39 protein-coding genes and 1 pseudogene are annotated in these 50880 nt (G+C 73.0%); 16 read left to right on the forward strand and 24 right to left on the reverse strand.

Features of this window, described 5'->3' with window-relative positions; all coding sequences use genetic code 11:
- Positions 1 to 370: 370 nt before the first annotated feature.
- Positions 371 to 820, forward strand: coding sequence for a PTS sugar transporter subunit IIA (locus AC3EUV_RS33845; RefSeq protein WP_018090628.1), 450 nt, complete (start codon positions 371 to 373; stop codon positions 818 to 820).
- 77 nt (positions 821 to 897) lie between these two features.
- Positions 898 to 2568 (forward strand): phosphoenolpyruvate--protein phosphotransferase, encoded by a 1671-nt coding sequence (gene ptsP, locus AC3EUV_RS33850; RefSeq protein ID WP_432146170.1) that lies wholly within the window; start codon positions 898 to 900, stop codon positions 2566 to 2568.
- A gap of 88 nt (positions 2569 to 2656) precedes the next feature.
- Here the strand turns inward: ptsP and AC3EUV_RS33855 are convergent, their stop codons facing one another.
- Both AC3EUV_RS33855 and AC3EUV_RS33860 read right to left on the reverse strand, forming a co-directional pair.
- Positions 2657 to 3583 (reverse strand): hypothetical protein, encoded by a 927-nt coding sequence (locus AC3EUV_RS33855; RefSeq protein WP_432146169.1) that lies wholly within the window; start codon positions 3581 to 3583, stop codon positions 2657 to 2659.
- A 146-nt stretch (positions 3584 to 3729) separates the two neighbouring features.
- Complete coding sequence (locus tag AC3EUV_RS33860) at positions 3730 to 5760, reverse strand: acetoacetate--CoA ligase (RefSeq protein WP_432146168.1); 2031 nt, start codon at positions 5758 to 5760, stop codon at positions 3730 to 3732.
- Positions 5761 to 6146: 386 nt separating this feature from the next.
- Here AC3EUV_RS33860 and AC3EUV_RS33865 point away from each other — a divergent pair, with 386 nt between their 5' ends.
- Both AC3EUV_RS33865 and AC3EUV_RS33870 read left to right on the forward strand, forming a co-directional pair.
- Complete coding sequence (locus AC3EUV_RS33865; protein ID WP_435604582.1) at positions 6147 to 8543, forward strand: glycoside hydrolase family 31 protein; 2397 nt, start codon at positions 6147 to 6149, stop codon at positions 8541 to 8543.
- Positions 8544 to 8601: 58 nt separating this feature from the next.
- Positions 8602 to 9408 (forward strand): M15 family metallopeptidase, encoded by an 807-nt coding sequence (locus AC3EUV_RS33870; protein WP_432146167.1) that lies wholly within the window; start codon positions 8602 to 8604, stop codon positions 9406 to 9408.
- Between the two features lie 282 nt (positions 9409 to 9690).
- On the opposite strand, the gene AC3EUV_RS33875 is transcribed toward AC3EUV_RS33870, so the two are convergent.
- The 4 genes from AC3EUV_RS33875 to AC3EUV_RS33890 all read right to left on the reverse strand — a co-directional run bounded on the left by AC3EUV_RS33875 (position 9691) and on the right by AC3EUV_RS33890 (position 13783).
- Positions 9691 to 10503, reverse strand: coding sequence for an ABC transporter permease (locus AC3EUV_RS33875; protein WP_435604571.1), 813 nt, complete (start codon positions 10501 to 10503; stop codon positions 9691 to 9693).
- A gap of 23 nt (positions 10504 to 10526) precedes the next feature.
- Positions 10527 to 11375: an ABC transporter permease gene (locus tag AC3EUV_RS33880; protein ID WP_432146165.1), complete on the reverse strand. Its 849-nt coding sequence runs from the start codon at positions 11373 to 11375 to the stop codon at positions 10527 to 10529.
- Positions 11376 to 11387: 12 nt separating this feature from the next.
- Entirely contained in the window at positions 11388 to 12566 is a 1179-nt protein-coding gene (locus tag AC3EUV_RS33885) for an ABC transporter substrate-binding protein (protein WP_432146164.1), read from the reverse strand.
- 116 nt (positions 12567 to 12682) lie between these two features.
- Positions 12683 to 13783, reverse strand: a complete 1101-nt coding sequence (locus AC3EUV_RS33890) for an ABC transporter ATP-binding protein (RefSeq protein WP_435604572.1) — start codon at positions 13781 to 13783, stop codon at positions 12683 to 12685.
- A gap of 182 nt (positions 13784 to 13965) precedes the next feature.
- On the opposite strand from AC3EUV_RS33890, the pseudogene AC3EUV_RS33895 reads away from it, so the two are divergent.
- The 4 genes and pseudogenes from AC3EUV_RS33895 to glpK all read left to right on the forward strand — a co-directional run.
- A pseudogene (locus tag AC3EUV_RS33895) lies at positions 13966 to 14400 on the forward strand (Zn-ribbon domain-containing OB-fold protein); the annotation flags it as partial.
- 237 nt (positions 14401 to 14637) lie between these two features.
- Positions 14638 to 15816: a lipid-transfer protein gene (locus AC3EUV_RS33900; protein ID WP_435604583.1), complete on the forward strand. Its 1179-nt coding sequence runs from the start codon at positions 14638 to 14640 to the stop codon at positions 15814 to 15816.
- Between the two features lie 416 nt (positions 15817 to 16232).
- Positions 16233 to 17000, forward strand: coding sequence for an MIP/aquaporin family protein (locus tag AC3EUV_RS33905; RefSeq protein ID WP_432146162.1), 768 nt, complete (start codon positions 16233 to 16235; stop codon positions 16998 to 17000).
- Positions 17001 to 17090: 90 nt separating this feature from the next.
- Positions 17091 to 18620 (forward strand): glycerol kinase GlpK, encoded by a 1530-nt coding sequence (gene glpK / locus AC3EUV_RS33910; RefSeq protein ID WP_435604573.1) that lies wholly within the window; start codon positions 17091 to 17093, stop codon positions 18618 to 18620.
- 66 nt (positions 18621 to 18686) lie between these two features.
- Here the strand turns inward: glpK and AC3EUV_RS33915 are convergent, their stop codons facing one another.
- From AC3EUV_RS33915 to AC3EUV_RS33925, 3 genes are all read right to left on the reverse strand, one after another.
- Positions 18687 to 19298: a GTP-binding protein gene (locus AC3EUV_RS33915; protein ID WP_432146160.1), complete on the reverse strand. Its 612-nt coding sequence runs from the start codon at positions 19296 to 19298 to the stop codon at positions 18687 to 18689.
- Positions 19299 to 19521: 223 nt separating this feature from the next.
- Positions 19522 to 20133 (reverse strand): TetR/AcrR family transcriptional regulator, encoded by a 612-nt coding sequence (locus AC3EUV_RS33920; protein ID WP_432146159.1) that lies wholly within the window; start codon positions 20131 to 20133, stop codon positions 19522 to 19524.
- Positions 20134 to 20193: 60 nt separating this feature from the next.
- Positions 20194 to 21063, reverse strand: a complete 870-nt coding sequence (locus tag AC3EUV_RS33925; protein ID WP_432146158.1) for an alpha/beta fold hydrolase — start codon at positions 21061 to 21063, stop codon at positions 20194 to 20196.
- A gap of 212 nt (positions 21064 to 21275) precedes the next feature.
- Here AC3EUV_RS33925 and AC3EUV_RS33930 point away from each other — a divergent pair, with 212 nt between their 5' ends.
- Positions 21276 to 22103 (forward strand): PP2C family protein-serine/threonine phosphatase, encoded by an 828-nt coding sequence (locus AC3EUV_RS33930; protein WP_432146157.1) that lies wholly within the window; start codon positions 21276 to 21278, stop codon positions 22101 to 22103.
- A gap of 36 nt (positions 22104 to 22139) precedes the next feature.
- Positions 22140 to 23141: an MASE1 domain-containing protein gene (locus AC3EUV_RS33935; protein WP_432146156.1), complete on the forward strand. Its 1002-nt coding sequence runs from the start codon at positions 22140 to 22142 to the stop codon at positions 23139 to 23141.
- Between the two features lie 13 nt (positions 23142 to 23154).
- Here AC3EUV_RS33935 and AC3EUV_RS33940 read toward each other — a convergent pair whose 3' ends face one another.
- The 3 genes from AC3EUV_RS33940 to AC3EUV_RS33950 all read right to left on the reverse strand — a co-directional run bounded on the left by AC3EUV_RS33940 (position 23155) and on the right by AC3EUV_RS33950 (position 26945).
- Positions 23155 to 23568, reverse strand: coding sequence for a DUF742 domain-containing protein (locus AC3EUV_RS33940; RefSeq protein WP_432146155.1), 414 nt, complete (start codon positions 23566 to 23568; stop codon positions 23155 to 23157).
- A 96-nt stretch (positions 23569 to 23664) separates the two neighbouring features.
- The gene (locus AC3EUV_RS33945; protein ID WP_387246747.1) at positions 23665 to 24105 is read right to left on the reverse strand and encodes a roadblock/LC7 domain-containing protein; all 441 of its coding nucleotides are present in this window, start codon (positions 24103 to 24105) and stop codon (positions 23665 to 23667) included.
- A complete protein-coding gene (locus tag AC3EUV_RS33950; RefSeq protein ID WP_435604574.1) occupies positions 24102 to 26945 on the reverse strand; it encodes a nitrate- and nitrite sensing domain-containing protein in 2844 nt (947 codons plus the stop codon). The genes AC3EUV_RS33945 and AC3EUV_RS33950 overlap by 4 nt, the downstream gene beginning before the upstream one ends.
- Before the next feature lie 374 nt (positions 26946 to 27319).
- Here AC3EUV_RS33950 and AC3EUV_RS33955 point away from each other — a divergent pair, with 374 nt between their 5' ends.
- Positions 27320 to 27703: a hypothetical protein gene (locus tag AC3EUV_RS33955; protein ID WP_432146153.1), complete on the forward strand. Its 384-nt coding sequence runs from the start codon at positions 27320 to 27322 to the stop codon at positions 27701 to 27703.
- Positions 27704 to 27714: 11 nt separating this feature from the next.
- Here AC3EUV_RS33955 and AC3EUV_RS33960 read toward each other — a convergent pair whose 3' ends face one another.
- Positions 27715 to 28044, reverse strand: a complete 330-nt coding sequence (locus AC3EUV_RS33960) for a bifunctional 3-phenylpropionate/cinnamic acid dioxygenase ferredoxin subunit (protein ID WP_387246752.1) — start codon at positions 28042 to 28044, stop codon at positions 27715 to 27717.
- Positions 28045 to 28204: 160 nt separating this feature from the next.
- On the opposite strand from AC3EUV_RS33960, the gene AC3EUV_RS33965 reads away from it, so the two are divergent.
- A complete protein-coding gene (locus tag AC3EUV_RS33965) occupies positions 28205 to 29011 on the forward strand; it encodes an IclR family transcriptional regulator (RefSeq protein WP_432146152.1) in 807 nt (268 codons plus the stop codon).
- A gap of 228 nt (positions 29012 to 29239) precedes the next feature.
- A complete protein-coding gene (locus AC3EUV_RS33970) occupies positions 29240 to 30325 on the forward strand; it encodes an S-(hydroxymethyl)mycothiol dehydrogenase (RefSeq protein ID WP_432146151.1) in 1086 nt (361 codons plus the stop codon).
- 24 nt (positions 30326 to 30349) lie between these two features.
- On the opposite strand, the gene AC3EUV_RS33975 is transcribed toward AC3EUV_RS33970, so the two are convergent.
- The 7 genes from AC3EUV_RS33975 to AC3EUV_RS34005 form a co-directional block, all read right to left on the reverse strand.
- Entirely contained in the window at positions 30350 to 35044 is a 4695-nt protein-coding gene (locus AC3EUV_RS33975) for a hypothetical protein (protein ID WP_435604575.1), read from the reverse strand.
- 74 nt (positions 35045 to 35118) lie between these two features.
- Positions 35119 to 36165, reverse strand: a complete 1047-nt coding sequence (locus AC3EUV_RS33980) for a hypothetical protein (protein WP_435604576.1) — start codon at positions 36163 to 36165, stop codon at positions 35119 to 35121.
- 136 nt (positions 36166 to 36301) lie between these two features.
- Complete coding sequence (locus AC3EUV_RS33985; protein WP_432146148.1) at positions 36302 to 37825, reverse strand: hypothetical protein; 1524 nt, start codon at positions 37823 to 37825, stop codon at positions 36302 to 36304.
- A 180-nt stretch (positions 37826 to 38005) separates the two neighbouring features.
- Entirely contained in the window at positions 38006 to 38650 is a 645-nt protein-coding gene (gene pcp / locus AC3EUV_RS33990; RefSeq protein ID WP_435604577.1) for a pyroglutamyl-peptidase I, read from the reverse strand.
- 94 nt (positions 38651 to 38744) lie between these two features.
- A complete protein-coding gene (locus AC3EUV_RS33995; RefSeq protein ID WP_435604578.1) occupies positions 38745 to 39713 on the reverse strand; it encodes a DUF979 domain-containing protein in 969 nt (322 codons plus the stop codon).
- Positions 39710 to 40420, reverse strand: coding sequence for a DUF969 domain-containing protein (locus tag AC3EUV_RS34000; protein ID WP_435604579.1), 711 nt, complete (start codon positions 40418 to 40420; stop codon positions 39710 to 39712). The genes AC3EUV_RS33995 and AC3EUV_RS34000 overlap by 4 nt, the downstream gene beginning before the upstream one ends.
- A gap of 159 nt (positions 40421 to 40579) precedes the next feature.
- Complete coding sequence (locus tag AC3EUV_RS34005; RefSeq protein WP_432146144.1) at positions 40580 to 41323, reverse strand: GntR family transcriptional regulator; 744 nt, start codon at positions 41321 to 41323, stop codon at positions 40580 to 40582.
- Between the two features lie 227 nt (positions 41324 to 41550).
- Between AC3EUV_RS34005 and AC3EUV_RS34010 the strand changes: the two genes are divergently transcribed.
- The 3 genes from AC3EUV_RS34010 to AC3EUV_RS34020 are packed head-to-tail and all read left to right on the forward strand — an operon-like array spanning position 41551 to position 43798.
- Positions 41551 to 42318 (forward strand): LamB/YcsF family protein, encoded by a 768-nt coding sequence (locus AC3EUV_RS34010; protein ID WP_432146143.1) that lies wholly within the window; start codon positions 41551 to 41553, stop codon positions 42316 to 42318.
- The gene (gene pxpB, locus AC3EUV_RS34015; RefSeq protein WP_432146142.1) at positions 42315 to 42938 is read left to right on the forward strand and encodes a 5-oxoprolinase subunit PxpB; all 624 of its coding nucleotides are present in this window, start codon (positions 42315 to 42317) and stop codon (positions 42936 to 42938) included. The genes AC3EUV_RS34010 and pxpB overlap by 4 nt, the downstream gene beginning before the upstream one ends.
- Positions 42935 to 43798 carry a 5-oxoprolinase subunit C family protein gene (locus AC3EUV_RS34020; RefSeq protein WP_432146141.1) on the forward strand — a complete coding sequence of 288 codons (864 nt, stop codon included), beginning with the start codon at positions 42935 to 42937 and terminating at the stop codon, positions 43796 to 43798. Before pxpB ends, AC3EUV_RS34020 begins: the two co-directional genes overlap by 4 nt.
- Before the next feature lie 13 nt (positions 43799 to 43811).
- Here AC3EUV_RS34020 and AC3EUV_RS34025 read toward each other — a convergent pair whose 3' ends face one another.
- From AC3EUV_RS34025 to AC3EUV_RS34040, 4 genes are read right to left on the reverse strand one after another with little or no spacing between them, the layout of a single operon-like run.
- A complete protein-coding gene (locus AC3EUV_RS34025; RefSeq protein WP_432146140.1) occupies positions 43812 to 47426 on the reverse strand; it encodes a hydantoinase B/oxoprolinase family protein in 3615 nt (1204 codons plus the stop codon).
- Entirely contained in the window at positions 47423 to 48382 is a 960-nt protein-coding gene (locus AC3EUV_RS34030; protein ID WP_435604580.1) for an SGNH/GDSL hydrolase family protein, read from the reverse strand. The genes AC3EUV_RS34025 and AC3EUV_RS34030 overlap by 4 nt, the downstream gene beginning before the upstream one ends.
- Positions 48379 to 49608: a glycosyltransferase gene (locus AC3EUV_RS34035; protein WP_432146138.1), complete on the reverse strand. Its 1230-nt coding sequence runs from the start codon at positions 49606 to 49608 to the stop codon at positions 48379 to 48381. The genes AC3EUV_RS34030 and AC3EUV_RS34035 overlap by 4 nt, the downstream gene beginning before the upstream one ends.
- Positions 49605 to 50732 (reverse strand): glycosyltransferase family 4 protein, encoded by a 1128-nt coding sequence (locus AC3EUV_RS34040; protein WP_435604581.1) that lies wholly within the window; start codon positions 50730 to 50732, stop codon positions 49605 to 49607. Before AC3EUV_RS34040 ends, AC3EUV_RS34035 begins: the two co-directional genes overlap by 4 nt.
- Between the last annotated feature and the right edge of the window lie 148 nt (positions 50733 to 50880).

Genomic DNA, 50880 nt, shown 5'->3' on the forward strand with positions numbered 1-50880 from the left:
GATTCCCTCTCGGGTTTCCTCCGGGCGCTTCCCTTCGGTGTTTCACACTCTATCAGGTCCTTTTCGGCTTTCGAACCGCTGCTTTTCTGCAGGCATGCAGAAAGCGCAATTCTTGAGTCGCGATCAAGACGCTAGGAGTGCCGCCCACCTCAACCGGACGCGTTGATTGCGTCCTGGCTGTCCGGGGCAGGTGTCAGACAGTACAGCTCTGGTGTGGGCGAGGCAAATCGATTCAGCGGGACTCGCGGACGGCAACCGGCGTCTCTCATGCGGAACCGTCAGTTCTTATGACTTACGCTTCTGAACGGTGCGCCGTCCAGGACAGGTAGTGACGGCGGCCTGATGAATCTCCACCCCTGGGAGGCTTCCCATGACCACCGTGACGTCCCCTCTTGCCGGACGCGCCATCGGACTCGCGGCTGTGCCCGACCCGGTGTTCTCCGGAGCGATGGTGGGTCCCGGTACCGCCATCGATCCGGTGCGTGAGCCGTCCGCCGCTGTTTCGCCCGTGGACGGTGTCCTCGTATCGCTGCACCCGCACGCGTTCGTCGTCGTCGACTCCGAGGGACACGGTGTGCTCACCCATCTCGGTATCGACACCGTGCAGCTCAATGGTGAGGGCTTCGAGCTGCTCGTGAACAAGGGCGACACCGTGACCCGCGGCCAGGAGGTCGTGCGCTGGAATCCGGCCGCTGTGGAGCAGGCCGGGAAGTCGCCGGTGTGCCCGGTCGTCGCGCTGGAGGCCACTGCGGACTCGCTCGGCGAGGTGCGTGAGGACGGCGACGTCAAGGCGGGCGACCAGCTCTTCTCCTGGCAGTAGCTGAGGGCTCGGCCCCACGGCAGGTACGACATCCATCGCGGCGGCCGCGGCTTCCGCATCAACCGGAGACGGGTGCAATGGAGACAACGCTGCGAGGCGTCGGCGTCAGCCACGGTGTGGCGATCGGCGAGGTGCGGCACATGGGTACGGCGGTTCTCGAGCCGCCGGCCAAGCAGATTCCGGCGGACGAGGCGGAGCGCGAACAGGGGCGTGCCCGTCAGGCCGTGGAGGCTGTCGCTGCTGATCTGATGGCGCGGGGAAACCTGGCGGGTGGTGAGGCGCAGGCCGTGCTGGAGGCACAGGCCATGATGGCGCAGGACCCCGAGCTGATGGCGGATGTCGAGCGGCGGATCGCCGTGGGCAGCACCGCCGAGCGCGGTGTGTATGACGCGTTCGCCGCCTACCGGGCGCTGCTGGCGGGTGCCGGTGAGTACCTCGCGGGCCGGGTGGCCGACCTCGATGACGTGCGGAACCGGATCGTCGCGCGGCTGCTGGGTGTGCCGATGCCGGGTGTGCCGGACAGTGACGAGCCGTATGTGCTGATCGCGCGGGATCTGGCGCCGGCCGACACCGCGCTGCTCGACCCGACGCTGGTGCTCGGGTTCGTGACCGAGGAGGGCGGGCCGACCAGCCACAGCGCGATTCTCGCGCGGGCGCTGGGGGTGCCGGCCATCGTGGCGCTGCCCGGTGCGGGTGAGCTCGTCGAGGGCACGGTCATCGCCGTCGACGGCAGCACCGGTGAGGTCTTCGTCGAGCCGGACGCCGAGAAGCGGGCGGCGCTGGAGCAGGCCGCGGCGGAGCGAAAGGCGGCGCTGGCGGCGTCGTCCGGTCCGGGTGCCACTTCTGACGGGCACAAGGTGCCGCTGCTGGCGAATGTCGGCGGGCCCGGTGATGTGGCCGCGGCGGTCGAGGCCGGGGCCGAGGGTGTGGGCCTGTTCCGTACCGAGTTCCTGTTCCTGGACGACAGCAAGAGTGCGCCGTCCGAGGAGAAGCAGGTCGATGCGTACCGCAAGGTGCTGGCGGCCTTCCCCGAGGGGCGGGTCGTGGTGCGGGTGCTGGACGCCGGTGCCGACAAGCCGCTGGACTTCCTGACGCCGGCCGATGAGCCGAACCCCGCGCTGGGTGTGCGGGGTCTGCGGACGCTGCTCGACCACCCCGACGTGCTGCGCACACAGCTGACGGCGCTGGCGAAGGCGGCCGAGGGGCTGCCGGTCTACCTCGAGGTCATGGCGCCGATGGTGGCGGACCGTATCGACGCCAAGGCGTTCGCGGATGCCTGCCGGGAGGCCGGGCTCCAGGCGAAGTTCGGGGCGATGGTGGAGATTCCGTCCGCGGCGCTGCGGGCGCGGTCGATTCTGCAAGAGGTCGAGTTCCTTTCGCTGGGGACCAATGACCTGGCGCAGTACACCTTTGCCGCCGACCGTCAGGTCGGGGCCGTTTCGCGGCTTCAGGACCCCTGGCAGCCGGCGCTGCTGGACCTCGTGGCGGCTTCCGCCGAGGCCGCGAAGGCCGAGGGCAAGAGCTGCGGGGTGTGTGGTGAGGCGGCCTCCGATCCGCTGTTGGCGTGTGTGCTGACGGGGCTCGGGGTCACCAGCCTTTCGATGGGTGCGGCGTCGATTCCGTATGTGCGCTCGACGCTGTCGAAGCACACGCTGGCGCAGTGTGAGCGGGCGGCGGCCGCGGCGCGGGCCGCGGACACCGCCGACGATGCCCGGACCGCCGCGCAGGCGGTGCTCTCCGGGGAGTGACCTCGCGCGGCGCGGTGCGTCGCTCAGGAGTGTTGATGGCCGTCCCGCCCTTTGTGGCGGGGCGGCCATGCTGCTGTGTACGGGGCGGTCAGCCGTGGTGATGGGGGTCGGGTGGGGGTGTGAGGGGAAGGCCGGGGGCGTAGTCGACGCCGTGCTCGGGTGGGATCGGCTCGCCGGTGTCGGCGTCGGTGCAGTAGGCGGTGAAGACCTCGGCGGCGCTGAGGGCGCGGGGCCAGGAGTCGCGGAAGGACCAGCCGCGGACCGTGTCCTTGGCAGGGGCGCCGGTGGTGTCGTGACTGCCGGGTCCGGTGGTGGTGCGGGAGACGATGCCGCCGGGGGTACGCAGGGCGAAGCCGGCGGCGAGGACCGTGCAGAAAACGAGGGTGTCCGATTCGGCGAGCCGGCGACGGGCTCCCTCCTGGGCGGTGGCATGCAGCACCGCCAGCAGGGACGGGTCTCCGGCGGCGACGGAGCAGACGAGGTGGTGGGTGCCGCTGCCGAGGGCTTCGAGGAGCTGCTGGAGGGCTTGGGTCGCGCGGGCGAACGCGGCGTGGGCGAGGTCTTCGCCGCACTCCGGGCAGTTGCCCGCGCGGGCCAGGACGGCGGAGGCGTGGTCCCAGGTCGCCTGGCGGTCGGCTTCTTCGACGAGCAGCGGGAGCAACCGGTTCAGGGGTTCGCCCTGGTAGGTCAACGTCGCGCCGGTGCGGGCGACTTCGGCGGTGTAGCGGCTGCGGCTGTCGGGGCGGTCGGGGTCGAGGGCAAGGTCGGCGCAGTATTTCTCGTAGGCGACCGGGTCGAAGAGGCTGAGGGTCGTGAGCACGCCCTGGGAGGCGAGGGTGCGCAGCAGGTTCTCCATCTGCTGGAGGTAGCTGCGGTGGTCGTCGAACGGGAAGGTGCGGTAGCGGCTCATGGCGCGGAAGTCCTGCTCGTCAGCCAGGACGGCGGCGGCGCTGGGGACTTCGCGGCGGAGCTTGCGGCGGGCGGACTGGTCGGTGTACTTGGCTGTGGATGTCATGACTCCCCCTGGTGAGATGTGTCCGGCGCGGAGCGTGGGCCGGCCGGACGCCACTTGTCACTGAGAGTAGTCGGGGGGTCTGACAATGCGGCCGGGCGCCGGACCGGAGGCCGTGCGGGCCTTCGGCGGTCCGGCGCCGGGCGGGCCTACTGCGTGCGGTCGGTGGCGCGGTCGCGGGCCACCCGCTCGTAGAAGCGGAGCAGTTCGAGGTTGTCGACGGAGCCGGGGTTGACGGCCTTGTCGAGGGGGGTGCCCTGGAGGAGGCGTTTGACCGGGACCTCGATGCGCTTGCCGGTGAGGGTGTGCGGGACGCCGGGGGCTTCGATGATGTCGTCGGGGACGTGCCGCGGGGAGAGCTGTTCGCGGATGGTGCGCTTGATGCGGTCGCGGAGGGCGTCGTCGAGGGTGGCGCCGGGGGCGAGGTGGACGAAGAGCGGCATCCAGTAGCCGCCGTCGGGGAGTTCCAGGCCGATGACGAGGGACTCGCGGATCTCGGGGAGCCGTTCGACCGCCTCGTAGATGTCGGCTGAGCCCATCCGGACGCCCTGGCGGTTGAGGGTGGAGTCGGAGCGGCCGTGGATGACGACACTGCCGCGGGAGGTGACGGTGATCCAGTCGCCGTGCCGCCAGACTCCGGGGTACATGTCGAAGTAGCTGTCGTGGTAGCGGGTGCCGTCGGGGTCGTTCCAGAAGCGGGTGGGCATGGACGGCATGGGGTTGGTGACGACGAGTTCGCCGACCTCGTCGATGACCGGTTTGCCCTGCGGGTCCCATGCCTGTAGGTCGGTGCCGAGGCAGGGGGCCTGGAGTTCGCCGATGTGGACGGGGAGGGTGGGGACGGCGCCGGCGAAGCAGCTACAGACGTCGGTGCCGCCGCTGACGGAGGCGGTCCACAGGTCGGTGCCGCCCTCCGCGAAGCAGTCGTGCAGCCAGCGGAAACCGTCCGGCGGGAGCGGGGATCCGGTCGTCGCGACGCAGGTGATGGCGGAGAGGTCGAGGTCGCGGGCCGGGTGGATGCCTGCCTTGCGACAGGCCATGACGTAGGCGGCCGAGGTGCCGAAGACGGTGGCGCGGGTGGCTTCGGCGACCCGCCACTGGGCCGAGATGTCGGGGTGGCCGGGGCTGCCGTCGTAGAGCACGATCGTGGAGCCCACCAACAGGCCGGCGACGAGGAAGTTCCACATCATCCAGCCGGTGGAGGTGTACCAGAAGAACCGGTCGTCGGGGCCGAGGTCGCAGTGCAGGCCGGTCTGCTTGAGGTGTTCGAGCAGGATGCCGCCCTGGGACTGGACGATGGCCTTGGGCAGGCCGGTGGTGCCGGAGGAGTACAGGACCCACAGCGGGTGGTCGAAGGGGAGCTGTTCGAAGACCGGTTCGGTGTCGTTCGAGGTCAGGTCCGACCAGTTCACGGCGCCTTCGGGGGCGGGGGTGCCGAGCAGCGGGATGTGGACGACGGCGCGCAGGGTGGGCAGTTCGTTGCGGAGTTCGGCGACGGTGTCGCGGCGGTCGTGTTCCTTGCCGCCGTAGTGGTAGCCGTCGACGGTGAACAGCACGACCGGTTCGATCTGCTGGAAGCGGTCCAGCACGCTGCGGGCGCCGAAGTCGGGGGCGCAGGAGGTCCATACGGCGCCGACCGCGGCAGTGGCGAGGAGCGCGACGACGGCCTGCGGGATGTTGGGGACGTAGGCGCTGACGCGGTCGCCGGGGCGGACGCCGAGGCGGCGGAGTTCGGCGGCCAGTGAGCCGACCTGGGCGCGCAGATCCGTCCAGGTGACGGCGGTGGGCTCATGGGTCTCGTCGACGTACAGCAGCGCGGGCGCATCGGCGCGGGCCGGGTCCTCGGCGGCGCGCAGGGCGTGCTCGGCGTAGTTGAGGGTGGCGCCGGGGAACCAGCGGGCGCCGGGCATCGTGCGGTCGGCGAGGACGGTCTCGTACGGGGTGGCGAAGCGGACGTCGAACCACTCCGCGGTGGCCTGCCAGAAGGCGGGGAGGTCACGGACGGACCAGTGGTGCAGGTCGGCGTAGCTCCGTGCGGGGTCGCCGGGGGTGGGGGCGGGTGCGCCGTGGTGCGCGGCCGCCCAGGTGTGGAAGCGGGTGACCTGTGCGCCGGCAATGCGGTCCGGACCGGGCTGCCAGAGCGGTTCCGGCTGGTGGGCGGACTGCGGTGCGGTGGTCATCATGCGGCTCCCGGGCGATACGCGTGGTGGGCGTCGGCCGCGCACAGCGGTGGGGGTCCCCCGGCCCAGTGGGTGGGCGTGTGCGCGTGACACGGCTTGCCTGGACGATGCCATGTGATCGACTTGTGCACCAGGGTGGATTCCCCACATTCGGAGGGTCGCGGATGTGGTCCCGCCATGTGAGCGCGGGGCGGGCGGCGGGCTCCCGGCAGGATTCGGCCATTGAGGGCGCGCCCTGGGGCGGACGCCGTGAGCCCGGTCCTCCAGGGGCGGCGGGACTTTGCCGACACGTCTTGGGCCTGAGGGTGGCCGAGGGTGACCCCGCGCAGGTGAACGGCAGTTGAACGGTGCCCCTGCACCTGCCCGTCAATGGCAGGCTGACCGGCATGGACGGGCGGGATCTGGTGCGGTCGGTACGGATGATCAGGGCGGTCGGGCCGGCGCAGGGGCTGCGGTCCGTGCGCTCGGCGTGGCGGGCGCGGAGAGCGGACGCACGGGCGCTGCCGGGGCGCGGCGCGGAGCGGGCGCGGGTCCCGGGGGCGGCGCTGAGCGCGGAGCCGCAACCGGGCGGCGGGATGATCCATTTCGCCCGGTCGTCGCTGCGGGTGCGGGTGGCCGCGGGCGGTGCGGTGTTCTGCGGCTGGGACGGCGCCGGGCCGGAGCCGTCGTACGCGCTGGCCGGGGCGTGCCCCGAAGTGGATGCGCGGGCGCTGCTGGAGCCCGATACGGAGGGCGGCTGGCGGGTGGTCTCCGAGCGGGTGCTGGTGGTGGTGTCCCGGCACGGCGCGGTGGAGGTGCGGACGCCCGGCGGGGCGGTGCTGCGGCGGGAGTTGCCGCCGCGCTGGTGGGACCGGACGGGTGACGAGGGGGCGGAGGAGCGCGCCGGGCGGCCGGAGGGGTGCGGCGGTTCGCGCTGGGTGCAGCGCTCGGAGGTGGCGGCCGACGCCCGGTTCTTCGGGCTGGGCGGCCGGGCGCACGGGCCACGGCTGCGGGACGGGGCGTACCGGCTGTGGAACACCGATCCGGGCGGCACCTTCGGGCCCGGCGACGATCCGCTGTCGCTGACGATGCCGGTGCAGCTGGTGGTGGCGGATGCCGGTACACATCTGGTCTTTCACGACAATTCCTGGGACGGCCGGGTCACGCTGCGCGAGGGCGCGGAGGGCGCGGGCTCGGGTCATGACCGGCCGGGCACCTGTGAACTACGGATGGACGGCGGGCCACTGCGCTACTGGGTGCTGGCCGGCTCCCCGGCCCGGGTGCTTCAGGTCTGGACGGCGCTGACCGGTGCGCCCGCGCTGCCGCCGCAGTGGGCGCTGGGGTATCAGCACGCCCGTTGGGGCTTCGGCGGGGAGACGGAGGTGCGCCGGGTGGTGGCCGGCTACCAGGAGCGGGAACTTCCGTTGTCCGCCGTCCATTTGGACATCGACCATTACGACCGGCACCGGGTGTTCACGGTCGACCGGCAGCGCTATCCGGATCTTCCGGGGCTGGCCCGGGAGTTGCGCGCGGACGGGGTGCGGCTGGTGTCGATCGTGGATCCGGCGGTGAAGGCCGAGCCGGGGGACGCGGTGTACGAGGGCGGGGCGGCGGCGGACGCCTTCGTACGGGACGCGCGGGGGCGCGAGGTGCGCGGGGTGGTGTGGCCGGGTAAGTCGGCGTACCCCGACTTCACCGATGCGCGGGTGCGCAAGTGGTGGGGCGCGCTGTATGCGGAGCGGCTGGCACAGGGCTTCGCGGGGTTCTGGCACGACATGAACGAGCCGGTCTCCTTTGCCGCGTTCGGGGAACGGACCCTGCCGCGCTCGGCACGGCACGCGCTGGAGGGGCGGGGCGGCGACCACCGGGAGGCGCACAACATCTACGGCCTGGCGATGGCCCGGGCCGGCTTCGAGGGGCTGTGTGAACTGCGGCCGGACGAGCGGCCGTTCCTCTTCTCGCGTTCGGGCTGGGCCGGGATGCAGCGCTACGGCGGCAGCTGGTCGGGCGATGTGGCGACGGGCTGGCCGGGGCTGCGGGCGTCGCTGTCGCTGGTGTTGGGGCTGGGGCTGTGCGGGGTCCCCTACAGCGGTCCCGATATCGGGGGGTACTCCGGGGTGCCGTGCCCCGAGCTGTATCTGCGGTGGTTCCAACTGGGCGCCTATCTACCGCTGTTCCGTACCCATTCGGCGCTTGGGGCGGGGCGGAGGGAGCCCTGGGAATACGGGAACGAGGTGCTCGGTCATGCCCGTACGGCGCTGCATGAGCGGCAACGGCTGCTGCCGTACTTCGAGACGCTGGGGCAGTTGGCGCGGCTGACCGGGGCGCCGTATGTCCGGCCGCTGTGGTGGAACGCGCCACGGGACCGGGCCCTACGGGACTGCGAGGACGCCTTTCTGCTGGGGGATGCGCTGCTGGTGGCGCCGGCGCTGGCGGGCGGGGTGACCCGGCGGCCGGTGCGGCTACCGCGCGGCCGGTGGTACGACACCGCCACCGGGCAGGCGTACGACGGTCCCGGGCAGGTGTGGGTGGAGGCCCCGCTGTCGCGGATCCCGGTGCTGGCGCGGGCCGGTGCGGTGCTGCCGGTGGCGGGGGCGGACGGCGGGACCGAGCTGGAGGTGTGGGCGCCGGTCGCCGGTCGCGGGGGCAGCGGGCTGGTGGTGCCGGACGTCGGGGACGGCTGGCAGCGGCCGACGGTGGAACGCTTCACCTCGCGACGCTCGGGCGGCCGGGTGGTCGTCGAGCGGCGGGACGGGGCTGCGGTGGGGTATCCGGTGCGGGTGCGGGGGCTGATGGACGGGTAACGGCCGGGGGTGCGCAGGGGCTTCCCCTCAGGCTGCCGCGGCTGGTAGACGGAGGGCCATGCCGAGACTTGCTGCCGCACTGCGCGGCGTGGCCATCGCTGCCGCCGCCTTGTTGACCGTCGCCGTGCTGCCCTCGCCCGCCGCGGGGGCCGGGGGAGCCCGCCGGCCGGTGTCGTCGTCCGGGATGCCGAAGGAGTTCGTCGCGCTGCGCGAGGTGGACCCCACGATCATCCAGGAGATGCGCTACCCGACCCCGCACAACTTCATGGGGGTGCCGGTGGACGGCTACCGCAGGCCGGTGTGCCTGCTGACGCGGGACGCCGCACGGGCCCTGCACCGGGCCCAGCGCTCCTTCCTCCGGCGCGGACTGTCGCTCAAGGTGTACGACTGCTACCGGCCGCAACGCGCCGTGGACCACTTCGTGCGGTGGGCCAAGGACCTCGGCGACCAGCGGATGAAGGGCGAGTTCTATCCGCGCGAGGACAAGACGAAGCTGTTCGACGACGGCTATATCGCGGCCAAGTCCGGTCACAGCAGGGGCAGTACGCTCGATGTGACGCTGGTGCGGCTGCCGGCCCTGCCGACCCGCCCGTATGTGCCGGGCGAGCCGCTGACGTCCTGTTACGGGCCGCGGGCGGCACGGTTCCCGGACAACTCGCTCGACATGGGGACCGGCTTCGACTGCTTCGACACGCTCGCGCACACCCTCGACCCGCGCATCCACGGACGGCCGCGGGCGAACCGGCTGCTGCTCAAGCACGGGCTGGAGCGGGCCGGCTTCGTGAATCTCCCGGAGGAGTGGTGGCACTTCACCTTCACCCCGGAGACCTTTCCGGACACCTACTTCGATTTTCCCGTGCGGTGACCGGGTGGGGGCCTTACCGGGGTCCGATCGCCCGGAGCGGTCGGCAGGACTGGCCGGCGGGACCGGCCGGCGGGACCGGCCGGGCGGGCCTGTGGTGCTCGGCCTGTAGTGCACGGGCAGCGCCCACGGGTGTCGTCCCTGGTGTGGTCCGGGGCACGGAATCACCCCCGTGGACCCCGTGCCCCGAACCCTGCTGTGAGGGACGCGGGCCGGCCGCGTCCGGTTGGCGCGGGCCGGCGAAGTCGTCCGTTCGGCTGATTCCCCGGTGTTTCGCCGGTGCCCTCAGAGGCGGCCGCCGGCCGGGTCCGACGAGAGCCGCTGGGCCGCCCGCACGGGGAGCACGGACAGGGCAATGAGCAGCGCGGCCACCACGTTGACGACCGGGGCCTGGTGCGGGCGGGCCAGGTTCTCGTAGATCCAGATCGGGAGGGTCCGGGTGCCCGCGCCCGCCGTGAAGGTGGTCACCACGACCTCGTCGAAGGAGAGCGCGAAGGCCAGCAGGGCCCCGGCGAACAGCGCGGGCCGCAGCGCCGGGAAGGTGACGTGGCGCAGGGTCTGCCAGGGACGGGCGCCCAGGTCGGCGGAGGCCTCGGCCAGTGACGGGCCGATCCGGCGGAGGCGCGCGACGACGTTGTTGAAGACGATCACGACGCAGAAGGTCGCATGGCCGACGACGACCGTGAACAGGCCAAAGCCGATACCCAGCGGCGTCAGGACGGTGCGGAACGCGGCATTGAGGGCGATGCCGGTGACGATGCCGGGCAGCGCGAGCGGCAGCACGATCAGGAACGAGACGGTCTGCCGGCCGAAGAAGCGGTGGCGGTGCACGGCGAAGGAGGCGAGTGAGCCGAGGACCAGGGCCAGGGCGGTGGCCCACAGGCCCGCCTGGAGCGAGGTCCACAGCGCGTCGCGGGCGCCCGCGCTGTGCACGGCGCGCCGCCACCACTCCCCGGTCAGCGCGCCGGGCGGCCAGGCGAACGAGGGGTCGGCGTTGAGGGAGTTGAGCAGGACCAGGAGCAGCGGGAGGTAGATCAGGGCCAGGCCGGCGGCCGTGATGCAGCCGAGGACGATGCGCGCGGTGCGGGTGAGATGCATCCGGTTGCCTCCTGCGGGACCGGTCAGAGCGAGTCGAGTGCGCCGGCCCGGCGGACCGCGGCGAGGTAACAGACGACGAGGACGACGGGGACCGCGGAGAGCGCCGCGGCGAGCGGCAGATCGAGGGTGACCTGGGAGGCGATGACATTTCCCAGCAGCTGAGTGCGGCCGCCGACGATCTGCACGGCGAGGTAGTCGCCGAGGCTGAGCGAGAAGGTGAAGACCGAACCGGCCAGGAGCGCCGGGCGGACGGCGGGGGCGACCACGGAGCGCAGCGTGCGCAGGGTGCCGGCACCGAGGTCGGCGGACGCCTCCAAGTGGTGGGCGGGCAGCCGCTCCAGGGCGGCGTGCAACGGCAGGATCATGTACGGCAGCCAGAGGTAGGCCAGCACGATCACCACGGCGGTCGTGCCGTAACCGGGTCCGTGCAGGCCCAGCGGGGCGAGTGCCGCATTGACGATGCCGTGCTCGCCGAGCATCACCCGCCAGGCGTACGCCTTGACCAGATAGCCGGCCCACAGCGGGGTGAGCACCGCCACCAGCAGGGCACGACGCAGCCGGCCGGTCGCCACCCACGCCATGAAGAAGGCCATGGGCAGCGCGAGCAGGGCGTCGAGGAGCGTGACGGCGACGGCGATGCCGAGCGTGCGCAGGGCGACGGTGCGGTACACGGGGTCGGTGAGGATCTCCCGGAAGTTGTCGGCGGTGAAGGAGTGCACGACGTCCGAGGTGAAGGGGTCGGTGGTCCAGAAGGCCGAGAGGAGGAGGACGGCGAGGGAACCGAGGTAGGCGAGGATCAGCCAGAGGAGGGGCGGGGCGAGGAGTGCGGCGAGCCGGGCCCGCGCGCCCGGCTCGCGTTCGGTGACGGACACCGGCTGCCCGGCTCAGCCCTTGATCTCCGTCCAGGCGCGGGTCCATTGCGCGTAGTCGGTGCACTTGACGTTCTTGCGGCCGTCGAGGCACTGCGGGACGGGGGTGGTCCAGAAGTGGACGCGGCGGTAGTAGGCCTCGTCGTCGGCGTGGTAGACGGCGCAGTGGTGGGGGTCGGCGGTCTCCCGGCAGGCCCTGGCGTTGGCGGGCGCCTCGCCGAAGAACTCGGCCACCTGGGCGTTCACCTTCGGTGAGACGATCCAGTTGAGCCACTTGTAGGCGCAGTTGGGGTGGGCGGCCTTGGCGGAGAGCATCCAGGTGTCGGACCAGCCCGTGGCCCCCTCCTTGGGGAGGACGGCCTTGACGGGGGCCTTCTGCGCGGTGGCGGTGTTGGCGATGACCTGCCAGGTGGTGCCGATGACGCTGTCGCCGCCCTTGAAGGCCGTGACCTCCTTCTGGTAGTCGCTCCAGTATTCGCCGACGTACTGCCGCTGCTTCTTCAGCAGGGCCACGGCGGCGTCGAGTTGGGTGCGGTCCAGGGCGTAGGGGTCCTTGATGCCGAGTGCCGGGCGGGTCTTCATGAGGTAGAGGGCGGCGTCGGCGATGTAGATCGGGGAGTCGTAGGCGGTGACCTTGCCCGAGTACTTCGGGGCGCCGTCGAAGACGGCCTTCCAGGAGTCGGGGGCCGGGGAGACCTTGTCGGTGCGGTACATCAGCAGATTGGCGCCGCGGCCGTGCGGAATGCCGTACATCTTCCCGTTCTTGGAGTTGAACGGGCGCATCTTGAGGCCGCTGAAGATGTCGCGGTAGTTCGGGACCAGACGGGTGTTGACCGGCGCCACGTCCCCCGCGGCGATCAGCCGCAGGGTGGCGTCGCCGGATGCGGACACGGTGTCGTACTGCCCCGTCTTCATCAGCGAGACCATCTCGTCGGAGGTCCCGGCGATCTTCGTGTTGACCTTGCAGCCGGTCTGCTTCTCGAACGGGTGCACCCAGTCGGCCCGGGGATCGTTGGAGCCGTCCTCGGCGTACCCGGCCCAGGCGATGAGGTCGACCCGGCCCTCGCCCTTGCCGACGCTCTTCCGCTCGGCGGCTCCCACGCCGCCCGTTCCCCCGCCGCCGGAGCCGCAGGCCACGGCCAGCAGCAGTACTCCGGCCGCCACGGCGGCCTGCCACGGATTTGCGTTACGCATGGTGAACTCCCGCTGTCGCACACGACTGTCGAGCACCGCCAGTATCCGGAAGCTGACGGTCTGCCACCAGAGCGCCTCGTCGGCGGGCCCGTTGGTGCGGTGCCCCTGACGGTGATTCAGCCGGGCACCGCAGAGGCGTCGTCGACGCGCCACAGCAGGTGCACGGCGGCGCCCGGACGGATGGACGGCGGCAGCGGCCCGGAGTTCAGCCGCAGTGCGGTGAGCCGGTCGTCGCCGCCGTCGAGGCGGACCACGCAGCGGAGGTGGGCGCCGGCGTGCACGATCTCGGCGATCCGGCCGGGCACGCTCCGCTCCCCCGGCCCCGGGGTGCCGTCCGGGCCGTCGGGAGCCGCGATCCGGATCCGTTCGGGGCGGATGCTGTAGGTGCCCGGCGCGCCGACGACGCGGACCGCGGCCGGGCCGCTCAGCAGGTTGGTGGTGCCGACGAATCCCGCGACGAACGCGGTGGCCGGGCGCTCGTAGATCTCCAGCGGCGGGCCGGTCTGCGCGATCCGGCCGCGGTCGAGGACGGCAAGGCGGTCGCTGAGGGTCAGCGCCTCCTCCTGGTCATGGGTGACGAGGAGGAAAGTGACGCCGGTGGCGCGCTGGATGCGCGCCAGTTCGCGCTGCATGTCCTGGCGCAGCTGGAGATCGAGCGCGCCGAGCGGCTCGTCGAGCAGCAGCAGTCCCGGGCCGTCGATCAGCGCGCGGGCCAGGGCCACGCGCTGGCGCTGGCCACCGGAGAGCTCGGCCGGGCGGCGCGAGCCATGGTCGTCGAGCCGTACGGTGCGCAGGGCCTCGCGGGCGCGGGCGAGGCGTTCGGGCTTGCGCACCCCGGCGACGGTCAGCGCGTAGGCGACGTTCTGCTCGACGGTCATGTGCGGGAAGAGCGCATAGTCCTGGAAGACGGTGTGCACGTCGCGCCGGGCGGCCGGGAGTGCGGTGACCTCGCGGCCGGCGAGTTCGATACGGCCCGAGGTGGGCCGCTCGAAGCCGGCCATCAGCCGCAGCAGGGTGGTCTTGCCGGAGCCGGAGGGGCCGAGGAGGGAGAAGAACTCCCCCTGTTGGATGGTGAGTTCGACGTGGTCGACGGCGCACACCGAGCCGAACTCCTTACGGACGGCACTGAGCCGTACGGCGGGTGCGGCGGCCGTGCGGACGGGCCGGGCGTCGGTGCGGTCGTCGGTATGGGCGTCAGGGCGGGCGGCTTCAGCCACGGGCGCTCCCCCTCGTGTACGACGTGATCGCCCGGACTGTACCGGGGTTCCGCACCGGGCGGCACCGTGGCACACTCCTGACGTTCCGTCAGTTCTGGGTTTCCGGGAGGGCCGGCGGCCGGTCCGCCATCCGGCTCGCCGTTGCCGGCCCGCAGCTCCCGGTCTGCGCTTGGGGAGGGTCCGTGACACGTACGCGGAAGCCGGCGGTGCCGGGGTGGTTCGATCAGGACGCGGCGGACTTCCGGCTGCTGGGTACGCGGTGCCGGGCCTGCGGCGCGGTGTTCTTCCCGCGCGAGGACGCCTTCTGCCGCAATCCCGCGTGCGGCGGCGACGAGCTGGTGGAGGTGCCGCTGTCCCGGCACGGCACCGTCTGGTCGTACACCGATGCCCGCTATCGGCCGCCCGCCCCCTACGTCTCCGACCCGGACGCCGTATGGGAGCCCTACCTGCTGGTCGCGGTAGAACTGGCGGAGGAGCGGATGGTGGTCCTGGGGCAGGCCGCGCCCGATGTCCGCGCCGCGGATCTCACCGTGGGCACGGAGGTCGAGCTGGTGCCGGGGGTGCTCCACGAGGACGAGGAACACACCTGGACGACTTGGCAGTGGGCGCTGGCGGGGGGCGGGCGTGGGGGTCGGGGTGGGGGCGGGGCGGTATCCGCGTCGCGAACGCCGGGTACGCCCGGGGCGGTCTCCGCTGCCCCGGAAGCGGTACCTGCGTCTCTACACCCGCCCACCCCCCGAAGGGGGGTGGGCGGCGGGGAAAAAACTAACGCCGTGGGTGGGCGGCGGGTACCTAGGCGGCCCCAAGTGCCCCCCGCCCCAGGGCCGGCGAGTGGAAGCAGTGCGAGTGGCGATGTGGCTGTGCTCGGCGTCGGGATGCACCCATGGGGCAAGTGGGGGCGCAGCTTCGTCGAGTACGGGACGAAGGCGGCCCGGGAAGCCCTCGCGGACGCCGGGCTCGACTGGCGCGCCGTGCAGAGCGTGGTCGGGGCTGACACGGTTCGCGGCGGCTACCCCGGGTATGTGGCCGGAGCGACCTTCGCCAGGGCGCTGGGCTGGCAGGGCGCCCAGGTGACCAGCGTCTATGCGGCCTGTGCGTCGGGCGCCCAGGCCATCGGTACCGCGCGGGCGCAGATCCTTTCGGGGATGGCGGACGTCGCCCTGGTGGTGGGCGCCGACGCCGCGCCCAAGGGGTTCTTCACCCCGGCGGGCGGTGAACGGCCCGACGACCCGGACTGGTTGCGGTTCCGGGTGCTGGGGGCCACCAACCCGGCGTACTTCGGGCTGTACGCGCGCCGTCGCATGGCGCAGTACGGCGACACGGCCGACGACTTCGCGCGGGTGAAGGTGAAGAACGCGGCGGCGGGTGCGGCCAATCCCTACGCCCGCTACCGCAAGGCGGTCACCGCGCAGGAGGTCGCGGCGTCCGCCGTGGTTGCCGATCCGCTGCGGCTGCTGGACATCTGCGCCACCTCGGACGGCGCCGCGGCACTCGTCCTCACCAGCATGGACTTCGCGCGCCGGCACGGCGCCACGGACCCGGTTCGGATCCGCGCGGTCTCCACTGCCACCCCGCACTATCCGCGGACCGTACTGGACCTGCCGGACATCGCCACCGACTCCGCGGCCGCCGTACCGGAGCCGGAGACCGGATTCCGGGCGTCGATCGCGCACACCGCCTACGAGGAGGCCGGGATCGGCCCCGAAGATCTCTCGCTGGCCGAGGTCTACGACCTCTCCACCGCGCTGGAGTTGGAGTGGTACGAGGATCTGGGGCTGTGCGGCGCCGGTGAGGGCGCCAAGCTGCTGCGGGACGGCGCGACGACGCTGGGCGGGCGGCTGCCGGTCAATACCAGCGGCGGTCTGGCCTCCTTCGGCGAGGCGGTGCCGGCCCAGGCCATCGCCCAGGTCTGCGAGCTGACCTGGCAGTTGCGGGGCCAGGCGGGCGCGCGGCAGGTGCCAGGCGCCCGGGTGGGGGTGACCGCCAATCAGGGGCTGTTCGGACACGGGTCGGCCGTGGTCGCGGTGCGGTGACCGCGATCGGGCAGTGCATACGGCCACGCGGTGAGCACGGTGCATACGGGCACGCGGTCAACACGGCCGCACGGCGCATACCGCCAAGAAGTGACCACGGCCGCACGGCGCATACCGTCACGCGCTGACCACAGCCCCACGGCACGCACCATCACGCGCTAACCACAGCCCCACGACACGCACCGCCACGCCGTGACCGCCCCCGCCCCAAGGCCCCACCCCACTCCCCTCAACATCCTCCCCCGCACGCGACCTTGACGCCCCCTCACCACCGGTGAACACTTCCGGATGCCAGTCGGCATCGCCGTACTCAGGCACCCCGGCCGGGTGGCAGCGGCTGTCCGCTGCCCGCCGGTGGCACGCACCCTGCACGGAGGACCGGGGGGACGTCCCCGGGCGAGGGACAAGGAGCCGCCATGTATTCCAATGGGGACATCGTCGTCGGTGAAGTGATAGGCACCGCGATACTCATACTCTTCGGCGCCGGCGTCTGCGCCGCCGTCACCCTGCACCATTCCAAGGCGAAGAACGCCGGCTGGGTCGTGATCGCCTTCGGCTGGGGCATGGCCGTACTGGCCGGCGCCTACACCGCGGCGCCGCTGTCCGGCGGGCATCTCAACCCCGCGGTGACGGTGGGCTCGGCGGTCGCGGGCGGTACCGAGTGGTCGAAGGTGCCGCTGTACGTCCTGGCGCAGATGGTCGGCGCGGTGATCGGCGCCGTACTGGCCTGGGCGCTGTATTACGCCCAGTTCGCCGCCAACGCCGAGCAGAGCAAGGCTCAGCCGACGCTGGGGATCTTCTCCACCGCCCCGGAGATCCGCAAGCCGGCCGCCAATCTGGTGACCGAGATCATCGCGACCGTCGGGCTGGTGCTGCCGCTGCTGTTCTTCGGCCAGAACAAGGGCATCGGCATCGGCCAGGTGCCGGGCGCGCAGGCCGGGATCTATGGCTCGGGGATCAATGTGCTGCTCGTCGCGCTGCTGGTCGTCGGCATCGGGCTGTCGCTGGGCGGGCCCACCGGCTATGCCATCAACCCCGCGCGTGACCTCGGCCCCCGTCTGGCGCACGCCCTGCTGCCGATTCCTAACAAGGGTTCCTCCGACTGGAGTTACTCCTGGATTCCGGTGGCCGGTCCGCTGATCGGCGCGGTGCTGTCCGGTCTGGTCTTCGACGCGGCGTTCTGACCCGGCCGGAGCGGCGCGGGGGCAGGGCCACCGGGCCCGCCCCGCGGCCGGCCCCGCACCCACTCACCAGACTTCAGGAGGCGTCACGGCATGACGGAGCACACCGAGAAGTACGTGGCCGCGATCGACCAGGGCACCACCTCCAGCCGCTGCATCATCTTCGACCACGGCGGGGCGATCGTCGCCGTCGACCAGCGCGAGCACCGGCAGATCTTCCCCAGGCCGGGGTGGGTGGAACATGACGCCACCGAGATCTGGTCGAAGGTGCAGGCGGTGGTGGCGGGCGCGCTCGCGAAGGCGGGGCTGCGCGCGGACCAGCTCAGTGCGCTGGGCATCACCAACCAGCGGGAGACCACGGTCCTGTGGGACCGGGCCACCGGCCGGCCGGTGCACCATGCGATCGTCTGGCAGGACACCCGTACGTCTCAGCTGTGCGCGGAACTGGGCGGCGCGGACGGCCAGGACCGCTTCCGGGAGGCCACCGGACTGCCGCTGGCCAGCTACTTCTCCGGGCCGAAGGCGGCCTGGCTGCTGGATGAGGTGCCGGGGCTGCGGGCCCGTGCCGAGCGCGGGGAGATCGCCTTCGGCACCATCGACTCCTGGCTGATCTGGAATCTGACCGGCGGCACCGACGGCGGGGTGCATGTCACGGATGTGACCAACGCGGGCCGCACGCTGCTGATGAACCTGTCCACGCTCCAGTGGGATCCGGCGATCCTGTCGGCGATGAACGTTCCGGCCGCGATCCTGCCGGAGATCAGGTCGTCGGCGGAGGTGTACGGCACGGCAGTGGGGCAGCTGCACGGGGTGCCGGTGGCGTCCGCGCTCGGCGACCAGCAGGCGGCCGTCTTCGGCCAGACCTGCTACGGCGTCGGCGAGGCCAAGAACACCTACGGCACCGGCTCGTTCCTGCTGCTGAACACCGGCAACCGTCCGGTCCCGTCCAAGAACGGGCTGCTGACGACCATGGGCTACCAGCTCGGCGGGGAGGCGCCGGTCTACTGCCTGGAGGGGTCCATCGCCATCACCGGCGCCCTGGTGCAGTGGTTCCGCGACCAGCTGGGCCTCATCGCCTCGGCCGACGAGATCGAGGCGCTGGCGGCGAGCGTCCCGGACAACGGCGGGGCGTATGTCGTGCCGGCCTTCTCCGGTCTGTTCGCGCCGTATTGGCGCTCCGACGCCCGTGGTGTCATCACGGGCCTGACCGGCTTTGTCACCAAGGCGCATCTGGCGCGCGCCGTCCTGGAGGCGACCAGCTGGCAGACCCGGGAAGTCGTGGACGCCATGTACCAGGACTCGGGTGTGCGGATTAGCCAGCTGAAGGTCGACGGCGGGATGACCGCCAACCAGTTGCTGATGCAGCATCAGGCGGATGTGCTGGGGGTGCCGGTGATCCGTCCGGTGATCTCGGAAACCACCTGTCTGGGGGCGGCGTACGCGGCCGGGCTGGCGACCGGTGTCTGGCAGGACCTGGACGAGCTGCGGAGCCACTGGCAGCGGGACACGGAGTGGACGCCGCGGATGGACGGGGCGGCCCGCGACCGGGAGTTCGCCAACTGGCGCAAGGCCGTGGAGCGGAGCTTCGGCTGGCTGGCCGAGGACGGCTCGGCGGGTTCGTAGCGCTGCGGGACCGAGACGTACGGCCGGTGCCCGGACGGCGGGTACCGGCCGTGCTTTCCCGGCCCGTCAGGGCAGCGCGGGCTCCCGCCGGCGGGCGCCGGTACGCATCGCATGCTCGACGACAGCGATCAGCACATCCCGCGCGGAGTCCTTGAGCCGGGCGTCGCACAGCATCACCGGCACCTGGGGGTCCAGGTCCAGGGCGTCCCGTACGGCCTGCGGCGGGTAGCGGTCGGCGCCGTCGAAGCAGTTGACGGCGACGGTGAAGGGCAGTCCGCGCCGCTCGAAGTAGTCGATCGCGGCGAAACTGTCCGCGAGCCGGCGGGTGTCGGCGAGCACCACCGCGCCGAGGGCGCCGCGCGCCAGCTCGTCCCACAGGAACCAGAAGCGGTCCTGGCCCGGGGTGCCGAAGAGATAGAGGACCAGTTCCTCGTTGACGGTGATCCGGCCGAAGTCCATCGCGACGGTGGTGGTGGTCTTGGCCTCCACCCCGTCGAGGTCGTCGACGGGCCGGCCCGCCTCGGTGAGCCGTTCCTCGGTACGCAGCGGTTTGATCTCACTGACGGCCCCGACCAGGGTGGTCTTACCGACCCCGAAGCCGCCCGCTACCAGGATCTTGAGCGTCACCGGTTCGACGGCGGCGGACCGTCGGCGGCGATCGGAACGCCCGAAGGCCATGGGATTCTTCTCCTGAATTGCCGTGTATACGGGTGGAGCTCACGCTTGATCCCGAGCCTCGGCGCACGGGGCAGCAGGCACAAAGGAACGGTACAACGTGCTCAGCACGGCGCCCACTTGAGATGTGTCACGCTTGGGAGACGCTGCGGGGCAGAGGTTCGCCAACCTGCCCAAATGGGCAGTGGGGCGGCGGTTGTGGGCGGGGCGCGGAGCCGCGCGCCGGTCAGCGCGGGGTGAGAACCCCCGGCCGGTCAAGCAGCCCCAGCACGCTCACGAGGCTGGATTCGATGAAGGTGCAGAGTTCGTCCTGGGCGCCGGGCTCGTCGGTGGGCCAGTTGATGACCGCTTCTTCGGCGAATGCCATCCAGGCGCGGGACGCCAGCGCGAGCCGCGGGGCGTCCGGCATCCCGAGCCGCCGCTGGCCGTCACGCACCCTGCGGGCAAGGGTTTCGCGGGTGGCGCCGACGATGTCGGTGACGGCGGGGTGGCTGCCGGCGGCGCCCCGTACGAGGGCGAGGTAGACCTGACGGTGTTCCAGGACGTAGGCCACGAAGCCGGCGATGAAGGACCGCATCCAGGCGACCGGCTCCAGTGAGCCATCCGGTTCCGTCGCGGCGGTGAAACGGTCGCAGGCGGTGCGGACCACCGCGCGGTAGAAGTCGCGCTTGGAGTCGAAGTAGTGGAAGAGCAGTCCGCGGGAGATCCCGGCCCGGCGGGCGACCTCGTCGGTGGACAGCTCGTCCAGGGAGCGGTCGGCGAGCATCTCCAGACCGATGCCGACCAGCTGCTCCCTGCGCTGGTCGGGTGTGAGGCGGGTGGTTCGCTTGCCGGACATGCCCGCAGTTTACGGCGGCGGCGGGCCGGGACGGCCGCGGTGTCCCGGCCCGTCACGGCGTCAGGCGTACTGTCCGAGGTGCGCCAGGATCGGCGGTGTGACGAGGCCGGGGGCCTCTTCGGGCAGCCAGTGGCTGGCGCCCTCCAGGGCTTCGAAGCGGTACGGGCCGTCCACCCACTCCCCCGTCGACTCGGCCGCGCCGCGGCCCAGGGCGACGTCCTCACTGCCCCACAGGAAGAGGGTGGGGACGGTGATCCGGCCGGCCGGTACCGAGATCACCGACTCGGGGGCGCGGTACCAGTTCAGCGTGGCGGTGAGCGCGCCCGGCGCGGCGAGGCGGCGGACGTTGTCGTCCACCAGGGCGGCGGGCACCTTGCCGCCGTACGCGGCGCGCAGCCGGGCGGCGTCGTCGGCGAGCAGGGCGGCCTCCGCGGCGCCCTCGCCGCTGCGGAAGAAGCGGACGTAGTCGAGCATGTGGTGCTGGGTGGGGTCCTCGGCGGCGGCGCGGTTGAGTGCGTCGGGGTGCGGAGTGGCCAGCACGGTCAGGGACTTCAGCCGCTCGGGGTGAGCGCCGGCCAGCGCCCAGGCGACCATGCCGCCCCAGTCGTGCGAGACCAGGTGGAAGCGGTCGGCGCCCTGCGCATCGGCGAACGCGAGGGCGTCGGCGACGAGTTCGGGCACCGCGTAGTCGGCGATCCGGGACGGGCGGGCGCGCGGGGAGTAGCCTCGCTGGTCGACGGCGACGGCGCGGTAGCCGGCCGCGCCCAGGGCGGGGAGTACGGCGCTCCAGGAGTCGGCGAATTCGGGCCAGCCGTGCAGCAGCAGCACGAACTCTCCGTCGGTGGGCCCGCAGGCCAGGGCGTCGTAGGTGTGCGGGCCGACCTGGATCTCCAGGTGGTCGAAGGGTGCCGGGGTCGCGTCCGGGGCCATGGCGGCGGATCTCCTTCTGTTGACAGCTGCTCAATAGGCACCGTACCGCGCCGTTGAGCGTTGCTCAACAAACTCTCACCCCGTGGCCGGGGCGGGCCGGGCGCCCCTCCCCCGGCCCGCGGCTCGACCGTCAAGACCCCACCCGTCGGCGGTAATCTGAACCCAGCAGCGTGTCGCCGTACCGGGGGACCGATCCGGAGCGGAAGTGCTGGATGGAGCAACGCCACACCACCCCGACCCCGCCGCCCGACGAGCTGCTGCGCCGCCTCGGCCACCTCACCGGCCAGGTGATGGCACGGATCAAGCTCCAGCAGGCACGGGTGGCGCTGGCCGTGGAACTCCAGCGGCACATGCTCCCGCCCGAGCTGCCGGGGCTGCCGGGCCTCCAGACCGCGGCCCGGTACGTACCGGCCCGGACGGGCCTGGACATCGGGGGCGACTGGTACGACGCCTTTGTGCTGTCGGACGGCTCGCTCGGCTTCGCCATCGGTGACGTCCAGGGCCATGACGTCGAGGCCGCCGCCTTCATGGGCATGGTCCGCACCGGCCTGCGCGCCATAGCGGCCGCCACCACCGACCCCGGCGACGTACTGAGCCGGGCCAACGACCTGCTGGTGTCGATGAGCTCCGATCTGCTGACGACCTGCACCTTTCTGCGCTTCGACCCGGTCGCCGCGGAGCTGGCCGCCGCCCGCGCCGGACATGTACCGGCGGTCTGGGGCACCGCCGAGGGCGCGCGGGTGCTCCAGGACCCGGGGGGCCTGCCACTGGGCCTCTTTCCCGACGCGGCGTACCCGGTCACCCGCCGCCGGCTGTCCCGGGCGGGAGCGTTCGTGCTGATCACCGACGGGGTGGTGGAAGGGCCGACCTACCCGATCGAGAAGGGGCTGGCGCGGGTGTCCGCCCTGGTCGGCGCGGCGTACGACGCGGACGCCGACGAGCTGGCCGGCGAGGTGATCGCGGTGGCCGATCTGACCGGGCACCGCGATGACGCCGCCGTGCTCGTCCTCCGCCACAGCGGCGGTCCCTACACCCCCTAGCGACGGTCCGGCGGCACGGCAACGAGTGGAGGTCCGGTGAGACACACGGAGTGGCTCGGGCGGCATGGCGCCACCGCCGCGTGGATCCTCGGTGTCGCCGCCGTCTACTACGGCAGCGCCGAGCTCGGGCTGCTCCAGGAGCTGGTCCGCGGGCAGGTCACCCCGCTGTGGCCGCCGACCGGTATCGCGCTGACCGCGCTGCTGCTGCTCGGGCCGCGCATCTGGCCGGGGATCGCGCTCGGCGCCTTCCTGGTCAATGTGTCGCTGGGCCCGTCGCCGGCCGTGGTGCTCGCGATCGTCGCGGGCAACACCCTCGGGCCGCTGCTCGCCCACCGGCTGCTCCGCCGTGCGGGGTTCCGCGTCGAGCTGGACCGGCTGCGGGACGCCGTCGCGCTGGTGTTCCTCGGCGCGCTGACCGGGATGCTGGTGAGCGCGATCATCGGCAGCGGCGCTCTGGTGCTCTCCGGGGCGCTGCCGGCGGGGGAATTCTGGCCGACGTGGGCGGTGTGGTGGACCGGCGACGCGATGGGCGTCCTGGTGATCACGCCGGTGCTGCTGCTCCTCGCCGCCGCCCGATGGCCGGGGTGGCAGCGGATCCGTCCGCTCCGGTGGCTGGAGGCGGCGCTGCTGGTGGCCTGCACCTGCACGGTCACCCTGCTGGCCGTGAGCAGTCCGGTGAATCTGCTCTATCTCGTCTCGCCGTGTCTGATCTGGGCCGCGTTCCGCTTCCAGCGGGCGGGCGCCGCCCCGTGTGCGCTGCTCGTCTCGACGATCGCGATCGTCGCGGCCGCCGAGGCATGGGGGCCGTTCGCCCACCACGACCTGCTCACGAACATGGCCACCCTCCAGGCCTTCAACGGGATCACCGCGCTGACCGCGCTGCTGCTCGCGGCGGTCGTCACCGAGCGGCGCAACACCCATGAGGAGATCCGCCGGGTCTGCGCCCAGCTGGCGGAGGCGCTCTCCCGGCTGGATCCGGGCGGTGCCGTCGAGCAGTGGCCACCGCCGCGGCACCGGAAGCCGGACGACGAGGGCTGAGCCGCCCGGCGGATCACAGCGCGCGCAGGCCCTCGATCACCTCGCGCAGCACCTTCTCGTCGGGCAGCTCGGCGGGCGGCACCGGCCTGCTGACGTGGACCAGCTCCGCGTCCAGCAGGTCACCGATCAGGACGCGTACGACGCCGACCGGCAGATCGAGTTCGGCCGCCAGCTCGGCCACCGACAGCGGCTCCTCCCGGCACAGCGCGACGATCTCGACATGCTCGGGCGAGAGCATCTGATCGTCGACGGCCTCCTCCGTGCGGCTCTCGGCGATCACCAGCGCGATCAGATCGAGGCGCCCTTCCGCCGCCGTACGGGTGCGCCCGCGCGTCATGGCGTACGGCCGGACGACCGGACCCGCGTCGTCGTCGAACCAGCGCGCCGCCTCCCGGTCCCGCGCCGCCCGGCCGTCCTGCTCACTCATGCCGCAACCTCGCCGCGCCCGGCCCCGCACCCGCGGGGCGCGCGTCTGCGCACGAGGAACCGGCTACCCGCGCTCGTGGCGTCACCCTCGTCGCTCTCAGGGAGTCAGGCCGGACCGGGGCGCGGTGCCCAGGTGCGTGCCCACGCGCTTGACCAGCAGCGTCATCTCGTAGGCGATCAGCCCGACATCGGAGTCCGCATCGGCCAGTACGGCCAGGCAGCTGCCGTCGCCGGCCGCGCTGACGAACAGGAACGCATCGTCCAGCTCGACCATGGTCTGCCGGACCTGGCCCGCGTCGAAGTGCCGGCCGACGCCCTTGGCCAGGCTGTGGAAGCCGGACGCGACCGCGGCCAGATGCTCGCCGTCCTCGCGGGTCAGGTCCTTGGAGGCGCCGGTGGCCAGCCCGTCGCTGGAGAGGATGAGTGCCTTGCGGATGGAGCCGACCCGCTCGACCAGTTCGTCCAGAAGCCAGTTCAGCTCGCCGGCTCCCTTCGCCGAGACCGGTGCGGTGGAAGCTGCTGCCTTCGGTGCGGTCATGGACCGTCCCCTCCCGATGTGGTTCCTGGTGGTGCTGTGCTGCCCGTGACGTCACCGTCGTGGTCAAAGGTGTCACGGGCGTCCGGGCCTGTGCGGTCCGGGCCTGTGGTGTCCGCGGCCGGGGCCTCGCCCCGCGGTGGCGTGCCGGGCTCGCGCGGGTCCTCGCCGTTGTCGCGCCGGCCACGCTGCCAGCCACGCTGGAGCGAGGCCATCCGGGCGCGTACCGCCTCGGCGTCCCGGTCGTCCGCGGCCGGGGCGGTGGCGCGCGCCTCGGCCGGCTCGGCGGCGTCGGCCTTGAGCTGGGGCGCGAGGCTGGCCTGCCGCACCCGGCGGGGCAGGCCGGTGGACGTGGTCGGCGCGGGCGTGTCCGGTCCCTCGGCGCGCTGCGGGGTCCCGGGCGCCGGGTCCTGGGGCGCGCCGGACGACGACGGCCGGTCCGCGGCACGCCCGGATCCCTCGGGGCCGGGGCGTTCGGAGCCCTCCGGGGCGGGGCGTTCGGTGTCCCGCTTGCGCTGGGCGTCGCGGTCGTCGACCGTGCGGCCGTGGTCGGAGACCAGCACCGGCGGGCGGCGGCGGCGCGGCAGCGGGGCCGGTCCGCCGGGCGCCTGATCCCGGGTCTGCTGGTGCTGCTCGCCCTCCGGAGCGGGCGGCAGGGGGGCGATGGCGCGCGCCGCCGGGGACGGTCCGGCCGGTGCGGCGGGGCCCTTCGTGTCGCGGCCGCGTTCCCGCTTCCGGAAGAGGCCGTCGTTCTCGTCGGGGCCCGGCTCGTCCGGGCCGAGCGGTGCCTCCAGTTCGACCGGCCCGTCGATGACGGCCGGGTCCCGCTCGCGCTCGGGCCGCGGCACCGGCAGCTGCGCCAGCGCGGCCAACTTGCCCGCCGCGTGCTCCAGTTCGTTGCCGACGGGGCCGCCGGTGGCCGGCTCCTCGTCCTCCCGGCCGCCGTCGGCGGTCTCGGTGAGCAGCGTCCCGGGGAGGAAGACCACGGCGGTGGTGCCGCCGTACGGCGAGGGCTGGAGGGAGACCCGGACGTTCTGCCGCTGGGCGAGCCGGCTGACCACGAACAGCCCGAGCCGGTCGGTGTCGGACAGCTCGAACTCGGGGGTCTCGGCGAGCCGGAGATTGGCCTCCAGCAGCAGATCGGGCGCCATGCCCAGACCGCGGTCGTGGATCTCCAGGGTGTAGCCGTTGGCGACCCGCTCGCCCAGCACCTGGACGGCGGTGTGCGGCGGGGAGAAGACCGTAGCGTTCTCCAGGAGTTCGGCGATCAGGTGCGTGAGGTCGGACACCGCGGGGCCGTCCACCGCGAGCCGCGGCAGCCGGCGCACCTCGATCCGCTCGTAGTCCTCCACCTCGGCGACCGCCGCGCGCACCACGTCCATCAGCTGGATCGGTTTGCGCCACTGCCGGGAGGGGGCCGCGCCGGAGAGGATGACCAGGCCCTCTGCATGCCGCCGCATGCGGGTGGTCAGATGGTCGATCCGGAAGAGGTCGGCGAGCTCGTCGGTGTCCTCGGTGCGCCGCTCCATGGCGTCCAGGAGGGTCAGCTGGCGGTGCAGCAGGACCTGGCTGCGGCGGGCGAGGTTGACGAACACCTCGGAGACCCCGCGGCGCATCTCGGACTGCTTGACCGCGGCCTCGATCGCGGCCCGCTGAAGGGTGTTGAGCGCCTGGCCGACCTGGCCGGTCTCGTCCTGGCCGAAGACGAGCCGGGGTGCCTCGGTCTCCACATCGATCTTTTCGCCGGCCGCCAGCCGCCGCATGACGCTCGGCAGCCGGACGCCGGAGACATCATGGGCGGCCTTGCGCAGCCGGATGAGGTCGCGCACGTGGCGGCGGCCGATCCGGAACGAGACGATGATCGAGACCAGCACCGCGACAAAGCCGAGGACACCGGCGATAGCGGCCTTGAGCAGGATGTTGGTGGCGACCGGGGCGACCCGCTCCTGGTAGCGGTCGCCGGCGGCCTTGCCCATCCGCTGGAGATCGCCGAGGACCTTCTTCGCCGCGGTGTTCCAGCGCTCGGCGTTGACCGTTTCCGGTCCGCCCCGGTCGCCGGCGGCGATCACCCGGTCCTCGTAGGACGTCAGCTCGCGGGCCGGTGCGGAGCGCCAGTAGTCCTCATAGAGGCCGCGGTCCTTCGCGGGCAGCATGGAGAGGCTGGTTTCGTAGAGGACCCGGCGCTCGGCGACCCGGTCGGACAGCGCCCGCAGATCGCGCTTGCTCATGCTGCCGGAGGCGAGCACCGCGGACATCAGCGCGTCCTCGCGGGCGACGGCCTCCCGGGCGCGGGTGACGATGACCAGCGCCCGGCCCTGCTTGTCCATCTCCACGTTCTCCAGGGCGTGGAGCGCGGCGAGGAAGTCATAGCTGGGGTCGACGAGGGAGTTGTAGCCCTCCAGGGCCTCGTCGCGGGAGACGGTGTTGTCCTCGACCTGAGCGCGCAGCGAGCCGAGTCCGGACAGGCCCTTGAGGATGCCGCGCATCCGGTTGCCGGTGTCGCCGGTGAGGTCCTCGCGGATGTCGCGGGTGCCGGCGTCGGTACGGAGCCGGGTGACGGCCTCGTCGGTGGCCCGGGACCGTGCCCGCAGCTCGCCGAGCGCGTTGGCGCCGCGCCGGTCGGCGAGGTACAGCAGGCTCTGCCGGCGCTCCCGTTGCAGCGCCTGGACGACGCCCTCGACCGGATATCCCAGCTTCTGTACGACGTTGCCGACGTCCAGCAGCTGGTCGGCCTCCCGCCCGGTGAGGTAGGTCATGAACGCCCACATGGACGTCAGGGACACCAACGGTACGAGCAGCAACGCCACGATCTTCCGGCGGACCGACTTCCCGCGAAAGCGCATGGCCTCCCCTACGTCAACCCCGGCGCACGGGGGTGGTGTTCCGTCAACAAACGGCGCGAGCCTACTACCCTCGGGGGACCGAGCCGAAGGCCTCTTCGGAGGTCGGGGCGGGTGCGGGGGAGAAATCGTCATGAGTTGTCCGGTGATTCCCGGACAACCCGCCCGTGTTTCCGGGACCGGCGGATGTCATCGGTGTCCGGCCGAAAGCCGGTCGGTTGGCCGGTTTTTGCTCTACCCCCCGGGGAACCCTGTGCGCGCCCGGTACGTGACCATGGGAAAGGACGGAGTGCGGCACAGGGGCGTGTACCGGTGAAATCCGGGCAGCCACCAAGGAGCCGGACACGCGGGGAGAGTGCGGGGAGAGTGACGCGGTCATGGACACCGGCAGACAGCCCTTGTGGCAGGAGGAACCGGCGGCCCGGCCCCGGATGGCGGAGCCGGTACGCACCGCCGCCGTGCGCGCCGTCATCATCGTGGCGCTCACGCTGATCCAGGCCATGGTGGCGTTCCTGAGCACCCTGGCGGGCTCCTGGCTCGCGTTTCCCGCGGTGCTCAGCACGGTCGCCAGCACCGTGGTCGCCACCTGGGGCGTGCTGGATGTCTGGGTCACCCGCCAGGTGTGGGTGCAGCGCAACGGGGTGCGGTCGCAGCCGAGCAGTACGGCCCGGGAGCTGCGCCGTGAGCGGCGCCGGGCCCGGCGGCAGCAGCGCCGGGAGTCCCGGAAGGCTTCGTCGGGGGTCGACCGCGCGGCCGCCTGACCGACGGGTTTTTACGCCACCGCCTCTTCCCGCACGGCGGGCCGCACATGAATGATGCCGTCCAGGACGTCGACCTGGTGCGTGCGCACCGGCCGGCGGGCGGGCAGACAGGCCGGGGCTCCGGTGCGCAGGTCGAACAGGGCCGCATGCAGCGGGCATTCGACGAAGCAGCCCTCGACCCAGCCTTCGGAGAGCGAGGCGTCCTGGTGGCTACAGGTGTCGTCGACGGCGTAGTAGCCACCCTCGGCATGGAAGACGGCAATGGCCGGTGTGGCGTCGTCGATCTCGATCCGGACGGACTCACCCTCGGGCAGGTCCTCGATACGGCAGACGGGAATCATCTGGCCCCCCTCTCGCTGATCGGTATCATGTGTTCTGAATAACGCATCGCAAAGCGCGATGCGCAACAGAATCCAAGCCGGGGAGCGGGCCGTCAAGTGCTTCCCGGCAGATGCCTTCAGACGTGCCCCGCGGGGCCACCGGGTGGTGACACAAAGACCCATGCCGAACACTTCCGATACGGCAGACGACCGGTCCGAGGAACGGCGCGGCGGGGCGGGATCCGTCCAGTCCGTGGACCGCGCGGTGAGCGTGCTGGAGATCCTGGCGAAGCTGGGCGAGGCCGGGGTGACCGAGATCAGCGAGGAGTTGGGCGTCCACAAATCAACCGCGTTCCGGATCCTCGGGGTGCTGGAGAACCGCGGCCTGGTGGAGCAGGAGCGGGAGCGCGGGAAGTACTACCTGGGCGCCGGGGTGCTGCGGCTGGCGGGCGCCGCGGCGATCCGGCTGGACATCTCCCAGGAGGGCCAGCCGGTGTGCCGGGCGCTCGCCGAGGACACCGGGGAGACCGCCAACATCGCGGTACTGGACGGCGATGCCGCGGTCAACATCATGCAGGCCAGGGGCTCCGCGGCGGTCACCGCGTACAACTGGCTGGGCCGCCGGACCCCGCTGCACGCCACCGCCAGCGGCAAGGTCCTGCTGGCGTGTCTGCCGGCCCCGCGCCGGGAGACCCTGGTGACCCGCAAGCTGCCGCGGTTCACCGAGCACACCCTGACCACGGCGGCCGGTCTGCGCGAGCAGCTGACCGCAGCGCTGGAGGACGGATTCGCCTGCACCAGCGAGGAGTTGGAGATCGGCCTGAACGCGGTGGCGGCGCCGGTGCGGGCCCACGACGGCGCGGTGATCGGCGCGATCGGCCTCTCCGGACCGGCGTACCGGATGGAGCGTCAGCTGCTGCCGGAGCTCGCGGAGCGGGCCGCGAAGGCGGCCGCCGACCTCTCCCGCCGGATGGGGTACCCGGGTTGAGCGGGTAGCGGAAAATCCCCCTTGACGTATCCCTGGCGGACTTCCAGCATGTCTCCTATAGCGCAACCAAGCGCGCTATAGGCAACACGGCGACGGAGGCGGACCGTTCTCCACCACCGTCCCCGTTCTCCGCACAGCGCACCACTCCAACCCCTCACCGGCATCCGTGCCACCCCACGCGTGCTACCCGCCCTGCCGCCGCCGCAGGCGCTGCTTTAGGAGTGAGACATGCCGCACGAAGCCCGCGCCGTCGTCGCCCTCAAGAAGGGCGCCCCCGTCGAGGTGCTGCCGATCCTCGTGCCCGATCCCGGCCCGGGCGAGGTGCTCGTGACCGTCCAGGCCAGCGGGGTGTGCCACACCGATCTGCACTATCGCGACGGCGCGATCGGCGACGACTTCCCCTATCTGCTCGGCCACGAGGCGGCCGGCGTCATCGAGGCCGTCGGCCCCGGTGTCACCGAACTCGCGCCCGGCGACTACGTGGTGCTCGCCTGGCGGGCGCCCTGCGGGCAGTGCCGCGCCTGCCGCCGCGCCCGTCCCTGGTACTGCTTCGCCTCCCGTAATGCCGACCGGCCCATGACCCTTTTGGACGGCACGGAGCTGACGGCGGCGCTGGGCATCGGCGCCTTCGCCGAGAAGACGCTGGTCGCCGCGGGCCAGGCGGTGAAGGTCGATCCCTCGGCGCGCCCCGAGGCCGCGGGGCTGATCGGCTGCGGAGTGATGGCCGGGTACGGGGCGGCGGTGCACACCGGCGGCGTGGGCAGCGGGGACACGGTCGCCGTCATCGGCTGCGGCGGCGTCGGCAACGCCGCCATCGCGGGCGCCTCCCGGGCCGGGGCGCGGCGGGTCATCGCCGTGGACCTCGACGACGGCAAGCTGGACGCCGCCGAGCGGTTCGGCGCCACCGACACCGTCAACTCCCGTGGTACGGACCCGGTCGAGGCGGTCCGGGCGCTCACCGGCGGGCACGGCGCCGATGTGGTGATCGACGCGGTGGGCCGCCCCGAGACCTACCGGCAGGCGTTCTACATGCGCGACCTGGCCGGCACACTGGTCCAGGTCGGCGTGCCCGAGCCGGACATGCGGATCGAGCTGCCGCTCATCGATCTCTTCTCGCGCGGCGGCGCACTGAAGTCGTCCTGGTACGGCGACTGTCTGCCCAGCCGCGACTTCCCGGTACTGATCGATCTGTTCCTGAGCGGCAAGCTCGATCTGGAACGGTTCATCAGCGAGACCATCGGCCTCGACGACATCGAACCGGCCTTCGCCAAGATGCAGCGCGGGGAGGTCCTGCGGTCGGTGGTGGTGGTCTGACCGCAGGACCTCCCGCGCCGCCGGTCACCCGCCGGCCGGGTCCGCCGGCTCCTCGGGGGACGGCTTCTCAGGGGCCGGTTCCTCCGGGCGGCGGTACATCCGCGTCGCCGTGATCTGCCCGTGCACCGCCTCGCCGGACGGGTCCGGCTGCGGCAGGCCCGGCCGCAGATGCTCCTCGACACTGATGTACTTCAGCCCGGCCCGCAGATCCGCGTCATTACGCAGCCGGATGACCAGCGGGAACTCCGCGAGCGCGGTGGTGTCGAACAGGCCGGTGGTGTACAGCAGCTGGACGCCCAGCGCATCGGCGACGGCGCGCTGGAGCTCCAGCAGATAGGTCGCGTTGGCGCGGCCGATGGGGTTGTCCAGGAACAGCGTGCCGGCGTGCCGCTGCTTGTCGCGGCCCCGGTCGTTGCTGCGCAGCGCCGCCATCGTGCAATACAGCGCGATGGCGGCGGTCAGCAGCTGGCCGCCGGAGAAGACATCGCCCATCTGCCCGACCGGCACCCGCTCGGCGCGCAGCACCGCATCCGGCTTGAGGATCTCCACGGCCACCCCGCGCGGCTGGAGCGCCGCACTGACCCCGCGCAGCAGCAGGGACATCCCGTCCCGCCGCAGATCGCTGTTCTTCTTCACGGCCGCGCGGGTCGCCTCGTCGATCACCTCGCCGAGCCGCTCGGTGAGCGTGGCCTGGTCGGGGTCCTCGAAGCGGATCCGCAGGAACTCCTGCCCGGACCACTCCCCCAGCCCCTCGGGCAGCCGCGACAGCCGCTGGGCGGAGCGCAGCGTCGTCAGCGACGACTCGACCAGTCCGCGCAGCCGGTCGACGATGGAGTCGCGGTTGCGCTCCAGCTGCTCCAGCTCGTCGGTGAGCACCCGCAGCCGGGGCGCGAACGCCTCCGCCCACTTGGCGGCGTGATCCGGGAGGGCCGAGGCGGGCAGTTCGCGGATCTGCTGCCGGGCGGGGGTGCGGACCTGTTCGTAGCGGGTGGAGTTGGCGTGCCGTACGAGGATGTCGCTCGCCTCGCGCACCGCGGACTCGGCGGTGGACAGATCGGCGGCGCAGCCGCGCAGCGAGCGGCGGGACTCGGCGGCGGCCTGCCGGGCGTCCGCCAGCTGTCCGGCGTACGCCTCGATCTGCCCGTCCGCCGGATCCTCGGCGTCCTGGTGGTCACGGAGCAGATCGCGCAGCAGAGCGGCGGTCTCGTCGAAGCCGCCCGCCGCGTCCTCGGCGGCGCGGTGGCCGCGCAGCAGCTCCTCGTGCCGGTCCCGGGCGGCCGTCAACGCCTCGCCGGCGGTGGCCAGTTCGCCCGCCGCGGTGCGCAGCAGCTCCTTGGCGCGGTCGGCGTCCGCGGGCACCAGCTCCTCGGGCAGCTCGGTGTGCGCCTCGCCGTCCGTGGGGGCGAGCCGCTCGGCCTCACCGCGCAGCCGGCCGAGCTGCTCACTGGCGGCCGAGGCGCGGGTCTCCAGCATGTGCACCAGCGACTCGGCGCGGGCCGCGGCGGCCTGCCGGGACGGGCCGTCGGCGGCGTCCGGGCTCTCCAGGAGCGCCTCGGCGCGGGTGCGGACCTTGTTGGTGAGGCGGTTCAGCTCGGCCAGCGCGGCGCTCTCGTCGCCCTCGGCACGGGCCTGTTCGGCGCGCAGATCGGCACCGACGCCGACCTTCTCGTAGAGCTGGGAGGCGGCGCGGTAGGCCTCGCGCAGGGCGGGCAGCGAGGTGTTGGCCCCCTCGGGGGCCTCCCCCAGGTCGTCCGGTACACCCGCGATCTCGGCCCGCTCGGCGCGCAGCGCGCGGGCGGTACGACGGGCGTCGTCGGCGGCGCGCTGAGCGGCCCGGCGGTCCTCGTCGGCGGCCCGCGCCCGGTCCACGCACTCCTCGGCGCGGGCCTCGAACTCGGCCGCCTCATCGGCGAGTTCCCGCATCCGGGACTGCCAGGAGGCACGCTCGCGCAGCCGGTGGGCGAGCCCGGCCAGCAGATCGGCGGCGCGCCGGGCACGCTGCGCGGCCTCCTGGCGCTCATCGCGCACCCGGGTGGCCTCGGCCGCGGCCTCATCGGTCTCGGCGCGCGCCGCACGAGCCTCGGCCAGCTCCGCGGCGGCCTCCTCGGCGGCCGTCCGGGTTTCCTGCGCGGCGGCGGCCAGTTCAGCGAGGCGGCCGGCCGGGCAGCCCGTACGCCACGAGCCGAGCCGGGCGGCCAGCGCACGGTCCCCGGCGAGCCGGGCGGCCAGCGCCCGGATCTCCTCGTCGCGCTCTATGGCGCGCGCCCGCAGCGCCTGGCGCTCCTCGTCGGCGGCGGATTCGTCGTGCATCGCCGGGTTCGGCGGGACGAGGAAGACGCCGGTGTCCCGCTCGTCGGGCGCGGGGGTGGGCGCGAGCAGCGCGGCGGCGGTGCCGACCGCGACGGCCGAGCGGGGCAGCAGCGCGGCCTGGGCGAGCACCTCGCGGGCCCGCACATGGGTCTCCGGGTCCGTGATGATCACGCCGTCGACCAGCTCGGGGCGGGCGGCCAGCACCCGGGTGTGGTCGGCGGGGTCGACGGACTGGGCGAGATAGCGCCAGCCCGGCAGCGCGGGCACGCCGTGCTCGCCGAGATACTCCACGGCGGCCAGCACATCGGGCCCCGGCGGCAGCAGACCGCCGTCGCCCAGCGCGCCGAGGATCCGCGCATCGTCGGCGGCGGCCGTCCGCAGGTCGAACAGCTGCCGTTCGGCGCCGGCGACGCCCTCCTCCAGCAGCTCGCGCAGCTCGTCGGCGTTGCGGTCCAGCTCCTCGGCGGTCAGCGGGCCCGCGGTGGGACGGCGCACGGCGCCCGGATCCGAACCGGACGCTGCCGTACGGGGACCGGGCACGGACTTGGCCTCGGACTGCGGGAGGCCGAGGAGGTCGGCGAGCCGCTGCTCGGCGCCGATGGACTCGGCGGCCCGGCGCTCGGCCTCGTAGGCGCGCTCGGCGGCCTCGGCGGCGTCCTCGGCGCGGGCCGCCGCCAGCTCCGCGGCGGAGTGCCGGGCGGTGGCCGACCGGGCCCGGTCGGTGGCCTGCCGGGCGGTTTCACGGGCCGAGTCCCAGGACTCGACGGCGGTCTTCTCGGCGTCCGAGGCGGCGAGCGCGGCGCGTGCCGGGTCGGCGTCGGGGGCGCTGTCGTCCAGCCAGCCGGCCCGCACCGCCTCGGCGGTCTCCTCGGCGACCTCGGCGAGCCGCTGCTTGAGATGCTCGGCCTCACTGCGGGCGCGCTGGGCGTGGGTGGCGGCGCTGGTGGCGTCGCGGTGCGCCGATTCACCGGCCTCCTGGAGGGTGGCGGAGTGCTCCTCTTCCTCGTTGGCGATCCGCTCACCGGCCTCGGCCGCCGTGTGCAGGGCGCGGACCAGATCGGCGGCGGCGGTGGCGCGGGCGGCGAGCGCGGGCGCGGCGTCCCGCTCGGCCTCGCGGATGGCGGCGGCGACCCGCGCGGAGCGGTCCGCGGCGGCGCGGTGCCGCAGCGCGGTCTCGGCGGCCTGCCAGGCGCTGTGCAGCGTACGGGCATCGTTGAGCTCCCGGCGCTGGGCGGCGGCGCCCTTCTCCGCGGCGGCCAGCGCCAGCGAGGCGTGCCGGTAGGCGAGTTCGGCGGAGACCAGGGAGCGGCGCTCGCGGACCCGCTCGGCGTCGGTCACGCGGTGCGCAGCGGCGGCGACCTGCTCGGCCAGCTCGGCGGCCCGGCCGCGCTCCTCGGTGCCCCGGGCGTGCAGCCGCTGGGCGAGACCGCGGGTGCGGCGCTCGGCCCCGGCGTGCACCTCACGGGCGCGTTCACGCTGCTCGGCGGCGTCGGCGATACGCGAGAGCAGATCGAGGGAGCCGGCTGTGAAGTCGCGTTCGGCGGTGAGTTCGGCGCGCCGGCCGAGCTTGTGGGCGAAGCCGTGCACCAGATCGGCGAGGCCGTCGGTGTCGCGGGTGTCCGTGACGGCGCGCAGCAGCAGGTCGGTGAAGTCCGAGTCGTTCTTGACCGCGAACAGGCCGGCCGCCTCACCCTCGTCGGCGTTCATCTCCCGCTGATAGCGGAAGAGCTCCGGGTCCAGGCCCAGCTCGCCGAGGTGCTCGTTCCAGCGCTCGTGGATCTCTTCCCAGACGACGTCCAGATTGGGGTAGTTCTTCCCGGCCTCGGTGAGGATGTCACGGAAGCCCTTCATCGTACGGCGGCGGCCCTGGGCGCCGGAGCTGCCCTCGCCGCTCTCCTGGCGGGGGCGGACGACGGTGGCCTCGGCGACGGGGAGGGAGTCCAGGCTCATGCCGGGGCCGGGCCGGAAGCTGTACCAGGCCTCGGCGAACTTCCGGGGGTCGTTGGAGACCTGCCGGCCGCGCCACTCGCTGACCTTGCCGACGACCACGCTCTCGCCGGTGAGGACGTGCTGCCACTCCAGGGCGACATGGCCGCAGTCGTCGGCGAGCAGGAACTTGCGCAGCACGCCGGAGCTGGCGCCGCCGAGGGTGTTGCGGTGGCCGGGCAGCATCACCGAGAAGATCAGCTTGAGCAGGACGGACTTACCGCCGCCGTTCTCCAGGAAGAGCACACCCGCGGGCGCCGGCCGGCGCGGCGGGCCGACCGGTTCGTCCTCGAAGAAGTCCGCCTGGGCCGGGGCCGGTTGGGGTACGGGCGCACCGACTCCGCGCAGGTCCATGACGGTGTTGGCATAGCGCGCACCGGCGGGCCCGATGGAGTAGAGGCGGACCCGGGACAGCTCGTACATGGCGGACTCTCGTTGTCGTGTCGGGAAGGGGTGGCGGCGGGCGGCCACCGGGTGGTCGGCGGTCGAGGGGCCCGTCAGCCCGAGTGGAAGGGAAGTCCGGCGTCCGCGACCAGGGCGAGGTCGTCGGTGTCCTCGCCCGGCAGCAGGGCGGCGCTGCCGTCGGTGACGGGGACGATGCCCAGCTCCAGGAGTTCGGCCATGGCGGCGCTGCCGGCCATGTCGCGGACCTGGAGCTGATAGCGGGCGGTGGTGCGGTAGGCGCCGCCGGCGTCGTCACCGGTGCGCTGGAGGAAGCCGGAGTCGACGAGGAAGGTGACGGCCTTGGCGATGATGCCGGTGGTCGAGCCGGCGAGCCGGCGGGCGTCCTTGGTGGCGCCGGTCGCGCTGCGCCGGGCGTAGATCCGCCAGGCGGACTCCAGGCCGGGGGCGTCGGTGGCCGGGTCGGTGTTCTCGCCCTCCTGCTCGGCGCGCTCCTCCAGCCGGCGGCAGGCCTGCCGGACGAAGGCATCGACGCCGTTGACCGTGATCCGGCCGATGTAGCCGTCGTCGGCGAGGTCCTCGGGACGCGGGAAGGCCAGCGCGGCGACGGCCAGATGGGCCAGACCGTGCAGGAAGCGGTCGGCGGAGTCGGCGGAGGCGCGGCGGGCGTAGTCGCCCATCCGTACGGCGAAGACGGAGTCCTCGTCGGCGGTGACGGCCATCCCGGCGCGGGTGGACACCTCCAGCACGACCAGGCCGAGGCCGGTGGCGACGGCGTCGGCGAGCCGGGCGAAGGCGGGGTCGTCCCGATAGCGGCGCAGGAGTTCGCTGTATTCGGCGTCGCGGGCGGGCAGCAGCTTCGGCTGGAGGCCGAAGGAGACCAGCCGGGCGGCGTCGGCGGCATCGGCGGGGGTGAGGGGGTGGGAACTCTGCTGCTCCTGGCGGTCCCCCCGTTCGAGCGAAAGCGGGAACGGGAACGGAGCCGAGGGCTTGGATGGGGGTCCCCCCTGCTCGAGCGAAGCCGAGAGCTTGGGGGAGGTTCCCGCCGCGCCCGTATCGGCGTCGGCGGTGGGCGCACCCCAGCCCGGCTCACCGGCCCCGGACGCCGGGTCCGGCTGCGGCGTCTCGTCGTACTGGGTCACGGGACAAGCTCCTTGCGAGGGACGGTCGGGGACATCTCGGGCCGGTGCGACGGCGGACGGCCACCCGGCGCGCCACGGCCCCGCCGGACCGGCCATACCCCGCCGTTCGCCGACCGCTCGTCCTGGGCGCGGGGCATCAGGCCACCTCCGAGCGGTCCGCGGCCATTCCGGCGGAGTCCAGCAGCGCCGTGCCGACGATGAGGTCGGCGCCGCCGAACTCGGGGTCTATCAGCTCCGTGCCGTCGTCGACGGCGAACAGCAGCTGCTGTTCGCCCTGGCGGTAGGCCGTGCCGACGGGCGGGCTGGCGGCGTGTACGGCCAGCAGGGCGACGAGGTAGGGGAGTTCGGGGTCGCCGCGGCGCGCCTCGGCGAGCAGGCCGGAGAGCCTGCGGGGCGCGTCGGCGGGCAGGTCCAGCAGCGCCATCGCGGCGTCGAGCTGGGCCTCACTGAAGCGGCTGTCGTCAGGGGTGGCCACCAGGTCGGGCTCGGGCATCTCGGCGCCGAGGTGCTCACGCTCCATGGGCGGGGTGAGCAGCATCTCGACGAGGTCCCCTATGCGCGCGGCCGTCGGGGTGCGCAGTCCGGTGCCCTTGGCGAAGAAGGCGTCGGTGACACGGATGGCCTGCTCGGCGGGGAGCGGCAGCAGGGGGGCGACCAACTGGCCGTAGAGGTCGAGTCCGGCGCGGGCGGCGGGGGTGGCAAAGGCCTGCCGGTCCTGTTCGGCGCGGAACAGCGGCCCGGCCTCCAGCAGCCGGGACTGGAGCTGGGTGTGGCGGCGGATGCAGTCCTTGACGATGTCGACGAGCTCGGCGGCGCGCCGCTTGTGCTCGGGCTCCTCGGTCTCGTCCCGGGCCTTGCGGATGTTCGTCAGGATGGCGTTCTCGTGGCGGTAGCGGTCCGCGACGTGGTCCAGCGCCTCGGTGATCATGTCGGGGACGGTCTCCAGCCAGTCCACGGCGCGGACGTTGCGGCGGGTGGCGTCCAGGGTCCTGCGGAGCGTCTCCGCATACTGCACGGTGCGGTAGCGGGCCTGTTCGGCGGCGAGCTGGGCGTCGGCCAGCCGGCCGCGGTTGATCAGCACCTCCAGCTTGACCTCGGCGGCGATCTGGGCGCTGGTGACGTCCGTGTCGAGCGCGCCGACCAGGACGTTGACCGCTTCGTCGGTCGCCCGGAGGTAGACGCTGCCACCGCCGCCGGGCACCTCTTCGATGAGCTTGAAGTCGTAGTCGCGGCGGACGTACTCACCCTCGGTGTTGAAGGTGCCGTAGACGGCGCGGAAGCCGCGGTCCACGCTGCCGACGTTGATCAGATTCTCCAGCACCCAGCGGGCGACCCGCTCATGCTCACCCGCGGGACGGCGCGGGGCCTGGGCGGCGATCCGGGGGAGCACCTTCGCCACTATTTCCTCGTGGTCGGCGCCGGTGTCGAAGTCCATGTTGAGGGTGACGAGGTCGATGACGGCCAGCGCCACCTCCGCCATGGCGTAGACGCCGTACTCGCCCGCGAGGTTGGCCTTGCGCACATCGAGATCGTGCAGCGGCGCGGTGCATGCCAGGGCACGCAGCCGACGGGCCAGGCCCTCGTCGGCGGCCGGGCCCGGCGCAGGCCGGTGAGGGCCGTTGAGCTGGGGCGCAGCAGCCCCCGGGGCGGAAAAAGTCACGTCGCACAGAGTAGGCGCTCGCACTGACAACGGACGAAACGGCGCGGATCCGTTCATGGGTGGAACCGCAGGTGGATCCGTTGACGGACCGCTCTCGGGCCGCTCACGGACCGACGCGACAGTCTACGGCGTGGTCCGCGAGGACCGGCCGCCAGGTCCCGTTGGCGCCGGGTGCCGGTCTCAGTGGGTGGCCCCGCCGGCGACGCGGATGTCGGTGCGGGTGCGCGCGGCGGTACGGGCGATCTCGTGCAGGGCCCGGGTGACGGCCTCGGACGGGAGGGACGGCTGGGAACGGTCGACGACCTGCTCCGGTGTGTAGGGGACGTGCACGAATCCGCCGCGTACACCGGGCAGTTCGGTGGCGATGAGGTGGGCGAGACCGTAGAAGACGTGGTTGCAGACGAAGGTGCCCGCGGTGTTGGAGACGGAGGCGGGCAGCCCGGCGGCGCGGACGGCCGCCACACAGGCCTTGATCGGCAGGGTGGAGAAGTACGCGGCGGGGCCGCCGGGCACGATCGCCTCGTCGATCGGTTCGGCACCCGAGGCATCGGGGATCCGGGCGTCGTCGACGTTGACGGCGAGGCGTTCGACGGTGATGTCGGGACGGCCGCCCGCCTGGCCGACGCTCACCACTATCTCGGGCCGGGCCTCCTCGATCGCGGCCCGCAGCACCGCGATCGAGGCTCCGTAGACGCAGGGCAATTCGATGGCGGAGACCTCGATGCCAACAGGTGGTTCGGCCGCGGCGGCACGGACGGCCTGCCAGGAGGGATTGAGGGATTCGCCCCCGAAGGGGGCAAATCCGGTCAGCAGTACCCGGGTCATACGGTCATCCTCGGTGCGACGGGTGGAGCGGGGACGGAGCGGACCAGGCCCCCGGGGTACCGCCCGGCGGAGCGGCGGTACCCCGGGGACCTGCTCAGAAGGCGAACAGCGCCATGATCACGATGTTGCAGCCGAGCAGTACCCCCGCGGTGGGCAGCTGCGCCTTGATGGGCCCGTACTGGTCCTTCAGTTCCAGCAGCGCCGCCGGGACGATGTTGAAGTTGGCGGCCATGGGGGTCACGAGGGTGCCGCAGAATCCGGCGAGCATGCCGATGGCCAGTACGGCGGGGGCGTTGCCGTCGAAGTGCTCGACCAGCACGGGCCAGCCGACGGCCGCGGTCATCACGGGGAACGCGGCGAAGGCGTTGCCCATGATCATGGTGAAGGCGAACATGCCCACGCAGTAGACGACGACCGCGATGTAGAGCGAGTCCTTGGGCAGGACGGAGCTGGTGAGCTTGCCGACCTGGTCGCCGACGCCGGAGACCTGGAAGATGGCGCCCAGTGTGGCCAGCATCTGCGGCAGCAGCATGGCCCAGCCCATGGCCTCCAGCATGGAACGGCCGGACTGCACGGGCACCGAGATCCGCTTCTCGCGGAGGATGATCATGCCGACGACGAGGGCGACGACGGCGCCGATACCGAGGCCCAGAATGGTCTCGCTGCCCTCTTCGAGGACCGGCTCGCCCCCGAAGGACAGGTGCTTGACGCCGATGGCGCAGGCCATGGCGACAACCGGGATGGTGAGCGCCGGGATGAACAGCCGGTTGCCGAGCTTGGCGGCGCTCGCGACGCGCTGCTCGGTGGAGGTGGTGCGCGGGGTGCCGCGTCCGGTGAAGCCGAAGCCGGCCAGACAGGCCATGGCCAGCACCGCGGCACCCAGGGGCTCGGCGGGTGCCTGCTTGGTGACGACCCAGCTGCTGTAGATGAAGCCGGCGCCGATCAGGCCCCAGAAGGCGCCGGTGCCGAAGCGCTTGGGGTTGCTGCGGTCGGCGACCATCTGGGCGGCCATCACCAGGAAGCTGAGGCCCACCAGCCAGTAGAACCACTCTGCCTTGATCACTTGGTGGCCTCCACTACGGCGGTGTCCTGGACATGGGCGGTGAGCAGTTCGCGTTCCAACTGGCGGTCCAGGCGCAGCAGTCGCCAGCCGTGGACCACAAAGGCGCACACCGCGGTCGGGATCGCCCACAGGGCGAGCTGAAGCGGTTCGAGGTGGGTGCCGTAGGTGGTGTTGACGAAGCCGGTGATCAGCAGGATCGAGCCGACGGCGAGGAAGACGTCCTCCCCGAAGAAGAGGCCGACGTTGTCCGCGCTGGCGGAGAACGACCGGACCTTCTCCCGTGTCCGGTCCGGGAGTTGGCCGTACTTGCGCTCGGCCGCACCCTCGGCCATCGGGACGGCGAGCGGGCGGACGGTCTGGGCGTGGCCGAAGACGTTGGTCAGCCCGACCGCCGCACCGATCTGCCGCAGACCGAGGTAGAGCGCGAGGAAGCGGCCCGTGGTGAGCTTGGCGAACCGCGCGATGAGGTTGCGGGCCTGCTCCTGGAGGCCGTAGCGCTCCAGGAGGCCGATGACCGGGAGGGTGATCGCGAAGATCGTCACCGCCCGGCTGCCGGCGAAGCCGTTGCCGAACGCGGCGAGCACCTTGCCCGGTGACAGCCCTCCGAGGAGGCCGGTCGCGATGCCGGCCACCCCTACGACCAGCAGGGGATTGCGCTTCGTGGCGAAGCCGATCACGACCACGAGCACGCCGAGGAGCACGATCATGGGTCCGCCTTCCGCGTACGGGGACCCGAAAGGGCCCGTGAAGGAGATGAACAGATTGCAGCGGAGGCTAGGCGATTGTTCAACGATCCGACAAGGGTTGTGCAGCAACGGATCTGCGGCGCTCCCCGGAGCGGACCTCAGGGGCGACTTCCCCGCCGCTCACCCCTCCGCGATGCGCTGTGCGTACGCCCCCGACAGCTGGCTGCGTGAATCCTCCAGGTAGGACCGCAGCAGCCGCTCGGCCTCGGCGGCGTCGCCCGCCTGGAGCGCCTCGGCAATCTGGCGATTACGTGTCAAATAGGGCGCATGGAAACGCCGTGGGTCGGCCATGACGTGGAAGACCAGCCGGAGTTCCGCGAGCACGCCCCGCATCAGCTCATCCGTGCGGGGACTGCCCGCCAGGGCCACGACGGCCTGGTGAAAGCGGATGTTGGCGGTCGAGAGCGCCTGCCACTCCCGGTCCGCCGAGGCGGTCTCGCCGGCCTGTACGGCGGCCTCGATCGCCGCCACGGCTTCGGTGACCCCGGCACCGTACGGCCCCTGCCCCAGCCCCCGTACCGCCGCGCACTCCACGAGGATGCGCACCCGGTAGATGTCCTCCAGGTCCTCGACCGTCACCACCCGGACGAACACCCCGCGGTTGAGCTCGTGCACCAGCAGCCGCTCATGGGTCAGCAGCCGGAACGCCTCCCGCAGGGTGTTGCGCGAGACGCCCAGCGCACCGCCGATGCTCTCCTCCGAGAGCCGGGCACCGGGCGGGAAGTAGCCCTCGGCGATCCGGTCGCGCAGGATGTCGGCGACCCGCTCGGCCGTACTGGAGCGGCCCAGCAGGGGACGGTCCGTCTCCAGTCCCGCGACCTCGGTGAGCCGCCCCTGATCGTTCTTCGCCACTCCGCCGGCCATGCCGCTCCCCGCTCTCGCGCCGTACCGGGCGGCAGGTTCGAGCCGCCCGATCCCATACAGCGAAAGTCAATCCCAGGTGAGGGGACAAAACAACGCACCTTCGTCCGGTAGGCATCCACCTCTTGTCGGATCGTTGAACAATCCCTTACGTTGTCCCCGACGCCGGCCGGCCCCGAGCACTGGAGCGGACGTACATGAGTGAGCGCAGCGAGGGAGTCAGCGTGAGCATGGATGCCCCTCCCGTCATCGATCTCAACGCCGACCTCGGTGAAGGCTTCGGCCGCTGGCAGCTCACCGACGACGAGGCGCTGCTCTCCGTCGTCACCAGCGCCAATGTCGCCTGCGGCTTCCACGCCGGCGACCCGGCCACGATGCGCCGGGTGTGCGAACTGGCCGCCGAGCGCGGTGTGGTCATCGGCGCCCAGGTCTCCTACCGCGACCTGGCCGGTTTCGGCCGCCGCGCGATGGAGGTCCCGCCGGACGAGCTGGCCGCCGAAATCACCTACCAGATCGGCGCCTTGGAGGTCTTCGCGCGCGCCGCCGGTGCCCGCGTCGGCTATGTCAAACCGCATGGTGCGCTCTACAACCGCTGTGTGCACGACGAGGAGCAGGCCCGCGCCGTCGTGGACGGTATCCGCGCCGCGGGCGGCGCCCTGCCGGTCCTCGGACTGCCCGGCTCCCGGCTGCACGAGGCCGCCGCGAGAGCCCAACTCCCCGTCATCGGCGAGGCGTTCGCCGACCGCGCCTACACCCCCGAGGGCACCCTGGTACCGCGCCGTGAACCGGGCGCGGTGATCCACGACCCCGACGAGGTCGTCAAGCGCGCCCTCGGCATGGCCCGCGACCACGCCGTCACCGCCCGCGACGGCCGGCGGGTGGCCGTCCCGGCCCGTTCGCTGTGTCTGCACGGCGACACCCCCGGGGCCGCGGAACTCGCCCGGCGGGTCCGGTCCGAGCTGACCGCGGCCGGCGTCCACGTCCGGAGCTTCGTATGAGGCCGCTGCCGGTCGGTGAACACGGGCTGCTCATCGAGCTGGACAGCGCCGAAGAGGTCGAGGCACTCCACGCCGAACTGCTGCGCCGGGCCGCCGACGGCGCCCTGCCGCCGCTGCGCGAGATCGTGCCGGCCGCCCGGACGGTGCTCCTCGACGGCCTCGCCGACCCGCGTGGCCTCCTCGCCGAACTGGCCACCTGGGACATTCCGCCGCTCACCGCCGGAGACCGGCCCACGGTGGAGATCCCGGTCCGCTACGACGGCCCCGACCTCTCCGATGTCGCCGCCCTGTGGGGCGTCACCCCCGATGAGGTCGTACGGCGGCACTCCGCCACGGAGTTCCATGTCGCCTTCTGCGGTTTCGCGCCGGGGTTCGGCTATCTGACCGGGCTGCCCGAGCCGCTGCACGTACCGCGCCGGGACACGCCCCGCACCAAGGTCCCGGTCGGCTCGGTCGCCCTCGCCGGCCCGTACACCGGGGTCTATCCGCGCTCCTCCCCCGGCGGCTGGCAGCTGATCGGCACCACCGACACCGTGCTGTGGGACCCGCGCCGCGAACCGGCGGCGCTGCTCTCCCCCGGCACCCGCGTCCGCTTCGTCCCGCAGGAGACCGCCCGATGACCGACCGCGCCTTCTCGGTCGTCCGGGCCGGTGCGCTCACCACCGTCCAGGACCTCGGCAGGCCCGGCCATGCTCACCTGGGGGTGCCGCGGGCCGGCGCCCTCGACGCGCCCGCGCACCGGCTCGCCAACCGCCTGGTGGGCAACCCCGGATCCGCCGCCACCCTGGAGACCACACTCACGGGCTGCGCCCTGCGGATGCGTACAGCCACCACCGTCGCCGTCACGGGCGCCCCCTGCCCGGTGACCGTCGACGGCCGCCCCGCCCCCTGGGGCGCCCCGGTCCGGGTGCCGGCGGGCGCCGTCCTGGACGCGGGAGCCGCCACCCACGGTCTGCGCTCGTATCTCGCCTTCGCCGGGGGTGTCGACACCGAACCGGTGCTCAGCAGCCGCGCCGCCGATCTGCTCTCCGGCCTGGGCCCGGACCCGCTCAGCGACGGTGCGGTCCTCCCGCTTGGCGACCCGCACGGCCCGCCGGCCTGCGCCGATGCCGTCCCGCACGCCGGTCCGGGGCCGGAACTCCTGCTGCCGTTCCTGCCCGGCCCGCGCGACGCCTGGTTCACCGAGGCCGGGCTGCGCACCCTCACCACCGGCCGCTTCCGGGTCTCCCCCGCCAGCAACCGCATCGGCCTGCGCACCGAAGGGCCGCCCCTGGAGCGCGCCCGCACCGGTGAACTCCCCAGCGAGGGCATGCCCCTGGGCGCCCTCCAGGTCCCGCCCAACGGCCTGCCGGTCCTCTTCCTCCACGACCACCCCACGACCGGCGGCTACCCGGTCATCGGTGTCGTCCCCGAGCGCTGTCTGGCCCCCGCGGCGCAGGCGGCACCTGGCACACCGGTCCGCTTCCTGCGCCTGCGCTAGGGCCGTACGCCGGTCAGTCGCCGTCCGGCGTCCCGTATCCACCGCCGCCCGGGGTGCGCAGCACCAGCACATCGTCCACGCCGACGTCCGCCGCGTCACAGCCCGCCAGGTCCTCGTGCGCACCGTCCGCCCGCTCGATGGAGTTGACGCCCAGCGCACCGGGGGCGCCGCCCGCCATGCCGTACGGCGCGACCCGGCGGTGGTTGGTCAGCACGGCGATGGTCATCGGCTCCAGGAAGCGCAGTCGGCGCTCGACGCCGCAGCCGCCGTGCCAGCGGCCCCGGCCGCCGCTGCCGGAGCGGATGGCGAAGCTGTCGACGCGGACGGGGTAGCGCCACTCCAGTACTTCGGGGTCGGTCAGCCGGGAGTTGGTCATATGGGTCTGTACGGCATCCGCGCCGTCGAAGCCGTCGCCGGCGCCCGCACCGCTGGCGACGGTCTCGTAATACTGCACCCGGTCATTGCCGAAGGTGAGGTTGTTCATGGTGCCCGAGCCCTCGGCCTGGATGCCGAGCGCGGCGTACAGCGCGCCGGTGACCGCCTGGGAGGTCTCCACATTGCCCGCGACGGTGGCCGCCGGGAAGACGGGGGCGAGCATCGAGCCCTCCGGGATGCGGACCTCCACGGGCTTGAGGCAGCCGCTGTTGAGCGGGATGTCGTCGGCGACCAGGGTCCGGAAGACGTACAGCACGGCCGCCATCACCACCGAGCTGGGGGCGTTCGCGTTGCCGGGCTGCTGGGGTGAGGTGCCGGCGAAGTCCAGGACGGCGCTGCGGGCGGCGCGGTCGACGGTCAGCGCCACATGGATCTCGGCGCCGCTGTCGGTCTCGTAGCGGTAGCTGCCGTCCGACAGCTCGGCGATGATCCGCCGGACCGATTCCTCGGCGTTGTCCTGGACGTGCCCCATATAGGCCCGTACGACGTCCAGCCCGAACTGCTCGGTCATCCGCCGGAGTTCCTGGATGCCCTTCTCATTGGCGGCGATCTGGGCGCGGAGGTCGGCGAGGTTGGCGTCCGGTGCGCGGGAGGGGTACGGGCCGGCGGCGAGCAGTTCGCGGGTCGCGCGCTCGCGCAGTTCGCCGTCGCGCACCAGCAGCCAGTTGTCGAAGAGGATGCCCTCCTCCTGGATGGTGCTGCTGAAGGCCGGCATCGAACCCGGGGTGATGCCGCCGATCTCGGCGTGGTGGCCGCGGGAGGCCACCAGGAACAGCAGGGTCTCCCCGTCGGGGTCGAAGACGGGAGTGACGACGGTGACATCGGGGAGATGGGTGCCCCCGTGATACGGATCGTTGATCGCATACACATCGCCGGGCCGCATCTCGTCACCGCGGCGCCGGAGCACCTCCTTGATGGACTCCCCCATCGAGCCCAGGTGCACGGGAATGTGCGGGGCGTTGGCGATCAGATTGCCGTCGGCGTCGAAGAGCGCACAGGAGAAGTCGAGGCGCTCCTTGATGTTGACGGAGTGGGCGGTGTTCTCCAGGCGGACGCCCATCTGCTCGGCGATGGCCATGAAGAGGCTGTTGAAGACCTCCAGCATCACCGGGTCGGCCGCCGTGCCGACCGCCACCCGGCCGGTGCGCGGCCGGGTCCGGGTCAGCGTGAGATGTCCGCGGTCGCCCATGGCGGCCTGCCAGTCCGGGTCGAGGACCGTGGTCGCGTCCTCCTCGGCGATGACGGCCGGGCCGGTGAGGGTGTCCCCGGGGCGCAGGTCGGTGCGCCGGTAGAGGCCGGTGTCCTGCCAGCGGCCGCCGGTGTACATCCGGATCGTGTCGGCAGGTGTCAACTCCCCTTCCCTGTCGCCGGGTTGCGTCTCGTGGTCACCGGCGCCGCCGGCCGCTCCCAGCGCCTCGACCGACACCGCCTCGGCCACCAGCGGTTTGTCCATGGTGAAGGCGTAGCGCTCACGGTGTGCCCGGCCGAACTCCGCGGCCATGGTGTCGGCGTCGGCCAGCGGGACACCGATGGTGGAGTCGGTCCCGGCGTAGCGGATCAGCACCCGGGCGCGGGTGGTGACGGAGTCGTCCGGCACCCCGTCGTCGAGAAGTTCGCGCCGGGTCTGCGCGGCGAGCGTGTCGCACACCTCTTGGACCTGCCCGACGGCCCCGGGGTCGGTGAACTCCGCCTCCACGGCCTGCTCGCGCATCGCGGTGGCGTCGGCGACCCCGATGCCGTACGCGGAGAGCACCCCGGCCAGCGGCGGAACGAGCACCGTGTCGATGCCCAGCGCGTCGGCGACCGCGCAGGCGTGCTGGCCGCCGGCGCCGCCGAAGCTGGTGAGGGCGTAGCGGGTGATGTCCCGGCCGCGCTGGACGGAGATCTTCTTGACGGCGTTGGCCATGTTGAGCACCGCGATGTCCAGGAAGCCGGCCGCGACCTCCTCGGGTCCGCGGTCGTCCCCGGCCTCGGCGGCGGCCCGCGCGGCCAGTTCCGCGAAGCGGGTACGGACCACCTCGGCGTCCAGCGGCCGGTCACCGTCCGGCCCGAACACCGCCGGGAAGTGCGCGGGCTGGATACGGCCGAGCATGACATTGGCGTCGGTGACGGTGAGCGGGCCGCCGCGCCGGTAGCAGGCCGGTCCCGGGTCCGCACCGGCCGAGTCGGGGCCGACCCGGTAGCGGCGGCCGTCGAAGTGGAGGACCGAGCCGCCGCCGGCCGCGACGGTGTGGATGTCCATCATGGGCGCGCGCATCCGTACGCCCGCGACCTCGTTGCCCAGGACCCGCTCGAACTCACCGGCGTAGTGGGACACATCGGTGGAGGTGCCGCCCATGTCGAAGCCGATGACCCGGCCGTAACCGTCACCGGCCTCGGCGGACGTGCGGACCATGCCGACCACACCGCCCGCGGGCCCGGACAGCACCGCGTCCTTGCCACGGAAGTGCGCGGCCTGCCGCAGCCCGCCGTTGGACTGCATGAACATCAGCCGGATGCCGGGGAGCTGGGCGGCGATCTCGTCGACATAGCGGCCCAGGATCGGCGAGAGATAGGCGTCGACGACGGTGGTGTCACCGCGCGGCACCAGCTTCATCAGCGGGCTGACCTCGTGCGAACAGCTGACCTGGGTGAAACCGGCGCGCCGGGCCAGCTCGGCGACCGCCTGCTCGTGCTCGGCGTGGCGGTAGCCGTGCAGCAGGACGACGGCGGCGCTGCGCAGACCGTCCGCGCGGGCCCGGACCAGCGCCCGGCGGACCTCGTCCACGTCCAGCGGCCGGACCGGCCCGCCCTGTGCGCCGATCCGCTCCGGCACCTCGATCACCCGGTCGTAGAGCGCCTCGGGCAGCACGATCCGCCGGTCGAAGATCCGCGGCCGGTTCTGGTAGGCGATCCGCAGCGCGTCCCGGAAACCCTCGGTGATCAACAGCACCGTCGGTTCGCCCTTGCGCTCCAGCAGGGCGTTGGTGGCGACGGTGGTGCCCATCTTGACGACCGATACCCGGTCGGCGGGCACCGGTTCGTCCGGGCCGAGCCCCAGCATCATCCGGATGCCGGCCACCGCGGCGTCCCGATAGCGCTCCGGGTGGTGCGAGAGCAGCTTGGTGGTGGCCAGCCGCCCGTCCGGCCGCCGGCCGACGACGTCCGTGAACGTGCCACCGCGGTCGATCCAGAACTCCCAGCGTCCGGTCACCCCGCCATTGTCGCAGCGCCCCTCGCCGTCCCGGTGTCTTTGCCGGTGTTTGCGCCGGTCGGCCGGGTCAGCGCGGCGAGCGCGGAGCGGGTGGCGTGCTCGGCCGCGGCGTCCAGCAGCCGCCCGGAGCCGGCCAGGCCGTGCCGGCACTCCTGGGCCGCCAGACCGAGCAGCCCGGGCAACAGATCCGTGCACCGGTCGGCGACCCAGCGGGTGCCCCGGGTCGCCATCCACAGTGCGGCGCCGGCGCGGGTCGGCGCCCGCCCGTCGAGGGTGAGCGCGGGCGGCGGTCCGACGGGCAGGCCGACGGTGGCCAGCGCCGTGTGGAAGCCGCGGGCCAGCAGCCGGTGGCCGCGCTCGCTGGGGTGCAGCCGGTCCACGCTCCAGGAGGCGCGTTCGGTGACCCAGGGGTACTCGGCGAGGTGCAGATGCACGCCGCCGTAGCGGGCGGACACCGCATGGACGACGGTGTTCACGGCGCGCATCCGGCGCCCCAGCGGGCGGGCCAGCGGCGCGGGCAGCCCCAGCATCCGGCCCGGATCCGGCAGACAGGCCGTCAGCACCACGGCCCCGTCGGCACTCAGCGCGCCGTGCGCCCGGTCCAGTGCGGCCGCCACCCGCTCGATGGCGAAGGCGGCGCGCAGGGTGTCGTTCGCCCCGACGAGCAGTGAGGCGACGCGCGGCCGGAGCGTCCGGGCCGCGGGCAGCTGCCGCTCGGCGACATCGGCGGCCAGCGCCCCGCTCTGCGCCAGCTTCACCAGCGGGACGCTGCCGGGCCGCTCACCCAGCGCCTCGGCCAGCAGCGCTGCCCAGCCACGCCAGCCGCCGCCCGGTACGGGGTCACCGAGCCCCTCGGTCAGCGAATCGCCGAGCGCGACAAAGCAGCCCGGGTCCGGGGAACGCCCCCCTCCCGGCGCCTGCGCCGGTATCACCACCTCCTCGGAAGCCATCGTCACCACCCGCCCAACGGCCGCGCCTGGTGCGGTATGGCCGCGGCGGCGAGCGCCCGGCCGACCGGTGCGGGCGCGTCATGCGCCGCCAGGAAGGCGTCGATGGCGGGCTGCCAGCCGTAGCCCTCGGCACGCCGGCGGGCGGCGGCGCGCCGGGCGGGCTCCGGCCGGGCCAGCACCCGCTGGACCGCATCGGCGAAGGACGGCCCGTCGTCGAGCGCCGTGTCCCCGCCGCCACCGACCAGACTCGCCAGCGCCGACGCCGCACTGGCGACCACCGGTGTGCCACAGGCGAGCGCCTCCAGGGCCGCCAGCCCGAAGGTCTCCGCCGGGCCGGGCGCCAGCAAGACGTCGGCGCCGGCCTGGAGCGCGGCGAGCCGGGAGCGGTCGGCGAGATGCCCGAGGAACGCCACGGGCAGCCGCTCGGCCCGCCCCCGGGCCTCCAGCCGCGCCCGCAGCGGCCCGTCACCGGCGACCACCAGCGCCGCGTCGACCCCGCGCCGCCGCAGCTCCGCCAGCGCGTCCAGGGCCCGGCCCGGCCGCTTCTCCTGCGACAGCCGGGAGCAGAGCAGCAGCAGGACCTCCGCCCGGCCCGCGCACTGCCGCCGCAGCTCGGCGCTGCGGCAGTCCGGGTGCCAGGCCGCGAGATCGACACCGAGCGGTGCGCGCACCACATTGCGCGCCCCGGCCCGGACGAACTCCGCCGCCGCCCACTCGGTGGTGCACACGACCCGGCTGTAGGCGTGCGCCGTACGGCGGTTGAGCCGGTCCGCGGCGGCACGGGCGAGCGGCTGCGGCACACCCCAGGTGCGCAGCACCCCGTCCACGCTCTCGTGGGAGACCATCACCGCGGGCACCCGCGCCCGGCGCGCCCACTCCCCCGTCCAGCGCAGCGTCGTACGGTCGGAGACCTCCAGCCGGTCGGGGGCCAGCGTCTCCAGCAGCCGCGCCAGCCGGCGGCGGTCGGTCAGCATGCGGTAGCCACCGCTGCCCGGCAGCTCCGGCCCCGGCACGGTGATCACCCGCCCCTGTGCGGTGAGTTCATCGCGCAGACCGTCCGCTCCGTCCGCTCCCGGAGGTCCGGGCACGATCAGCACCGGCTCGTGCCCGGCGGCCCGGTAGCCCGCGCCGAGTTCGCGCAGTGCGGTGCGCAGCCCGCCGGAGGCCGGGGTGACGAAGTTGGCGATCCGGACGATCCGCAGACCCGCCCCGGTGGTGCGCCGCGCGGTCATGCCGCCACCGCCGGCCGGTCGCTGAGCACGGCCTCGTAGTGCCCCAGCAACTGGTCGCCGACCGCCTCCCAGGAACGGTCCGCGACGGCCTGGCGGGCCGCGGTGCCGAACCGGACCCGCAGCTCGGCGCTGCCCGCGAGGAAGCGCACCGCGTCCCGGAGCGCACCGCCGTCGCCGGGTGTCACCAACAGCCCCGTACGGCCGTGGTCCACCAGGTCCAGCGGCCCGCCCGCCCGTGGCGCCACCACCGGCACACCGGAGGCCATCGCCTCCTGCACGGTCTGGCAGAACGTCTCGTACGGCCCGGTATGGACGAAGACGTCCAGCGACGCATACAGGCGCGCGAGTTCGTCCCCGGTGCGGCGGCCGAGGAAGCGGACCTCCGGCAGCGCGGTGCGCAGCCCGGCGGCGCTGGGGCCGTCACCGATGACGACGGTGCGGACGCCCGGCAGCCGCGAGGTCTCGGCCAGCAGCCGGACATCCTTCTCCGGCGCAAGCCGCCCCACATACCCCACCAGCAACTCCCGCCCCGCGGTCAGCGAACTGCGCAGCACCGCGTCGCGCCGCCCGGGGTGGAACCGCTCGGAGTCGACACCGCGCGGCCAGAGGTGGACCCGCGGCACCCCGTGCTCGGTCAGATCCAGCAGCGCCGCGCTGGACGGCGCCAGGGTGCGGTCGGCAGCCGCATGCACCGCCCGGATACGCCGCCAGGCCGTGGCCGCACCCCCACCGAGGTAGGTACGGGCGTAGCGGCCCAGATCGGTCTGGTAGACGGCGATCGCGGGCACCTGCCGACGGGCGGCGGCCGCCATCCCGCGGGCACCGAGGACGAAGGGACTGGCGAGGTGCACCAGGTCGGGGCGGTGCCCGTCGAGCGCCGCGGACAGCCGGCGCCCCGGAAGCGCGATCCGCACCTGCGGATAGCCGGGCAGCGGCATGGAGGGCACCCGGACGACCGGGCAGGGACTCTCATCCGTATCGGCGGCCGCCGACGCGCCACCGAGCGGCGCGATAACGAGCGGATCATGACCGCGCCGGACGAGGTGCCGGGCGGTTTGCAGGGCGCAGTGGGAAACGCCGTTGACATCGGGCGGGAAGGATTCGGTGACGAGGACGACACGCATACGGCTGTTGTCGGCGCACCGTGCGTGGGGGGAGCCAAAGGGATCTTTCCTGTCGGAAAACGTCTCCCCACGTTTTCGGCTTTCCCGCCGTGGGGGACCTCGCCGTTGCGCCTGCGGCGGGCCGGTCCGCTGCGCGGGGCTGTCGGGT

It is taken from the genome of Streptomyces sp. bgisy130 (assembly GCF_057708345.1).

Bases quoted from the DNA above. Each gene is read 5' to 3' on its own strand.
- AC3EUV_RS33925 (WP_432146158.1), bottom strand. From the start codon at position 21,063: ATGGCCCCGGACGCGACCCCGGCACCCTTCGACCACCTGGAGATCCAG.
- ptsP (WP_432146170.1), top strand. From the start codon at position 898: ATGGAGACAACGCTGCGAGGCGTCGGCGTCAGCCACGGTGTGGCGATC.
- AC3EUV_RS33875 (WP_435604571.1), bottom strand. From the start codon at position 10,503: ATGCATCTCACCCGCACCGCGCGCATCGTCCTCGGCTGCATCACGGCC.
- AC3EUV_RS33945 (WP_387246747.1), bottom strand. From the start codon at position 24,105: ATGACCGCACCGAAGGCAGCAGCTTCCACCGCACCGGTCTCGGCGAAG.
- AC3EUV_RS34035 (WP_432146138.1), bottom strand. From the start codon at position 49,608: ATGACCGCGCGGCGCACCACCGGGGCGGGTCTGCGGATCGTCCGGATC.
- AC3EUV_RS33970 (WP_432146151.1), top strand. From the start codon at position 29,240: ATGCCGCACGAAGCCCGCGCCGTCGTCGCCCTCAAGAAGGGCGCCCCC.
- AC3EUV_RS33860 (WP_432146168.1), bottom strand. From the start codon at position 5,760: ATGACCACCGCACCGCAGTCCGCCCACCAGCCGGAACCGCTCTGGCAG.
- AC3EUV_RS33865 (WP_435604582.1), top strand. From the start codon at position 6,147: ATGGACGGGCGGGATCTGGTGCGGTCGGTACGGATGATCAGGGCGGTC.
- AC3EUV_RS34010 (WP_432146143.1), top strand. From the start codon at position 41,551: ATGGATGCCCCTCCCGTCATCGATCTCAACGCCGACCTCGGTGAAGGC.
- pcp (WP_435604577.1), bottom strand. From the start codon at position 38,650: ATGACCCGGGTACTGCTGACCGGATTTGCCCCCTTCGGGGGCGAATCC.
- AC3EUV_RS33955 (WP_432146153.1), top strand. From the start codon at position 27,320: ATGGACACCGGCAGACAGCCCTTGTGGCAGGAGGAACCGGCGGCCCGG.
- AC3EUV_RS33885 (WP_432146164.1), bottom strand. From the start codon at position 12,566: ATGCGTAACGCAAATCCGTGGCAGGCCGCCGTGGCGGCCGGAGTACTG.
- AC3EUV_RS34040 (WP_435604581.1), bottom strand. From the start codon at position 50,732: ATGCGTGTCGTCCTCGTCACCGAATCCTTCCCGCCCGATGTCAACGGC.
- AC3EUV_RS33915 (WP_432146160.1), bottom strand. From the start codon at position 19,298: ATGGCCTTCGGGCGTTCCGATCGCCGCCGACGGTCCGCCGCCGTCGAA.
- AC3EUV_RS33960 (WP_387246752.1), bottom strand. From the start codon at position 28,044: ATGATTCCCGTCTGCCGTATCGAGGACCTGCCCGAGGGTGAGTCCGTC.
- AC3EUV_RS33905 (WP_432146162.1), top strand. From the start codon at position 16,233: ATGTATTCCAATGGGGACATCGTCGTCGGTGAAGTGATAGGCACCGCG.
- AC3EUV_RS33855 (WP_432146169.1), bottom strand. From the start codon at position 3,583: ATGACATCCACAGCCAAGTACACCGACCAGTCCGCCCGCCGCAAGCTC.
- AC3EUV_RS33950 (WP_435604574.1), bottom strand. From the start codon at position 26,945: ATGCGCTTTCGCGGGAAGTCGGTCCGCCGGAAGATCGTGGCGTTGCTG.
- AC3EUV_RS33845 (WP_018090628.1), top strand. From the start codon at position 371: ATGACCACCGTGACGTCCCCTCTTGCCGGACGCGCCATCGGACTCGCG.
- AC3EUV_RS33870 (WP_432146167.1), top strand. From the start codon at position 8,602: ATGCCGAGACTTGCTGCCGCACTGCGCGGCGTGGCCATCGCTGCCGCC.
- AC3EUV_RS33975 (WP_435604575.1), bottom strand. From the start codon at position 35,044: ATGTACGAGCTGTCCCGGGTCCGCCTCTACTCCATCGGGCCCGCCGGT.
- AC3EUV_RS33965 (WP_432146152.1), top strand. From the start codon at position 28,205: ATGCCGAACACTTCCGATACGGCAGACGACCGGTCCGAGGAACGGCGC.
- AC3EUV_RS34020 (WP_432146141.1), top strand. From the start codon at position 42,935: ATGACCGACCGCGCCTTCTCGGTCGTCCGGGCCGGTGCGCTCACCACC.
- AC3EUV_RS33920 (WP_432146159.1), bottom strand. From the start codon at position 20,133: ATGTCCGGCAAGCGAACCACCCGCCTCACACCCGACCAGCGCAGGGAG.
- AC3EUV_RS33940 (WP_432146155.1), bottom strand. From the start codon at position 23,568: ATGAGTGAGCAGGACGGCCGGGCGGCGCGGGACCGGGAGGCGGCGCGC.
- AC3EUV_RS34000 (WP_435604579.1), bottom strand. From the start codon at position 40,420: ATGATCGTGCTCCTCGGCGTGCTCGTGGTCGTGATCGGCTTCGCCACG.
- glpK (WP_435604573.1), top strand. From the start codon at position 17,091: ATGACGGAGCACACCGAGAAGTACGTGGCCGCGATCGACCAGGGCACC.
- AC3EUV_RS34005 (WP_432146144.1), bottom strand. From the start codon at position 41,323: ATGGCCGGCGGAGTGGCGAAGAACGATCAGGGGCGGCTCACCGAGGTC.
- pxpB (WP_432146142.1), top strand. From the start codon at position 42,315: ATGAGGCCGCTGCCGGTCGGTGAACACGGGCTGCTCATCGAGCTGGAC.
- AC3EUV_RS33930 (WP_432146157.1), top strand. From the start codon at position 21,276: ATGGAGCAACGCCACACCACCCCGACCCCGCCGCCCGACGAGCTGCTG.